Source organism: Halorubrum rubrum (genome assembly GCF_024494685.1).
Lineage (GTDB): Archaea > Halobacteriota > Halobacteria > Halobacteriales > Haloferacaceae > Halorubrum > Halorubrum rubrum.
Window position 1 is genome coordinate 56,881 of the sequence record NZ_JANHDM010000007.1, and the last position, 54,983, is coordinate 111,863.

The window sequence follows — 54,983 nt, forward strand, 5'->3', positions numbered from 1 at the left end:
CGATCATCACCCCGATGCTCCTGCCCGTCGTCATCCTCTTCGCCTCGGCGGTGATCGCCTTCTCCACCGGGACGTCCTGGGGGACGATGGCCATCGTCACGCCGATCGCGATCCCGCTGGCGTGGAGCATCGGCGGCTCCGCCCCGACGCTCCTGCCGGTCGCGGTGGGAACGGTGTTCAGCGGCGCCATCTTCGGCGACCACTGTTCGCCCATCTCGGACACGACCATCCTGTCGTCGACGTTCACCGGGGCGGACCACATCGACCACGTGCGGACGCAGATGTACTACGCGGTGACCGTCATCCTCGTCGCCTCGGTGATGCTGCTGATCTGGGGTGCGACCCGGATCACGCCGCTGGTCCTGCTGCCGATCGGCGTCGGCCTGCTCTACGGGCTCGTCTACAGCCTCTCCGAGTGGGACGCCAGCCGCAAGGACCTCGCGCCGCAGGCGGTGCGGACGGAACAGCAGTCCTCGCCGTCGGACGACTGACGGCGTCGCGGTAGCCGGTTTTTTTGATCGAGTCGAGGAACGTCTCGGAGCCGTTCGTGGCGATCCGATGCTTCGTGAATTCGTGAAGCGACCGATGGAGTCCGGCTGTTAATAGTACGGTCGTTTGGATGGGGATCGGGTTAGTGAGTACGGGATCGTTGCTGGCGGGGTGACCACCTCCAAAGCCCCAGTCGCTCGGCGATACGCAGTTGCCGACACGGTAAACACCTCCAAAGCCCCAGTCGCGAGGAGGCCGTACGCTTGCTGCGCTCCTCACTCGGTCGCTATCGCTCCCTCGTTGCGGTGCTTGTGTCGCCTACGGCCTCCTCGCGACTGCCCCGTTGAGTCCCACCCACCCCGCACAGCCCCGCACCTCACGCCTCCCCAGCCTCGTCGCCGGACTACGTCCGGCTGCCAGAGGCGCGTAGCGCCTCGCTGCCGCTCGCTTCGCTCGCCGCGTCCCTCGCGGGCTCCTCGCGCCCTCCGGGCGCTCGGAGGCGCGCCATCGCGATATCTGATCACTCATCGCTTCACCTGTACTGAGCGGTTCATTCGGCCATCCGGCCGACAGTATAAGACCCGGCCGGCCGAACGGTTCGTCGAATGAGCCGGAACGACGAGGTCGCGTCCCTCCTCGAGGAGTTCGCGGACCGACTCGAGGCGACGGGCGTCGAGTACAAGCCGACGGCGTACCGCCGCGCGGCCGAGAACGTCCGCGAGCACCCGACCCCGATCGAGGACCTGGCGGCGGAGGGCGAGGACGCGGTGAGCGAGATCGACCGCGTCGGCGACGCCATCGCCGCGAAGGTCGTCGAGTACGTCGAGACGGGCGAGATCGCTGAACTCGAGGAGCTCCGGGCGGAGCTGCCGGTCGAGATCGGGGCGCTGACCGCGATCGAGGGCGTCGGTCCGAAGACCGTCGGGACGCTGTACGAGGCACTCGGGATCGCCACGCTCGACGAGATGGAAGCCGCCGCCGAGGCGGGCGAGATCCGCGAGGTGAAGGGGTTCGGCGCGAAGACTGAGGAGTCGATCCTGGCGAACCTCCCCTTCGCGCGCGAGTCCCGAAAGCGGACGCGCCTCGGCGACGCCCGCCCGGTCGCCGACGACGCCGTAGCGTACCTCGCGGAACTCGAGGACGCCTCCCGCGTCGAGGTGTGCGGATCGATCCGCCGGTGGAAGGACACGATCGGCGATATCGACCTGCTCGTCGCGAGCGACGACGGCGGGTCGGTCGTTGACGCCTTCGTCGACTGGCCGGCCGCGGACGCGACCATCGAGGCCGGCACCGGGAAGGCCAGCGTCCGCGCGGACGACACTCGCGTCGACCTGCGGGTCGTCGCCGACGCGGAGTTCGGCGCGGCCCTCCAGTACTTCACCGGGTCGAAGGCGCACAACGTCGCGGTCCGCAACCACGCGATCGACCGCGGCCTCAAGCTCAACGAGTACGGCCTCTTCGACGTGAGCGACGTCGAGGATCCGGACGCCGGTCAACGAGTCGGCGAGCGGGTCGCGGGCGAGACGGAGGCGGGGGTGTACGACGCGCTCGACATGGCGTACGTTCCGCCGGAGCTTCGCGAGGACACCGGGGAGGTCGCGGCCGCGGTCGCGGGGGCGCTCCCGGACCTCGTCGACCTCGACGACCCTCGCGGCGACCTCCACACCCACACCGACTGGTCCGACGGCGGGTTCACGATCCGAGAGATGATCGCGGCCGCGGCCGACCGCGGCCACGAGTACCACGCCGTCACCGACCACGCCGCCGGGCCGGGGGTGTTCGGGGACGTCGGGCTCGAGGAGGCCGAGATCGCGGAGCAGGCGGCGGCGGTCGCGGAGGCGGCCGACGCGGTCGACGCCGATATCGAGGTGCTTCACGGTATCGAGGCGAACATCGACGCCGACGGGGCGATCACCCCCGACGACGCGATGCTCGCCGACCTCGACGTCGTGGTCGCCTCGCCGCACTCGGCGCTCGACGCGGACGCCGACGCCGCCACCGAGCGGCTCGTGCGGGCGGTCGAACACCCCGAGGTCGACGTCCTCGGGCACCCCACCGGCCGGCTCATCAACGAGCGGCGGGGGCTCGATCCGGACGTGGAGGCGGTCGCGGCCGCGGCCGCCCGCGAGGGGGTCGCGATCGAGGTGAACGCGAACCCCGCCAGGCTCGACGCGGACGGCTCCGCGGTTCGCGCCGCGGTCGAGGCGGGCGCGACGGTCGCGGTGAACACGGACGCGCACTCGCCCCGCGAGTTGGACAACGCCCGATACGGCGTCCACACCGCCCGCCGCGGCTGGGCGGAGGCCGCCGACGTGCTCAACGCGTACCCGATCGACGAGCTTCGCGAGTTCCTCGGGTAGATGGGTCGCTCCAGTCCCGACGCCGAGGGTGGTCCCGATTCCGACTCCGCCGCCGAGGCCGGTTCCGGCCGCGCCGGCGAGCCCGCCCGCCCCCGCGTCCTCGTCGACGTCATGTGCGGCACGCTCGCGACCTACCTCCGGATCTGCGGGTACGACGCGGCGTACGCCCTTGAGGAAGGTATGGAGGACGACGACCGGATCGCGGCGCGCGCGACCGCCGAGGACCGGCTCCTGGTCACCCGCGACCGCGAGCTCGCCGCCCGCGCCGACGACTCGCTGCTCCTGACCGAACGCGACGTGCTCGATCAGCTCCGCGAGGTCGCCGACGCGGGCCATCCGGTGTCGGTCGCGGCGGAGCCGACCCGGTGTGGCTCCTGTAACGGCCCGCTCGAACGGGTCGACGGGGAGGCCGACCCCCCGTCGTACGTCCCCGACGGCCCCCGATCGCGGCCCCGCTAGCGGTGTCGAGACTGCGGCCAGTGGTTCTGGAAGGGGAGCCACTGGGCGTCGGTCGCCGAGCGAGTGGCACGGATCCGCACGGGAGAGTAGCCGGGCGCCGGGCGTCCCGTCGTCGCCCCCGAGCGCAACCCGTATGCCCGACCCGCCCGTACCGCGGGCCGATGGAACTGGAGCGGGCCGTCGACCGGCTGGAGGCGATCGTCGACCGCGTCGAGGACGAGGAAATGCCCGTCCCCGTCCGCGAGGTGTGGGCGTTCGGCGACGTGGCGCTCGGGCTCGACCCGATCGACCGGCTCGACGTCTACCTCACGAAGGACGTCCTCATGGACAGCGACGCGGACGCCGCGGCGGCCTTCGAGGACGAGTACGGGATCAAGGGGGTCGGATCGACGGTCCGCGCGTCGTGGGCGGCGGCGAACCCCGACCGCGTGCGCGCCAGCGACAACGGCTACGCAGCCCCCGAGAAGTGTCTCGCGGCCGAGTTGCTCGCCGGGATCGACGCGGACGCCGCCGGCAACGACGACGACGCCCCGATCCACTTCGAGGTGTGTAACGCGAGCTTCGGGGACAACGTCACTCAGCGACTCAAGGGCGCGCTCGCCCGCGAGGCGTACGGGGAGGTCCTCGACCCCCGCGGCGTCTGTCTGTGGGCGGACGGCCGCCGGGACGGGGAGGCGCTCGACCGGCTCCGGGAGGCGTCGTTCGCGATGCCGACGCTGCCCGCCGCGCTCTCGTCGCTCGGCGTCGACGACGACGTCGCCGGGGCGGTTGCGGACGCGCTCGCCGCCGAGCGAGCCGACCAGGACGGGTCGTCGGTGCGCGGCGACATGGTGTAGTAGAGGTCGTCGGTGCGCGGCGACACGATGTGACCCGGTTCGGCGTGTTTCCGCGACCCGACGATTTCCGCGACCCGACGATTTCCGCGACCCGACGATTTCCGCGACCCGACTCCTTTTGGGACCGATACGCGTGGGGATCGTATGCCCACCCCGACCGATCGCGTCCGGAACGCGGACCGATCGAGCATCCGCGTGATGTACGATCTCGCACAGAAACAGGGCGGCGACCTCGTCCGGCTCGAGGTCGGCGAGCCCGACTTCGACACGCCAGAGCACGTGATCGACGCGGCCGCCGACGCCGCCCGCGGCGGCGCGACCCACTACACCTCCAACGCCGGGCTGCTCGCCTGCCGGCGGGCGATAAGCGACACGCTCGCGCGCGATTACGGCGTCGAACACGACCCCTCGGAGATCGTCGTCACCGTCGGCGGCATGGAGGCGCTCCACCTGGCCACCCTCGCGACCGTCTCGCCGGGCGAGGAGCTGCTCGTCCCCGGCCCGACCTGGCCCAACTACGCGACGCAGGCGGCGCTCGCGGACGGCACCTTTCGGGAGGTCCCGATGCCCGCCGAGACGGGGTTCGACCTCGACGCGGACCGCGTCATCGACGCGATGAGCGACGACACCGCCGCGGTCGTGCTCACGACGCCCTCGAACCCGACCGGCCGCGTCTTCGACCCCGAGGAGTGCCGGGCGGTCGTCGAGGCCGCCGCCGACCACGACGCCTACGTGATCGCCGACGAGGTGTACCTCGGGCTCACCTACGACGGCCCCGCCGAGGGGATCGCCGCCTACACCGGCCACCCCGACCACGTGTTGACCGTCGGTTCCTGCTCGAAGCGGTACGCCATGACCGGCTGGCGGCTCGGCTGGCTCGCCGGCGACGACCACCTCATCGACGACGTGACCCGCGTCCACGAGTCGACGACCGCCTGCGCGTCGAGCGTCGCCCAGCACGCCGCGATCGCCGCGCTCACCGGCCCGCAGGAGCCCTACGAGGAGATGTACGACGCCTTCCGGGACCGCCGCGACCTCGTGGTCGACCGCGTCGCCGCGATCGACGGCCTCTCGTGTCCCCGGCCGGAGGGCGCGTTCTACGCCTACCTCGACCCCGGCCTCGACGCGCCCGCGATCGACGTCGCGAAGTTCCTCCTTCGCGAGCACGGTGTCGTCCTCGCGCCCGGCGACGGCTTCGGCGACTCGACGCCCGGCCGGCTCCGGCTCTCCTTCGCGAACTCCACCGAGCGGATCGAGGAGGGGTTCGACCGGATCGAGGCGGGGCTGGACGCGTACTGAAGCCCGGATCCGGTGTGTTCTTTGAACGAGTTCCCGTGTGAAAGAGCCGTTATACGTCGAGTGCTTATAAAACGGATGTTTCGTGAGAGAACAAGGTGATGAGAACGGTGTCGTTGCTGGTGCGGAGAACGTCTCCAAAGCCCCAGTCGTGAGAACTCGCGCGGCTTGCTGCGGTCCTCAGTCGTTCGCTCCGCTCACTCCTTTCGGTCCTTGCTGCGCCGTGCTTCGTCCTCACGACTGCCCCTTTGAGTCCCACCCGACCGCTACCGCCCCGCACCTCACGCCTCCCCAACCTCGTTGCTCGCGCGTTCGCGCTCGCAACTCCCTCGCGTTCCGGTCGCGGGCCGCCGGCCCGCTCCCGGGCGCGCCACCACACCGCGAATCTCCCGCTTCTTCACCTGTACTGACCGGATCGGGATCGACACGTCTCCATCCGTGAGGACTCCAACGGTCCTCCTTTTCCTAGGTCAGTTCATCAGTTCGCCGCCGTTCACGTTCAGCGTCTCGCCGGTGACGAACCCCGCGTCGCGGAGGTAGGCGGCCGCCTCCGCGATGTCCTCGGGTCGACCGAAGCGGTCGACGGGGATCGCCTCGAGCTGTTCGCGCTCCTCCTCCGGCGTCCGGTCGCCGGTCATGTCCGTCTCGACGTGGCCGGGCGCGATCGCGTTCACCCGTACCTCGGGTGCGAAGTCGGCGGCGTGGCTGCGGGTGAGGGAGACGAGCGCCCCCTTCGAGGCGGCGTAGTGACACTCGATCGGCGCGCCGGTGTGCGCGAGGATGGAGGAGACGTTCGTGACCGAGGGGTCGTCCGCGGAGTCGCGGAGGTGCGGCAGCGCCGCCTTCGTTACGTTGAACGCGGAGTTGACGTTCACGTCCATGACCCGGTCGAAGTCAGCCGGATCCAGGTTCTCGGTGTACACGTGCTGGTCGATCCCGGCGTTGTTGACGACGTGGTCGACGCCGTCGAACGCGTCGGCGGCGGTCTCGATCAGCCGCGCGGCGGCCTCGGGATCCGAGACGTCCGCCCCGACGACGACCGCTTCCTGCCCGCGATCCCGGATCTCGGCCGCGACCGACTCGGCGGCCGCCTCGCTCGTGTGGTAGTTGACGGCGACGTCGTAGCCGTCCTCGGCGAACCGAAGCGCGATCCCGCGACCGATCCCCCGCGACGACCCCGTCACGACTGCGGTTGGCATGTCTCTCCTGTCCGAGCCGAGCGACTTCGTCCTTCCGGACCCGGCGAGGGAGGGATCGAGGTGCGACGGTTCATGACCTACCGAACCCGGCCCACCGTCACCTCGAAGGGGACGAGTTCGACGCGCTCGTACTCGCCCTCGCGCATCGCCGAGACCACGTCGCGACCCATCTCCCGCCAGCGGCCGCGGAGGTCGTCGTACGCCGCCGGCGACAGGGCCGCTTGAAGCTCCTCGCGGTGGTCCTCCAGGCCCGCGCCGGACGCCTTCCGGGCGGCCGACTCGAGGGAGAGATCGGCGTACGGCGGGGCCGTCCGCTTCTCGTGGAGGTACCGTCGGGTTCGGACGTCGACGAGCCCGGCGTCCGCGAACAGCGACTCGACGCGGTCGCCGAGCGCCACGTCGGTCGCCGCGCCCGCGAGGTACGCCTCCCGCGCCTCCCGCTCGAGGTCGGCCTCGGCCTCGACCGTCGAGGCGACGGCCACCTCGGCGTTGTTCGGCTCCACGGCCGCGACGAGGTCGGTCGAGACCCGCGAGAGCTCCCGCACCGCCCGCGCCGGCTCCGGCAGGTTGATCAGAAGCGCCTGGCAGGCCGCGAGGTCTACCGCGTCGTCCCGAAGCGGCAGTCGGGTCGCGTCGCCGGCGGCGTAGGAGGCAGCCGTCTCCCCGCGAGCGACCGCGAGCAGGTCCGGATCGGCGTCGACGCCGATCACGGTCGCGTCCGGCCCGGCCTCCTCGGCGAGCACGCGAGTGAACTCGCCCGTGCCGCAGCCGACGTCGAGCACGCGCTCGCGGTCGGGAAGCGAGCAGTCCGCGAGTGCCTCGCGCCCGTCGGCCCACATCCCTTCACGGGTGAACTCGAGGTACTCGGCCGAGAACCGTCTCACGCCGCCCCGTTCGCGGCGGCGGGGATTAAGCGGCCGGATTCTCACTCGTCCGACCCGACGCCGACGAGGTCGGCGACCAGCGCGGCGGTGACGCCCGCACAGAAGCCGACGAACGCGCTCGCGACGCTACCGGCCAGAAACGAGCCCATGAGATCGGCGATCCACGCGCCGCCGTCGACGCCCGGCACGCCGAGCGCGCTCGCGACCGCGAGGAGCGTCCCGAGAACGACGACCGGGACGACGCCGACCGCCAGACAGGCCGGGCCGCCGCAGCGGGCGTACGCGCCGACGGCGGCGATCGGGGCGGGTGCGTACACCATCACCACCGGAAGCGTCCGCGCCGAGAGGATCGCCACGGTCCGGTGGTCGACCGCGCTCGCGACGAGGGTCGCTGCCGCCACCACCCCCACGGCGACGGTGAATCCGACCACGAGCCCGACCGCCCGCTCGCGCCCGCGACCGAACAGCAGCGCCTTCGTGGTCGTCATGGGCCGCGTTCACACGTCGAACGGACTTAAAAACGCGTCAGACGGGCGTCCTCGACCTTCCTCGTCTCCGCCGTGCCTCCCGACTCACTCGTGGCGGAGCTCCCGGACGCGCTCGATGTTCCACGCGAAGCTCTTGCCGTCCTCCGTCGGCGTCTCCAACACGAGCGGGACGTCCGTGAGGTCGGGGTGATTTATCACCCGCTCCATCCCCTCCTCGCCGATGAGCCCCTCGCCGACGTGGGCGTGTTCGTCCTTGTTGGTGCCGCAGGCGTGTTTCGAGTCGTTGAGGTGGATACACTTCAGGTGGTCGAGCCCCACCACGTCGTCGAACTCCGCGACCGTCTCGTCGACCGCCTCGGCCGTCGAGAGGTCGTAGCCGGCCGCGAACGCGTGGGCGGTGTCGATACAGACGTCGACGTCGGTCTCCGTCCGGTCGATGACGCCCGCGAGGTGTTCGAACTCGCCGCCGAGCTTCGTCCCCGCGCCCGCGTCGCTCTCGACGAGGATCGTCACGCCCTCGGGGACGTCGACGTCGTCGATGACGCTCGCCGCGTTGTCGAGCCCGCCCTCGACGCCCGCGCCGGTGTGGGCTCCGAGGTGGACGTTCACGTACGGGATCCCCAACGCGGCGGCGGCGTCGACCTCGCGTTGCATCGACTCCAGCGACTTCTCGCGGAGCCCCGCCTTCGGCGTACAGAGGTTGACGAGGTAGGAGGTGTGGATGACCCACGGCCCGTCGAGGTCGCGCTCGGTGTGTTCGCGGAACAGCTCCGCCTCCGCCTCGTCGATGTTCGGGTCCTCCCACACCTGCGGGGAGTGGGTGAATATCTGTCCGCAGTTGCCGCCGAACTGCGTCTGTCTGAACACCGCGTTCGCGATGTTCCCGTGCGGGGGCGTCTCGGGATCGTTGGACGCCCTCGACGTGGAGATCGAGACGTGCGCGCCGATCTTCAGGCTCATACGGTCGGTAGGCGGCCGAGGGGAAAAGCCGCTTCGGAAGCCGGCGACCGGGTCACTTCCGGTCGCCAGGCGGGGACCGAACCCAGTCGTCGTCGCGGTACCGCTCCTCCGCGAGTTCGCGCGCACGGTCGAGCTCGGCGTCGGTCCACGAGCCGTCCCGGTCGAGCGACCCGATTCCGTCCGACTGGCCGTCTCCGGTCCCGGCCCCCGTTTCGGCCTCGATCCCCGTTTCGGCCTCGATCCCCGCCTCGACCCACGACCCGAGCGATTCCTCGACCGCCCCCACCGCCTCCTCGCGGTCGACGTCGGCCAGTTCGTCGATCCCGACGACGCGACCGCGGAACGTCTCGGGATCCACCGGCGGGTCGTCGAACGCGGCGAGGTGAGCCTCGGCGTCGACCGAGTAGGAGAGCGAGCCGTGCTGGACCACCGCCTCGCGGGTGCGGTACTGCGCGTTCCCGGCGATCTTCCGCCCCGCGGCCACCACGTCGTGCGCGGGGTGAAGCTCCCGGAGGTAACAGGCCGGGTGGTACAGCTCCGGGACCGCCTCGTCGACGTAGTCGGCGTCGATCCCGAGCCGGGCGAACGCCTCGAGTATCGGCTCACACAGCAGGTGATAGGCGTCGAGGAGGTCTCCGGGCACGTCCTCTGCGGGGACGGCGATCGAGTAGGCGATATCGCCGTGGGAGTCGTGGACGATCCCGCCGCCGCCGGTCCGTCTGCGGGTGACGTCCACGCCGGTGCGCTCACAGGCCTCCCAGTCGACCGTGTCGGGGTCCTGCCCGTAGCCGAGCGTGAGACAGGTCGGGTCCCAGCGGTAGGTCCGGACGGTGGCGGGCCCGCCCTCGCTCGCGGTCTCGGCCGCGACCTCGTCGAGCGCCATCTGCATCGGTCCCGGTCGACGCTCCTCGCGGATCAGCCGCCACTCGCCTGCCGGCGCGGTCATGTCGTCCCGTCGGCGCGGCGAGCCGAAAGCGGTTGCGCTCGCGGTCGGCAGCGCGGCCGTCAGTGTCCGTCGCTGCCCGTCTCGATCGTCCGCGACTCGTACTCGATGTCGGCCTTCTCGAGGAACGACTCCAGCCGCTCCATGCCGCGGTCGGGGTCGTAGCCGACGCCGTCGAGGTGGGGGTTACCGTTCTCGGTGGGCTCGAGTTCCCAGTGCGCGTGGAGCTCGATCCGTCCCTCGTCGTCGCGCCAGCCGCGGAGGTGCGTCTGCCACCAGCGGTACGTCGTCCCCTCGGCCGAGTCGCGTTCGTACACCACGCGGGCGAGGTTCAGGACCTCGCCGCGCGTGTAGTAGGAGAACTCCCAGTTGGGCGCGAAGCTGAACCCGCCGAGGTCGCGTTCGAGCTCCGGGACGGTTCGGTCGACGACGAAGTACTCGCCGGACGGCCGCGACGCCGTGAACAGCGCCTTTCGCAGCTGTCGATACCCCTTCACAACGGCGTCGAAGGGAACCCGGACGACCTCCCAGAGGTTGATCCCCGGCATCAGCCCGGGATCGAACGGCGCGGTCGCGGTCGAGATCGGGGCGGGCGGTGACGAACCGTGGATCCGACGGTCGAACGTGGCGTGCGCATAGTTGACAATCATGACGAAACTATTTAATTCTAGATGTCAGATCGCCGCCCTCGGCTCGTCGCGGCGACCGGCACGGAGCGCGTCGTGAACGCCGCTCGCTCGTCAAAACGTTTAATCCGAATCCGTGCGACACGTCCACATGGTCCCCGTCCGTGCTGACGGTCCCGAATGAGGGGGCCGATCGGGGCGGACGCGGACGACCCGAGGTGAGCACGCATGGTCGCGGACGAGTACGACGCGGTGGTGGTGGGTGCGGGCGGGGACGGGCCGGTGACCGCCTGGAAGCTCGCCGAGGCCGGGCTGTCGGTGTTGGTGCTGGAGGCCGGGCCGTTCCACGGCAACGAGCAGTGGCCGGCCCCCCACGAGGAGCCCGGCGGTGAGGCCTCCTCGAGCGTCGAGGACCTGAGCGGCGACCTCCTCGACGAGCAGTTCACCACCCGCGAGTTCGAGATGGTAACGAACCTCGTGTTCGGGCCGGCGGACCACGAGCGCGGGTTCTGGTTCCGGAAGTTCCCCGGCGACGGCGCGATCCTCCAGTGTGCCGGCGTCGGCGGCACCACTCTCCACTACACCGGTTGTCACCCCCGTGCGTATCCGGCGTCGATCGACGAGCAGGGCCACTGGCCGATCGAGTACGCCGACCTGGTTCCCTACTACCGGGAGGTCGAGGAGATGTGCGAGGTCGCACCCGCGCCCGTCACCGCTAAAGAGGAGCTGTTCTTCCGCGGGGCGGAGGCGGCGGGCTGGGACCTGATAGAGGACCTGAACGTCACCGAACCGGGCTATCGTCCGCAGCCGAACGCGATCAAACGGCCGGACGAGAAGCTCCACGTCGACGGCGACTACGACGGCGAGTTCACCTATCCGGACATCGAGGGCGACACCCTCGCGCTCGGCAACATCGCCGGAAACCCGCATCCCCTGGGCGCACCTTTCGAGGAGAAGGCCAAGCGGGCGAGCAACGTGAGCTTCGTGCCCGCGGCGTTACGCACCGGCAACACCACGATCCGGCCGAACGCCTTCGTCACCGACGTGATCACCGAGCAGGGGCTGGGGGACGTTCCGACCGCCACCGGCGTCGAGTTCCGGGACACGTGGTCGGGGACGACCGAGCGGGTGGACGCCGAAGTGGTGGTGCTGGCGGCGGGCGCGATCGAGACCCCCCGGCTCTGGCTCAACGCCGACCTCCCCGACAACGGCTGGGTCGGTCGCGGGCTGACGATCCACTTCGGCGACAACGTGATGGGGCTGTGGGACGGCGACGACCTCGATGAGACGATCGGGAAGGACACGGTCGACCAACACCACGGCCAGGACATCGCCGCCCGCCTCGACTACCCCGGCGTGGGAATGCTCCAGACGGTCGGCACCGCGCCTGGGATCGGGGCGATCCTCGGCTTCGGCGCGAGCGCGTCGGGGTTCTCGTTCCTGAACGATCCCGCCGACGCGCCCTGGGACACGATGGGGCGGCTTGCCGGGGGAGATCTCAAACGCCTGCTCTCCGACTACCGCCGGATGCTACAGATACTCGTCGTGAGCGACGATCGACCCCATCAACGAAACGGGGTGAGCGTCGCGCCGGGGATCGCGGACGAGCACGGCCCGATCCCGATCGTCAACTACGAGCCGAGCGAGGGGGACCGACGGCGACGGGACGAGCTGGCGGCGGTCGCCGCGGAGGTCCTGCGGGAGGCGGGCGCATCCCACGTCCACCGCTCCGACTCCCCGCCGACGGCACTCCACGTTCACAGCACGATGCGGATGGGGAAGGTGGTCGACGAGGCGTGCGAGGCGTACGACGTCGACCGTCTGTTCGTGGCGGACCACTCAGCGCTCGCGAACGGCGTCGGCGGCGCCAACCCGACGAACACGGGGCAGGCGCTCGCGGCTCGGACGGGCGAGGAGATCCTCGAGCGACACTTCTGATCGATGGTGCTGGTCGGGCACGCCGAACTCGATCTCACGTCGGGTCGCGGACGCGACGTTCGAGCACGAACGAGTACCGGGATCCCTCCCGCCACTCCGCGACGCTTCCCTCGTGGATCTCGCCCGAGGAGTACACGCGCTCGTCGTCGAACGCGATCACGTGCCGGGGCCAGGGGTACGGGAGGTTCCAGCAGAACCCGATCCCGATCCCGTCGCGGTCGTGCGCGACGGCCCACGAGAGCGCGACGAGCGTGTAGTCCTCACAGTCCCCGCGACCCGCCTCGACGCACTCGTCCGGGTACCGCGCGAAATCACGAACGCCGTTCCACGGGTCCTGGGTCCACTCGTACTCCGATCGGGACCACTCCTCGAGGTCGAACTCCTCCCACCGGTCGTCGCGGTCGACGTAGCGCCCAGGCGCGACGAAGGTGAGCGGCGTCCAGCGACGGGGGTTCATGCCCACCGGTACGCCGTCGATCCCAGTAATGGTACTGGAACACACGGATTGACGAGAGGCCCCAGCTCGTTGCGGATCGTGATCCGGAGTCTTTTGATATCGCTAAATATAATTTATACTCTGTCCACATCGAACGCGGGCCGTTTTTACGAATCCCCGGAGTAGGGGCCGTATGGTACGCAACGTCGCCGGCGACATGGCCGAGCTCGAGCCCGAGGACTTCTATCTCCTCTCGGGCGTCGAGCAGGGGATGCGCTTCTCCGAGTGGGTGCGCCGCGACAAACTCCCCGACTACGCCGACCTGACGCGCGAGGAGATCGAGTACCGGATCGACCGGTGTCTCGACCGGGAGCTGATAGAGCGGAAGACGATCCAGTACGAGGGGTACCAACTCACGTTCGAGGGGTACGACGCGCTCGCGCTTCGGACGTTCTCCGAGCGCGGGACGATAGACGGCGTCGGCTCACCGCTCGGGCTCGGCAAGGAGGGCGACGTCTACGAGGTCCAGTCGTTCAAACCTCTCGCGTTGAAGTACCACCGGGAGGGGTACACCAACTTCCGGGCGGTCAACCGCGAGCGGGAGTACACCGCCGACCGCGACCACGTCTCCTGGATGTACACCGCGCGCAAGGCGGCCGAACGCGAGTACGAGGCGATGGAGTCGCTGTATCCCGACGTGTCGGTTCCCCGTCCGGTCGATCACAACCGCCACGCGATCGTGATGGACAAGTTCGCCGGCGTCGAGCTCGCCCGCGCCAAGCTCGAACCGGAGCAGGCGACGGGCGTCCTCGATCTGATCTATCGGGAACTGGTGACCGCCCACGAACTCGGCTGGATCCACGCCGACGTGTCCGAACACAACGTCGCCGTCGCCGAGGACGGGGTCACCGTGTTCGACTGGCCACAGGCGGTTCCGACCGACCACGCGAACGCCCGCGAGTTCCTCGAACGCGACGTGGCCAACCTCCTCCGGTACTTCGGTCGAAAGTACCCCCATGAGATCGATCGCGACGCCGATACCGCCGCGATCGCCGCCGCGATCGCCGACGGCTCCTTCGAGACGGTGCGGGCGTTCGACAGTGTATAAACTATATTCCGCGATAGAAAATTAGATTGGTACCGGTTCCACGGCCGGTGCGACCGTCGAACGCCGCCCGTTCAACAAGCGAGTGATACGTCGAAGGTCGAGGGCGTTCGGTGGACGCAGCGAGCACTGTTCGAGGATGTCAGACGTCTTATGCTTCGAATCGGTACGGTGGCGTACGGGCCGACGGACGTTCGTGAGGCGACGGTCGACGGCCGGGGGTGACCGCCGGCCGGCGGCGACGCGGTTCCGCCCGGTGTCGCTCGTCTCCCCTGGTCAGGTCGCCTCGTTCGACGCGTCGGGGCCGGATCCGAACGGGCGCTGCTTCACGAGATGACGTCGGAGGTATCGGTAGACGGGATAGAGGTAGTCCTCGATGCGGCCCGAGACGTCGCTCGTCCCCGCGTACACCAACACGGGGACGTCCGCCCCCCGAGCCAGCGTGATGACCCGATCGGGGGTACTCCCGAACACCCACCGCCGGAGTCGACGGTCGCGGGTCGCGCCGATCAACAAGAGCCCCCCGTTCCGCTCCGCGGTCGAGACCAACCCCTCCGCGATCGTCTCGGCGGTCACGTTGTGGACCGAGACGGACTCGACGTCGGTGAGGGCGCCGACCGTCCGTTCGACGGGCTCGGCGCTCCCGTCGCGTTGCGGGTCGATGCTGATGACGTGGATCTCCGCGCCCTCGCTTCCCAGACGGTTGATGAACGGCAGCAACGCCGTGTGGTGTGGCCCCCCGCCCGCGCCGAGGTTGATCGTCGTGAGATCGTCGATCGCGTCGACGTTGCTCGTGAAGAACACGTCGCAGGGGGCCTCGTACTCGACGGTCTCGGCGATGTCCTGGTGCTCCTCCGGGTATCCCATCAGGATGCGGTCGGCCCCGTCGTCGCGGGCGGTCTGGAGGATGTCGAACGCGACGTCCTGACAGACGTGGCCCTCGACCGTGTACTCGACGCCGATCTCCGCGTCGGCGTCGCGGAGCAGGTCGTCGATCCGCTCGATCCGATCCTGGGCCGTCTCGCGGACCATCTCGTTCGGCGTCTGTTCAGGGATGTGCGTGACGTTCAACACCTGGACGACCGGTTCGCGGTCGGTCCCTCTCGCTATCCGCTCGGCGAGTTTGACGTACGGCACGACGCGATTCGGGCGCGCCACGGAGACGAGGATCCGAAACCGGCCGTCGCCCGTCTCGTCTCCGTTCGTCGTCGCCCCGCTCTCCGCGGGCGGCTCCTCGCCGCTGGCTCTCATCGGAATGTGCGGCGAGACGACCTCCTCGACGAGCTCCTCGACGTGTGGTGCCCCGCCCCAGACGAGATACGCGGCGAGGAGACCGAGCACGACCAGGACGCCGATGCCGACGCCGACGGGCGGGAGGTTCGATATCAACGCGAGGTTCGCCAGGATCCCGACGATCGGTAACGCCGGCACGAGCGGCATCCGGAAGCCGCGTTCGATCTCCGGGAACTTCCGGCGCGAGTAGACGAGCGTGGCGTTGACGACGGCGAGCGGGACGAGGAGATTGAACGTGGCGAACCCGGTGAGCGGGTTGAGTCCGAGCACCCCGACGCCGAGCAGGCCGTGTTCGGAGAGCAGGGTGATGAACACGACGATGAGCGCGACGATGGTCCCGATCACGGCCGAGACGCTCCAGAACGGGGTCCGGTAGTCGGGGTGGATGCGAGCGAACCGACGCGGCCCGTGTCCCTGTCGGCCCATCAGCGACCCGATGCCGCTGGCGGCGAGGATGGAGGCGTTCGAGGCCGACACCATCGAGAAGACCGCGCCGGCGACGATGAGGAGCTGCCCCCACGGGCCGAGAAACGACGCCGCGACGGTTCCCATCGCGGTTTCGCCCTGCGCGAGCACCTCGCGAGCCACCGGCGCGTTCACCATCGCCACGATGACCAGCGCGTAGAGCACCGTGACGGTGAGGATGCTCGCGCCGATCGCGCGGGGAACGGTCCGACGCGGTTCGATGATCTCGCCGGCGCTCGCCGCGATGGCGGAGAAGCCGAAGAAGGTGATGAACGCGAGCGCGGCCACGGAGACGATCCCGACGGGCTCCGCCTGGAACCCGGTCGCGAACGTCGTCGCGGCGTCGCCGGCACCGACGAAGAGGATCGCCCCGGCGACGAACACGAACAGGACGCCGACCTTCGCGCTCGTCACGATCAGCTGGAAGAGTCCGGACTCCTCGGTCCCCCGCGCGTTGAGGACGCCGAGGACCACCGCCGTGAGCACGCCCACGGTGCCGTGGGGGAGCACCTGGAGCGACTCGGGGAGGACGAACCTGAAGAACCACTCGTCCATCGTGGCGAGGTAGAACGCCGTCGTTCCGCTGTATCCGAGGAACAGCGATATCCCGACCCCGTACTTCAAGCGGTCGAACTCCTCGAAGGTGCGCGAACAGAAGAGATATCCCCCGCCGTTCTCGGAGTATACCGAGGCGAACTCGGAGTAGGCCGCGGCGGTGATGCCCGCGACGACGGCGGCGAGCACGAACGCGATGACGGCGCTGGAGCCGATGCGGTAGACGGCGGTCCCGGACAGCGAGAAGATGCCCGCCGCGATCATCGTCCCCAGCCCGATGGCGAAAGCCACCTTGAAATCCAGCGTTCGTGTGTGCTCTACCATGCGCCCCACCGCGTCTTTCGAGCGTAAAAAACGGCGGGGTTCGATCCCCCGTCGAGGGAATCCGTCCGTCTCACCGTCGGCCCGTACCCCCGCCCGACGGTCCGCCGAACCCCTCCGCCCGACGGCCCGCCGAAACCCTGCCCGCAGCACGCCCGTCCCGCCGGTCGTAACGCCTACCACCCGTGGCCGCGAGGGGTCGGTATGAACGCACGCGACCTGATGGTCGAGGACGTGAAGACGGTCTCCCCGGACGCCGACGTGAGCGACGTCTTCCACAAGTTCGCTCGCAACCCGTTCTCCGGGTTCCCGGTCGTCGACGAGGACGGCCGGGTCGTCGGCGTCGTCACCGAGTCCGACCTCGTCGATCTGTTCGAACCCGAAGAGGAGACGCTGTGGATCCCGATCGGGCTCCCGCCGTTCGTCGACACCCTCACGTATCAGGTGAAACCGCCGTGGGGGGACCTCGATCTGGGGATCGACCTCGTCCGCAACGCGGACCGCCCCATCTCGGAGGTGATGACCGCCGACCCCGCGACGATCACGCCGCAAACCGATGTCGAGGAGGTGCTCGACCTCCTCTCGGGGGACGATCCGGACATCAACCGCCTGCCCGTGGTCGACGACGACGGCGTTCTGGTCGGGCTCGTCGCGCGTCAGGACGTGATCCGCGCGTTCCGGGACGAGCGACTCTGAGGAGCGGTCGTCCGCCCCGTAGACGGCTCGCGGACGCGTCACCTCACTCGAGTTCCAACCGGGTGAGCTCCGCCTCGACGCCCTCGACGAACGCGCCCTGCCCGCCGACGGAGACCGGCCCCTCGTCGGTCTCGATAGTGAGCGAGTTCTCGACGGGGAACTCGTTGTTCGTCGGTTCGACCATCGCCTGCTTGACCGAGCGGACGCGACCGCTCACCTCCACCGGCTCGGCGTCCTCGTCGATCCACCTGCCCGCGACCGTCGCGCGGACGGCGTCACCCTCTCGACGGTGAAGCGTGGCCTGAAACACCGCGTGTCTGAAGTCCTCGTACTCGGCCGGGAGCGCGGCCGGACCGGAGAGCGACACCTCGGTCGCGGCGGGCCAGTAGTTCCCCAGGAACGCCCCCACGATGACGGGCGAGAGCTGCTCTTGGGCGAAGACGATCGCCTGCCGGTCGGAGTCGGACCGCCGCAACAGCTCGGGTGGCGCGATCAGCCCCCTCCCGGTGTCGATCGTCAGGATCGTCGGCATCGCCTCGCCCCAGGTCCGGACGACGCTCGCGATCCCCCCGAGGTCCGGATCGATCCCCGCCGTCTCCCCGAGCGCGTCGCGAACTCCGACGGCGTCCTCGACGTCCGTGACGACGAGCAGTACGAGGACGCCGCGGTCGACCGCGTCCGCCAGCGCGCCCCGGACCGCGGTGAGGTGCTTCGCGGGAAGCGACAGCGTCAGCTCCGCGTCGGCCCCCTCGAGAAGCGACCGGATCCGCTTGATCACGGTGACGCGCGATTTGACCACCTCGAACTGTTCCGTCTCGCGCTCCGCCCGCGAGTACCGCTCCTCGAGGCCGGGTCGGATCGCGTCCGCGTCCGACCGGAGCCGCTCTATCACCTCTTCGGGGGGGTTCGCGCGGATCGTCGTCGGCACGGCGTGGTCGTGGACCTCGACGAACCCGCGGTCGGCGAGCGACTCGCTCACGCTGTACACGTAGCGTTTCGAGACGCCGGCGGCGTCGGCGACGGTGCTGGCTTTCGCCTCGCCGTACTCGAGCAGAGTGAGGTACGTGTCGGTCTCCTTCTCGGAGAGGCCGAATCGACGGAGGAGGTCGGCGAGCGTTCGGTCGTCCATACCTGGGACGGGGCGACGCGGCACTTATACCGGTCGGTGGCGGGAGCGTTCGAACCTCTCACGCGAGGACGGCGACGCTCTCCACGACGAGTTCCTCGTCGACGCGCTCGTCCGCGAACAGATCCCGGTCGACCCGGTCCGGCACCGCGACGGTCGCCGGCGCGTCCGCGAAGTTCACCACGACGAGCAGCCTGGCGGCGGCGGTTCCCTCGATCCCCTCCCCGTCGACCGTCCGCTCGTAGGCGGTCACCCGGTCCGGATCGCCGCCGACGACCTCGACCGCCGCGCGACCGGCCGCGAAGTCGACCGTCCGCGACCGAAGCGCGGGCTCGGCGTCCCGGAGCGCCGAGAGCCGACGGTGGTACGCGGTGAGCGCGTTGTCCCCGTCGTGCCACCGGAGCGGTCCGCGGGTCGTCTCGTTGCCGCGTTCCTGGCCCGCGTACACCATCGGCGCGCCGGGGAGCGTGAACGTCGCCGCGGCCGCCGCGCGTAGCGCCCCCTCGCCGTGGGACGCGAGGTAGCGGTCCTCGTCGTGGTTCTCGACGTACCGCAGCTGCGCGCTCGGATCGCCGAAGCCGAGCCACCGCGCGCGGTCGAACGCGTCAGCCAGGGCGTCGGCCGACTCCCGTCCCGCGCCGACCGCGTTCAGCGTCCCGTACAGCGAGGTGTCGTAGTGGAGGTCGAACTCGCCCTCGCCGTAGAAGGGGTCGTGGGGAAGCGTCTCGTCGAGGAGCAGGAAGTCCTCCGGGACGCGGTCGGCGACCTCCTTCCAGAACCCGTGCGGGACGCCCCAGGCCACGTCCGCGCGGAACCCGTCGACGACGGCCGCCCACTCGTCGACGACGGACAGCATCCACGCCCGGACGGCCGGGTCGTCGTAGTTCAGGTTCGGGATCCGCTCCCAGTCGAAACGGTACTCGGGGACGTCGCCGGCGGGAAGCGCCGCCCAGTCGACCCCCGCCACGTCGACCGCGGCGTCGGCCCGACGGTAGCGGTCGGCGTAGGCCGGGACGCCGGCCGAGTGGAGCTGGAACGCCGGGTGGTCGCGGGAGGTGTGGTTGATCACCAGATCGAAGACGACCCGGATCCCGGCGTCGTGGCAGGCGTCGACCAGCGACTCGAACGCCGCCCGCGACCCGAGGTCGTCGGCCGTCTCGAAGTAGTCGGTGACGTGGTAGCCGTGCTCGGTCGGCGAGGCGAGCACGGGCGTCAGCCAGAGCGCGTCGATCCCGAGGCCCTCCAGGTACTCGACCCTGCGTTCGATCTCCCGGAACGTCGTCGGGAGCGTGTCGCCGGCGAAGGAGCGGACGTACGCCTCGTACACCGTCGGCGACTCGGCCCACGCCGGCCGGGCGTGCGGGTCGGCGGCCGTCGGCTCCCCGTCGGCGTCGCGACCGAGCCGCAGGGTCGCCGCCGCGCCGTGCCGCTCCGCGTGCGGGACGGCGTGGATCCGGAGCCCGCCGTCGTCCGTTCCGGTCTCGTCGCCGGCCGCCCCGCTCGCCTCGAGCTCGTCGAGCGGAACCGACAGCGTGTGCCCCTCCGCACGCCCCTCGATCCGTTCGACGGCCTCGGGGTCCGCGTCCCGGTCGTCGACCAGAAAGGTCACCTCCACGTCCTCGGGACCCGTCTCCGAGTCCGGCGGGACGCTGACGTCGGCGGTCACGACGAGGCGGCGTGCGGCGTCGCCGCCGCCGGTCTCGTCGCCGCTCCCGTCCTCAACCCGCCAGTCGAGCGAGAGCCGGGGACGGCCCGGTCCCGCGACCGCGTGGACCACGCGGCGTTCGTTGGCGCGGTCGTCGTTGGCGACCACCCCGACGCCGTGACGGCCCGGCGGGACGCGGGTCCGGTAGACCCACTCGTCGCCCTCGCGCGTCGGTCGGTCGCGCGCCAGCAGCCGGTCGTTGTGCCGCCACAGCAGCGAGACCCGATCGACCGCGTCGTCGTCGACCGGCAGGTCGCTCGCCGGCACGCGGATCGTCGTCTCGCGACGCTCGTCCGGGAAGACCCGGACGCGCTGGCGGTGCGTCCCGTCGGGAGCGTCGAGTCGCAGGACGTACGTTCCCGGCGCGTCCGGAGCGAGGTGGACGACCGGGTCGTCGGGGCGGCCGGTCTCGCCGGGCTCGAGGACGGCCGCGTGCCGTTCGTCGGGGTCGCGGTCGGCGGGTGCCTCGAGCAGGCTCCACTCGTAGCGTGCCGACGGGTCCGGGTCGCGTGGGGCCAACTCGACCGGCCGCCCGACGCTCGTCGCCCGCGGCGGGCCGGGCTCGTGCATACCCCTCACCCGAGCACGGACGCGCTTGAACGTTTCCGACACGAAAAACCGTGATTGATAATTTCACCAAAGATTCATTCCCGTTCGGCACGTCCCGGCGACCGATGCAACTACGCGACGCGCTCGACGACTACAAGCGACACGCGGGCCACGAGCGGCTCTTCGCGGGTGAGCGACGCACCGTCGAGGGCCGGTTCACGGGCGGTGACGGCCGGCTCGTCCACGTCGCGCTCGACGGGGGGCTCCGTGACTTCGGGTACCCGCTCACCGGAAAGAGCGGGCTCACCCGCTCGCGGTTCGGCCTCGCCCTCGCCGGCGACGTGACCTGGTTCGAGGCCTCCCGCTCGCGACAGCGCTACGTCGACGACGCGCCGCTCGTCGAGACGGTCCACGAGACCGACCGCGCGACCGTGCGCCGGTACGACCTCGCGGTCGGCGACGCCCACCTCACGCGCGCGACCGTCGACCCCGCCCCGGACGCCGGCGTCGACGTCGAGGACCTCGCGCTCGTCGCGTACGCGGCGTTCGCCCCCGACGGGCGCGACGAGCGCGTGGGGCAGCTCCGCTACGACGACGCGGTCGAGGTGTACCACGCCGACGAACACGACTTCCTGGCGAGCGCAACCGGCCTCGCCGACCGCCGCGGCCAGCTCCCGCCCACGTTCCCCGAGGTCCTCGACGACGCGCCGATGGACCTCCCCCGCGACCGCGACGCGGCCCGCTACGACGAGGAGCGGCTCTCCGGGGAGATCGTCGTCGAGGCTCCCTTCGAGGACGGCGCGACGACTCTCGGCACGCTGCTTTCGGACCGCTCGGAGACGACTCGCGAGGAGGCCCGGAGCCGCCTCGACACGCTGTTCGCGGAGTTCGACTCCCCGGAGGCGCTGGCGGCCGCGGCCGCCGACACGACCCCGACGGTGCCCGCCTCCGTCCCGGAACGCGAGTCGGTCGTCGCGGACCTGCGGGTGCTGTCGTTTCTGTCCGCCGAGACGGGGTTACGGATCGCCGGGCCGGACTTCGACCCGCACTACCAGCACTCGGGCGGGTACGGCTACACCTGGTTCCGCGACGACGCCGAGATCGCGACGTTCCTCCTCGAGTCCGACGACCGGCTCGGGCTGGGGCTCGACGACTGGCACGCCCGCTCGGCCGCGATGTACGTCGAGACCCAGCGCCCCGACGGCTCCTGGCCCCATCGGGTGTGGCCGCGAAACGGGTCGCTCGCGCCCGGCTGGGCGAACGCGCGCATCGAGGACGGCCCCGACGTCGACTACCAGGCCGACCAGACCGGCAGCGTCATCGCCTTCCTCGCGCGGGCGAGAGGGGCGGAGGTCGAGGTCGACGGGCTCGACGCGACGCTCGTCGACGCGCTCGCGAGCCTCGACTCGACGCTCGCGGACGACGGCCGCCCGGTGCCCTGTCAGAACGCCTGGGAGGACTCGATCGGCCGGTTCACGCACACGACGGCGACGTTCCTCGAGGCGTACGGCGCGCTGGCGCGCCACGGCGAGGGGCTCGCCGACGACGACCGGTTCGACGCGGACCCCGCCGGCCACGCCCGCGACCGCGCCCGCGAGGTGTACGACGCGCTCGACGACCTCTGGCTCCCCGACCGCGGCTGTTACGCGCTCCGCGAGACGGTCCACGGCGACCTCGACGACCGGCTCGACTCCGCGACGCTCGCGCTCGCGAGCGCGCACCGTACGTACGACGCGCTCGGGGGCCCGAAATCCGACGCGGGTGGCGCGGTCGACGACGAGCGGCTCGACCGGCTGGTCTCACACGTCGATCGCGTCGTCGACGGGCTGACCCGCGAGACGGACGGGATATCGGGGCTGTTCCGCTACGAGGGCGACGGCTGGCGGCGCGGCGACCAGCCCGCGGAGAAGGTGTGGACTGTCTCGACCGCGTGGGGCGCACACGCCTGCGGGGAGCTCTCGACGCTGCTCGACGCCCACGACGACCCGCGGGCCGAGCGGTTCGCCGAGCGCGCCCGCGACCTGCTCGGGCTCGTCTCGCCGGACGGATCGCTGTGTGAGCCGACCGGGTATCTCCCCGAACAGTTCTTCGACGACGGGACGCCAGACAGCGCCACGCCGCTCGGGTGGCCCCACGCCATCCGGCTGGCGACGGTCGGACTGCTCGACGAACACGACATGCTGGCGGCCGAGCCCGTTCCCGCCGACGACTGACCGATCCTGGGACTCTGCGGTGGCGCGCCGGTGAGCGGGTGCGGCAGCACCCGCGAACCCGATCGCGAGGTCGCCGGCGGCTTCGCCGCCGGCTGCCAGAGAATCTTTGATTCTCGCTGGACGCTGCGAGCGCGTGGAACGCGCGAGCAGCAGCGAGGCACTACGCGCCTCTGGCAGCCGGACGTAGTCCGGCGACGATGTTGGGGAGGTGTGCGGGGCGGGGCGGTGCGGGGTGGGACTCAAAGGGGCAGCCGCGAGGACGCCGCACGCTCGCTGTGCTCCTCGGTCGTTCGCTTCGCTCACTCCCTGTGGTGCTTACATCGCCTGCGGCGTCCTCGCGGCTGGGGCTTTGATGAGGTTCACCGTAATAAATCGACCGCACCGAACCGCCTACCGCCACTCCTCGCGCGGCACGCAGTCGGCCGCCCGCACCGTGATCCATCGGGTCGTCCGCTCGTCGGGGTCCCGATCCGCCTCGAAGAACGTCACCTCGGCGTCCGGGGACTCCTCATCCGCCGCCGACCGGCAGACGATCTCCGGCTCGCCGCGAACACGCATCGGTGACGTGGACATACATGATAGTTCATGTTCCATCGGATAATAGCTGTTGGTTCGTCTCCATCGGAGCGGATCGGCCGACTGATCCGCTGGAACCACGCTATTCGATGGAAGACTGATCGAACGTCCGATTTCGATCCCTACAGACGGACCGGAACGCCCCGTTCGTGGAGATACTCCTTCGTCTCCTCGATGGAGTAGTCGCCGAAGTGGAAGATGGACGCGGCGAGCCCGGCGTCGGCGTTCGCCTCGGTGAACACCTCGTACATGTCCTCGGGGCCGCCACAACCCGAGGAGGCGATGACGGGCGTGGAGACGGCCTCGCACACCGCCGTCATCAGCGGGATGTCGTACCCGTCCTTCGTGCCGTCCATGTCGATGGAGTTGACGAACAGCTCGCCCGCGCCGCGCTCCTCGGCCTCCTTCGCCCACGAGACCGCGTCGATGCCGGTGCCCTCGCGGCCGCCCTTCTTCGTGCACTCGAACCACACCTCCTCGCCGTCGTCGTCCTCGTAGAAGTGGTCGCCGGCGTCGTCGTATCGGCGTCGAGCGTCCACGGAGATGACGATACACTGGGAGCCGAACGCGGCCGCGCCCTCCTCGATGAGCTCGGGTCGCTCCAGGGCTCCGGTCGTGATGGACACCTTGTCCGCGCCCGCACGAAGCGTCTCCTTGACGTCCGCTTTCGTCCGGATGCCGCCGCCGACCGTGAGCGGGATGAAACACTCGTCCGCGACCGCGTTCACCACGTCGAGCATCGTCTCGCGCCCCTCGGCGCTGGCGGTGATGTCGAGGAAGACGAACTCGTCCGCGCCGGCGGCGTTGTACTTCTTCGCCAGCTCGACCGGGTCGCCGGTGTACTCTAAGTTCTCGAAGTTGACCCCCGTGTAGACGGCGGCGTCGCCGTCGTCGTCGAGGTCGACGTCGATACAGGGGATGATCCGCTTCGTGAGTCCCATTCGTTGGCGGACGTTGGCGGCGGCGGGAATTAAAAGCCGCGGGGACGGAATCGACTCTCGCCCGTCGATCGCGTGCCTCACTCGCGCGCGTCGTACCGGGCCACCGCGCGGTCCGCGCGTGTCGAGATGCCGTTGGGGTTTCGCGCGGGGGTCCGGTCCCGTGCTCGCGCGACCAGCCCGTCGGAGCCGCCGGCGACGATCCCGGCCACCACGTCGCGGCCGTTCGCGACCCACCCCGACGGCGTGCCCTCGCCGCGGACCACGTCGCGGGCGACCGACGCCGCGTCCGTGACCGCGTGCTTTCCGGTTCGAACCAGCGTCGTCGGGCGGATCCCGTAGTTCTTGGCGAGCCGGTACGCGAGCGCCCGGTACTTCCAGCCCCACTCGCGGGCGGTCCGGCCGCCGTCGGCCGCGGTCGGGCTCGGCGGCTCCTCGACGACCGCGACCTCCGAGCGCCAGACGACCTCGCGCTCCATCCGTGCGAGCCGGTGGGAGGCGTCCCGCGCGCCGCCGATCCGGAGGTACTCGTCGAAGCCGTCGAGGTCCCGCAGCGCCTCCCGCCGGAACGCGACGTTCCCGCCCGCGAAGTACGTCACCTCCCGACCCGCGATCCGACGGCGCTCCGAGCCGTCGTCGCCTCGGTCGCTCCCTCCGTCGCCGTCCTCGGCCTCCCGGTCGTCACCGTCGGTCCTCGACCCGTTCTTGCGGACCGGCCCGGTCACCACGTCGGCGCGATCGAGCCCCTCGCGGACGCCCTCGAGCCACGGCTCGCCGATCCGGTTGTCGTAATCGACCAGCGCGACCGCGTCGCCGTTCGCCACCTCGATGCCGGCGTTGCGGGCGACGTTGACGGTCCGGTCCGAGATCTCCACGAGCACGTCGACGTCGTCGCGGTCGCGCACCATCCCCGTCGTGCCGTCGGCGGACGGGCCGTTGACGACGATCACCTCCGTGTCGGGCGCGTGCGCCGCCAGCGCGTCGAGGCAGGCGGCCAACCGGTCCCGGCCGTTGAGCGTCGGGACGACGACCGACAGGTCCATACGCGTGTCCATCGGGCCGAGGATAAAAAAGGGCTCCGTGGTGAGACGGCGGGTTCGCGCGGCGGAATCGAGCTAGACCGTCAGGAAGTAGACCTGCTTGCGGGCGTCCTTGAAGCTGTAGCGTGAGTCGACGAGCTCCTCCTCCTCCAGGCGATTGAGCGCGTAGCGGACGGTGCGGTCGGGTAAAAGCGACTCCTCGGCGAGGCCGCCCTGCGAGAGCGGGGCGTCGCCCTCCAGGACCTTCGCGACGAGCTTGGCGCTCGGCGGGAGTTCGCGCAGACGCTCGCGGTATTCGTTCTCGGTGAGACGGTCCTGATCGGCTGACCCCACGGGACTGGTACTCATACGTCCGGAAAAATCCGCGATCGGTGGTAAAGGTTGGCTACATATGGAGGTATACGATCGTTATTATATAAGGTGTTAATATCACGGTCGCCGTCGTTCTCCCGGACGGCGCGGGCGAGCACCCCGACGGCGCGAACGGCCCTGACGACGCGATCGTTTCCGACGATCGGGACGATCGCCGGCGACGCGTATCCAGTACGGTTTTGGTCGTTCGGCGTCCACCGGAGACAACGTGAAGGGTCAGGACTGGTATCAGGCCGACGAGGTCGCCGAGGAGTACGAGGACCTCCGTTTTTCGGGCGGCGGGGCGCTCATCGACCGACGCGAGAAGGAGGCGGTGCTCTCCGCGCTCGGACCGATCGACGACGGCCACCGGGTGTTGGAGGTCGCCTGCGGGACCGGTCGGTTCACGACCATGCTCGCGGACCGTGGGGCGGACGTCGTCGGACTCGACATCTCCAGGGAGATGCTCGAGCAGGGCCGCGAGAACGCGGCCGAGGCGAACGTCTCGGACACCGTCGAGTTCCTCCGTGGAGACGCCTCGAGACTGCCGTTTCCGGACGACCATTTCGACTCGGTGGTCGCGATGCGCTTTTTCCACCTGATGGAGGAGCCGCTCCAGTTCATGCGGGAGCTTCGCCGGGTGAGCAGCGATCAGGTGTTCTTCGACACGTTCAACGCCCGCAGCCTCCGGGTGCTGTACACGTGGCTGCTCCCGATGGGTTCGCGACTCTACTCGGAACGACAGGTCGCCGACCTCCTCGGAGAGGCCGACATGTCCCTCGCGGGCGAGGAACACGATTTCGTGTTGCCCTACGGCTTCTACCGCGGGCTCCCGAGCGTCGTCGCGAAACCGTTTCGAACCGTCGACGAGCTGATCGGGGACACGGTCCCCGGCGACTACGTCGCGACGGTCTCCTACTGGGACGCCAGAGTCGGAGCCGAGTGAGGTCGCGGAGGGAGAAACGGGCGGAACCGTCGCCGCCGGCCCGCCGTTCGGATCGACCCCTACCGATCGACCCACAGACTATACGCGTGACGGTCGTACCTCCCGTCGTTCATGAGCGGCGACGACGAACCGGCGTCTCCGAGACCCGGCCCGGCCGAGGACCGAGACCGCACGCCCCTCTCGGACCGGTACTCCAGCCTCGTCGACCGGTTCGTCCGGGTCGTCGAACTGGCCGCCGCGACGGTGTTCGCACTGCTTTTCGCCGTCGGGGTGTTCGACCTCGTCATCCAGATCGTCGGAGCCGTTCGGAGCGGGGCGATCACCGACCCGCTCGTCGTCATCGGCTTCATCGACACCGGCCTGCTGCTTTTGATCATCGTCGAGGTGTACCAGACGGTGCTCGCGTACGTCAACGAGGACGACACCCGACGGATCGTCAGGCTGGTGATCTACACGGGCGTCATCGCGATGGTGCGGAAGGCGATCATCTTCCGGACCGGCGAGTACACGACCACGCAGGACGCCCTCCTCGCCGCCAGCGCGTACGGCGTCATCATCCTCTCGCTCGTCGCGCTCCTCTGGATCGAGCGCACCGCGTCGGGCGACGCGGCGCTACTGGACGAGTGAGGCGCGCGGGCCTCGTGGGCCCGCTTAGACGTCTTCGTCTATCACTTCGCCGACCGCGAAGTTCGATTTCACTTCCGTCACCTCGATCTTGACGCGCTCGCCGACCTCCGTGTCGGGGACGATGATCACGTACCCGCGCTCGACGCGGGCGATCCCGTCGCCCTGCTTGCCGAGATCCTCGATCTCGACGTACCGCATCTCGCCGGGCTCGACGGGCGGCTGTGGGCCGTCGTTGGCGGACGCGGTCGTACCGTCGCGTTCGGCGGTCTCGCCGTCGGTCCCGCCCCGTTCGATGAGCGCGATCCGGTAGGTCTCGCCCGGCTCGATGGATCCGGTCTCGACCTCGCGGCGCGGTACTTCCACGACGAACTCGCCGTCCTCCTCGCGGACGTCGGCGCTGAACAGACAAAGGAGCTTCTCGGAGATTTCCATGATATACTCCGACCGGTACGTCGAGACCGGCTACTATAGTTGTACCGCCGGACGGCCGCCGCCCTCGCTCCCGGCAACCGCCGCGGGGGGACGAACGCCTTTGTGACGCCCCGCCGAACCGGGCTCCATGCCCGGACCGGAGTTCCGCCACGGAGCCGTCTCGCCCCCGATCGTGACGCCGTTCGACGCCGACGGCGGCGTCGACGCCGACGCGCTCGCGAGCCACACGGAGACGCTCCTGGACGCCGGCCTCGACGGAATGGTCCCCTGCGGGACCACCGGCGAGTTCGCCAGCCTCGACGACGCGGAGTACCGAACCGTGATCGAGACGGTCGTCGAGGCGGTCGAGGGGCGGGTGCCCGTGATCGCCGGCGCGGCGGACACGACCGTCTCGGGCGTGCGCGAACGCCTCGCGTTCGCCGAGTCCGCGGGTGCCGACGCGGGGCTCGTCACGCTCCCCTACTACCACACCTCGACCGATCCCGCGGGCCAGCGGGCGTTCCTCGAGGCCGTCGCCGACGACGCGCCGCTGCCGGTCTTCCTCTACGACATCCCGTCGACGGTCGGCGAGGCGATCGATCCCGACGTGCTCGCCGACCTCGCCCGCCACGACTCGGTCGTCGGCGCGAAGGACACGACCGGCGACGTCTCGGCGGTGGACGCGAAGATCCGCGCGACGCCGGACTCGTTCACCGTCTTCCAGGGCTTCGACTCCCAGCTGTACCCGAGCGTCTCCCTCGGCGTCGACGGAGGGATCCACGCGCTCTCGCAGGTGATTCCGGAGGTGTTCGTCGCAATGGGTGACGCGATCCGCGCCGGCGACGACGACCGCGCGCTGCGGCTCCACCGTCGGGGGATCGTCCCGCTCTTCGACCGGTGCGGCGAGCACGGCTTCGCGCCCGCGACGAAGGTCGCGGCCGCCCACCGCGGATTCATCCCGGACCCGACGGTCCGCCCGCCGCTGACGCTCCCCGACCCGGACGCCCGCGAGGAGATCCGCGACGACGTCGACGCGGCGCTGGACGCGGTGTGAGGAGTTGGAGCCGGCTTCACTTCCCGCCGATCGGCGTCCCGTCCGCCTCCTTCGGCCCCTCGGAGTCGAAGACGACGACGTCGCCGTCGGCCCGCTCGGCGGCGGTCGGGTCGTAGCCGTCCCGCACCGCGATCGCCTCCTCCAGCTCCCGGACCGCCCGCTCCTTGAGCGCCGCCGCCAGCGACTCGGCGTCCGCCCGCGAGATGTCGCGACCCAATCCCTCGCACTCGTGGGCCCGGACCATCCCCTCGCCATCGACCGCCTCGCCCATCGGCTGGCTCGTCCCGCCGAGCGCGACGCTGAAGGGGTAGGTGCGACAGATGAGCGGTCGCGAGTCGTGGACGGTACAGGCTCCCTGGCCGCCGGACTCCTCGTAGAAGGTACAGTCGCCGCAGTCGTCGGTCGCGAGCGCCCACTCGAAAGTCTCGCCCGCGGGCTCGCCGTCCTCGCGCTCGACGAGCCCGTACGGCATGGGGCGAGCCACGTCGCGCCAGTCGTACGCCTCGCCGAAGGCGTCCTCCGCGGCGTCGGCGACCGCGCGGACCTCGTCGGGGAAGACGGTCGCGGTGTGCGGTTCGCGGTCGGGTTCGCCCTCGTCCGCTCCCTCGCCGGCCGGCGCACCTCCCGGCTCGTTGGGGGCGTACCCCGTACAGCAGCCGCCACAGCGCGTACACTCGAAGCCGATGGACTCGATCGCGTCGGCCAGATCGTCGACGTCGAGGTCGCGGGCGCGGTCGAGTTCGGCCTCGAGCGGTTCCATGCACCCGATCGGGCCGCGATCGGGTTAACGTTCCCTCCTCGCGGTCGCACTCGGCGTCTCACGACCGGGCCGGCTCCCCGCCGTCGCGTTGACGATCCGCGCGTGCACGGCGAAGGAGCGAAGTGCGACCGCTCCCTACGGCCCGGTCGTGAGAGAGTACGAGCGGAAGGGACTGCTCGAGCGCGTCGAACGCGAGGCGGCCACGGTCGGCGCGCGGATCCCGGAGGAGATAGAGGTACAGGGGGACCCGATCGACCTCCAGTCGTTCGTCTTCGAGATCAAGCGGCGGGAGACGGTCCCGCCGGGCGAGCGCGACCGCGTCGAGCGGGCGAAGCGGAACCTCCGCCGCGAGCGGCTCGAGCGGCTCGAGCGCATCGAGGGGAACGAGGTGAGCTACGAGCGCGGCGAGGAGCTTGCGGCGTCGATCATCGGGATCGACCGGGCGCTGGAGGCGCTGGAGGGGCTGAACGCGCCCGACCCCGAGACCGAGGCGAAACGCCAGGAGGCGGCCGACCGGAAGCGCTGGATGAGCTTCCTCAAGAAGGCGCTCGGCCGCGAGGACGCCGGCGGCGGCCGCACGCGGTTTTGATCCGTCCGTCGGCCCGCTCCCGGCGCGTCAGTTCCCGGTGAAGTCGATCCGCGAATCGCCGGCGTCGTCGTCGCGGCGGCTCGGCCCGTGCCGGACGAACTCGTAGGCGTCGTCCGCGAGGTACACCGCGTCGCCGTCGACCGTCACGTCGACCCCCTCGAGGACCGCACCCTCACAGGGGCCGAAGTTACAGTAGCCCGTCCCGCCCTCGAAGGTCGCGCCGTGCTTCTGACAGAACACCTCGCCGTTTCGGACGAACGCGCCGTCGTCCTTGTCGAGGCGCACGTCCGTCCAGTGTTGACAGTAGTTCCGGAACGCGGAGACGCCGTCATCGAGCCGGATCAGAATCGCCTCGGCCTCGAGGGAGTCGTCGCCGTCCGCGTCGTCAACGTCGACGCCGCCGTTCGTCTCCACGTCCCCGTTCGTGCCCACGTCGCCCTCGCTCTCGGAGACCGTGTCGGGGTCGACCGGGCGGAGCGTCACGAGAAGCGTGCTGTCCTCCGGCACCTCGTCGAGGGCGGCGATCCGCCGGTCCGCGTCCATACGAACCGGTGGCCTGCGGCCGGTTTGAACGTTGCGCGTTCGAGCCGATCAGACGCCCAGCCACTCGTCGTCGCGGACCTCGTACCCGTTCTCCCGACAGAACTTCGCGGCCTGCCGGCGGACGTCCCGAGAGCCCGGAACGCGCTCCGTCTCGGCCGTCCGCTCGACGATCCAGTCGGCGATCGCGTCGATCCCCTCGTCGTCGTCGTCGCCGTCGACCTCCGCGAGCGCCCGGAACGTCCGCTCGTAGGCCTCGCGCTGTGACCGGCTCGTCTCGGCGTTCGGGAGCCGCGCGACCGCCTCCACGACTCGCTTCATCGCCGCGGCCACCGTCGGTCGCTGGACGCGAGTCCCGACCGCGGCGGGCGAGTCGAACGTCTCCTCGTCCGCGTCCGGGAGAAGCTCCGCGACCGCGTACGCGCCGCCGGTGGACGCTATCTCGCGGTCGCCGACCGCGGAGACGATCTCGGCTCCCGTCGCCGGGAACGGTACCGATTCGAGCGCCGTCTCGAAGGAGGCGAGCGCCGAGGCGTCGACCGGCGGTTCGGCCTCGTCGCCCCGCTCGAGTTCCGTGGCGATCTCGCGCTCGCGCTGGCGTCGCTCCTCGTCGTGGGCCTGCTTGTCCCGGCCGCTCTTGTCGTCTGCCATCCCCGATCTACGGGTTCGAGCCTGATAGTCCTGTGGTCGATGTGACGTGTTCGTTTCGGATCTACCGCGGTACGTCGTCGTAACACGCCGACTCCACGCGCCGGTCGAACAGCCGCGAGAGCAGCGTCGTGAGCGGGCCGGCGGCCCCCTCCCCGTCGCCGTCGACGGCGATCCCGTCGACCGCTCGAACCGGCCGGATCTCCCACGTCGCGTTCGCGAGGAAGACCTCGTCGGCCTCCCGAACCTCGCTCGGGGCGTAGCTCCCCTCCTCGACCGGGATTCCCTCCTCCCCGGCGAGGTCGAGCACTTCCGCCCGCGCGACGCGCGGGACGACCGGGCCGTCGATCGAGGGCGTCTTGAGTCCCTCGCCGTCGGCGAAAAAGAGGGTCGAATCCGCCCCGCCGACGGCGCGCCCGTCGGCGTCGAGAAGCAGCGCCTCGTCCGCGCCCGTCACGCGGAGTTCGAGCCGCGCGAGGACCTCGTTCACCCGAGCGTGGGTCGTCGCGTCCGATGGAACGGCCCGGTCCGGCGTCTTTCGCGTTTTGACGGTCTGGAGGGTCGCCGGGGCGTCGAAGACCGGCTCCGACCCGACGCCGCCCCTCGGAAGCGGGCGCACCATGATGACGACCGTCGGATCGCTCTCGACCCGAGGGTCGAACCGGTCGCCGGACCCACCGGCTCGACCGGATCCGCCCGCCCGGCGGCCGCGGGTGATCGAGATCTCACAGACCGCGTCCGCCAGGTCGTTCGCCGCGAGCGTCTCGTCGATTCGCTCTCGTAGTTCCGCCTTCGGGAGGCCGTGGTCGATCGAGAGCGCCGCACAGCTCCGGGCCAGGCGGTCGGCGTGCCGGTCCCAACGGAACACGCGGCCGCCGTACGCTCGCATCGTCTCGCGAGCCGCGTCGCCGTAGCCGAACCCGCGGTCCTCGACGTGGACCGTCGCCGACTCCGCGGGCACGATCTCGCCGTCGACGTGGTACCGACGGTCCGGCGGGTCGCTCATCCGCGTTGCCGGGCCGGACGGTGGGCCGGAGACACCTCAGAACTCCTTCGCGCGGTCCACCCACTTGGCGGCGCGTTTCTCGCCGATGCTCGCGCCCTCGGCCACGTCGGCGGGGTCGGCGGCCGCGAGGTCCTCGACGGTGTCGATCCCGATCTTCGCGAGCCGCTCGCCGTACGCCGGCCCGATCCCCTTGATCCGGTCGACCGGGTCGCCGTCGGGTTCCTCCGCGGACGAGTCCGCGGCGGTCCCGGCGGCATCGTCGGCGTCGGTTTCGGATCCCTCCTCGTCCTCGACCGTCTCTTCGTCCTCGACCGTCTCCTCGTCCTCGATCGCTTCCTCGTCCTCGATCGCTTCCTCGTCCGCGGATCCCGTCGCGGTGGCGTCGTCGGATCCCGCCGTGTCGGGCTCGTCCTCGCCGAGCCCGTCCTCGGTCTCCTCCTCGTCTTCGGCGATCTCCCGTTCATCCACGACGGGGTCCTCGGTCTCCGAGCCGGCGATTTCGCTCTCGTCGGTCGTTTCGCCCCCGTCACTCGGCTCGCTTTCGTCGGCGTCCCGTTCGACGGTCACCGTCGTCTCCCCGCTCTCGTCGTCGGACGAGCCGCTCCCGAATCCGAGCTTCTCCTTGATCTTCTTCAGCAAGGCCATTAGGGTCCGATACACGCGCCCGATATTTAAAGGCCGGCGACGACCTCGGAAACGAGCGATCGGAGCATCGGTCTCGCCGCGGTTAAGTCGACGCGGGCACACGATCGGTCATGTCGATCCTCGATGCGGTCATGTGGTCCGTACACGTCGGGTTCGCGGTGCTCTGGACGGGAAGCGTGCTGTTCGTCGCGCTCGCCGTGGTTCCGCCGGCGATCCGCGGCGACGTCGGCGGCGACGCGCTCGCCGCGGTGGTCGGCCGGCTCCGCTGGATCACCCGGATCGCGGCGCTCGCGTTCCTCGCCACCGGGGGGCACATGGCGGGGACGCTGTACACCGTCGAGTCGCTGACCGGTACCGGGCGAGGGCACCTCGTGCTCACGATGCTCGCGCTCTGGTTCCTCATCACGGGGCTCGTCGAGGTCGCGAGCGGAAAGCTCCTCGACGGACTCGAAACCGGGAAACTCCGCGAGCCGGCCCGCGACGCGAAGCCGTTCTTCTACGGCGCGGCCGGGCTCTCGGTCGGGCTGATTCTCACGGCGGGGCTGCTGGCGAGCCCGGTCTGACCGTCCCTGCCGCTGGAGCCCGCGCCGCTCACTCGAGTCGATCGCGCAGCGCCGCGTTCATCTCCTCGACCGGCGCCTCCTCGCCGGTCCAGCGCTCGAACGCCTCGACGCCCTGGAAGAGCAGCATCCACGCGCCCCCGATCGTCGTCGCGCCCGCCGCCGCGGCGTCGCGAAGGAGCCGGGTCTCGGTCGGGGCGTAGACGGCGTCGAGGACGGCCAGGTCGGCGTGGAGCAGGTCGGCCGGGACCGGCGTCGCGTCCTCCTCCATCCCGACGCTCGTCGCGTTCACGAGCACGTCGGCCGCGGGCACCCGTCCGTCGAGCCCGTCGAGCCCGCCGCCGGTCGCGCCGGAGACCTCCGCGGCGAGGTCGACCGCGCGCTCGCGCGTGCGGTTGGCCACGTGGACGGTCGCGCCGGCGTCCGCGAGCGCGAACGCCGCCGCGCGGCCCGCGCCGCCCGCGCCGACGACGACCGCGTCGCTCCCGTCGAGGGGGACGCCGTGGCGCTCGAACGACCGAGTCACGCCCGCCGCGTCCGTGTTGTAGCCGCGGGGCGCGTCGGGCCCGTTTCCGTCTCCGGCGTCGCTCCCGCCCTCCTCGTCGGGGAAGACGATCGTGTTCACCGCGCCGATCCGCTCGGCGAGCGGGTCGGGGTCGACGGCGGCGAGCACGTCGCGTTTGAAGGGGATGGTGACGTTGAGCCCGGCCACGCCCAGCGCGGCCGCGCCCTCGACCGCCCGCGCGGCGCCGTCCGGGTCCGGCTCGAAGGTGACGTAGCGCGCGTCGATGCCGAGCGCCTCGTAGCCCGCCTCGTGCATCGGCGGCGACAGCGAGTGGCCGACCGGGTTGCCGATCAGTCCGTACACGTCCATATCCGTCCGGGCGACCCGGACGAACAAAAAGCCGGCTCACTCGCCCCGGCTCCGCTCACTCGCCTTCCGTCCCGCGGTCCGCGTCGGCGTCGGTCTCGATGACCTCCTCCAACGTCTCGCTCCCCACGTCGCTCGCGAGCTTGACGCCGACCAGCGAGACGACGACGCCGGCGACGATGAACGCCGCCAGCCGCTGGGCGGGCGTGACCGCGAACCCGGCGACGACCGTCGGGGGACGGAGCGCTTCCTGTTCGAGGAAGTAGCCGGCGAACCCGCGCACGACGAGCGCGACGGCGACGATCACGAACGGGAGGTTGAGGTACGGCGTCCGGATCCCCTCGTCGCGGATCAGCTCGTCGAGCAGACGGCCGACCGCCGCCGTCACGCCCGCGATCGCGAGCCACGGGACGGCCTCGTAGGTGAACTCCATCGCCTGGACGGTCAAGAGCGCGTCCTCGAGGTCCGTGGCCGCCAACACGCCGAAGAAGCCACCGACGAGCGAGAGCCCGCCGGCGACGACGTACGTCACGACCGACACCTGCCCGGCGTACAGCGCCTCCCGCACCCGCTCCGGCATCCCCGCGACCAGCCGGTCGATCCCGAGCCCCTTGTACAGGAGCGCCGCGCCGAGCAGGCCGGCGACGCCGGCGACCGCGGCCGCCGCGGAGAACTGGATGAACAGGACGGGCAACAACAGCAGCGCGATCCCGATCGGGACGAGCACGGTCGAGCGGAGCTGCTCGTCGGCGAGGAACTGTTTCAACAGGTAGTACGTCGACTCCAGGTCGTGAGCCTGCCGGACCACGACCCGGTCGACGCCGTCGACGGGCATCCGCGACTCGACGATCGGGAGGACGCGTTCGTCCTCCGCGGAGTCGACGACGACGATCGCGGCGCTCGGGTCGTAGCGGTCGACGAGGTCGTCGAGCTGGGCCGCGATCGAGCGGTCGGCACCGACCGGGCTCTCGCTTTCCGCGGAGACGACGGCCACGACCGCCTCCTCGCGTTCGTCGCGGAGGTCGCGGGCGACCCGGAGCGCCTCGAGCAGACAGTTGACGCTGGCGTCCTCGGGGTCCGCGACCCCTGCGTCGGTGACGAGCGAGCGGACGGCCTCCCAGCCCGCCACCGGCATCGGGACGTTGGTGGCCCGTCCGATCGTCCCGGAGCGGTCCACGCAGATCACCAGCGTCGTCACGGGTGGTCACACACCCCGACGGAGTAAAAAGTCTCGCCGTCGGGGAGTGTCGCGGTCCGCTCCGAGCCGGAACTACCGGAACTCGACCTCGACGTCGCGGCCGTCGCCGGCGAAAACGCTCGCGACGCCGTTGCCGGCGGCGAACGCGACGCGCTCCGCGCCGATCCCGAGCCGCTCCACGAGCCCGCGCTCGGGGGTGAACTCCTTGAGTTCGACGTCCTCGCCGATCGACTCCGCGATCCGGGCTTCGACGTCGTCCTCGACGCCGAGCTCGTCGACGAGTCCGATATCGAGGGCGTCGGGTCCGAGGTAGACGCGCGCCTCCGTCTCGCGGATCGCCTCGGGGTCCATCTCTCTGCCCTCGCTCACGGTCTCGACGAACTGCTCGTAGTAGCCGTCGATGAGGGACTGGAGGTACTCGCGCTCGTCCTCCTCGATCTCCCGAAGCGGGACGCCGGCGTCCTTGTACTCGCCGGCGGTGAACTGCTCGTAGGAGATGCCGAGCTTGTCGGCCAGTCCGGCCGCGTTCGGGCGCGAGCCGACGACGCCGATGGACCCGACGAGGCTCCCCTGGCGGGCCCACAGCTCGTCACACCCGCTCGCGATCCAGTAGCCGCCGGAGGCGCACAGATCGATCGCGTACGCCACCGTCGGCCCGTCAAAGTCGGCGACGGCCCGCCGGATGTCGTCGCTGGGGACGACCTCCCCGCCCGGCGTGTTGAGTTCGACGAGCAGCGCCTCGACGTCCTCGTCGTCGTCGGCCGCCTCCACCTGTTCGACGACCTCGTCGGCGGTCGTGCCGCCGGGGCCCGACAGCGGCGAGGGGCGACCCGTGTCCCGCTTTATCGGTCCCGAAACCGACACCTTCGCGACGTTGTACTCCTCCGTGTCGCCGAACCGGCCACGGGTGAGTCGCCCGACGAGTCGCTTGCCCGCCACCGCGCCCACCGCGCCCACCGCGGCGGCCGCGAGGAGGTCCGATCCGGTCGAACGCGCGTCGTCGTCCATACCGCCGGTTGGTGGCGGGCGCGTTTCACGTTGTTGGCTGCGTGTCGATCCGACCGCGGGTTCGTCTCGGATCCGTTTCGATCGCGACCTCGTCACCCGTCCCCTCGCGTCGGCGCGCCTGTAGGCGTCCGGCGACAGCCCCCGAGGGAGTCGATCGCCACGGGCGGCCGACGAGGACGGGAAGGCGTGATGTGCGGCGCGGTGCCGGGCGGGACTCGAACGACCCGTCCCGCGGCCGTCGACCGTTCAGAATCCGAACACGAACACGCCGACGACGATCGCGACCCCGAGAACGACGAAGACGGCGTGTTCGGCGTCGATGGATCCCGGCTCGATCGGCTCGTTCTCGGGCGTCGACGTGTCCTCCGTCACGCCGTCCGGTCCCACGTCCTCGACGCTGAACCGCCACTCGCGTCCGTCGTCGTCGTTCCCGCGGGTCTCGTTCGCCCGGCTTCGGGTGTCGTCGCCGCTCATACTCGTGGTAGACGGGTGCCGGGTAAATGACTGGCGGGCGGGGCCCGACGGAGTGCGATCCGGATCGGGCGGGGCCCGGCGGAGTGCGATCCGAAGCGTGCGAGTCGATCGACCGTTACCGTCGTCTCGCCGGCGCGATCACGTCCCCGTCGTACACGACGCCGCGTTCGCCGTCGAGCGTCAGCGTGGCGCCGTCCGCCACGGAGTCCGGCAGCGTCACGCCGGATAGCATCGGCACGCCCAGTTCGCGGGCGACGACCGCGGGGTAGCCGGTCATGCCCGGACGAGCGTCGACGATCCCGGCGATCCGGTCGAGGTCGCCGGTGAACTCGCCCTCGAAGTCGGGACCGAGGGCGACGATCGATCCCTCGGGCACCGTGGAGAGGTCGCCGTCGGCGCTCCGGCGGACCGGGGCGGCGACCCGGCCGGCGACGACCGCCTTCCCGGTGGCGACCGTCTCGGCCGCGATGTGGACCTTCAGGGTGTTCGTGGTGTTCGTCCCCTCCAGCTCCGTCAACATCCCCGAGAGGACCACGAGGGTGTCGCCGGAGGCGGCCGCACCGGTGTCGAGCGCGGCGTCGACCGCGTTGTCGAGGACGGCCTCCATGTCGTCCGCGTACGCCGTGGTGACCGGCTGGACGCCCCACGAGAGCGCGAGCTGGCGGCGTACCCGGTCGTCCGGCGTGGTCGCGACCACGGGGACGCCGGGGCGGAACATCGCCGTCTTGCGGGCGGTATAGCCGGACTCCGAGACCGCGACGACCGTCGACGCCCCGATGTCGCGCGCGAGGTAGCGCGCGGAGCGGGCGAGCGCCTCGGTCCGGGAGCCGTCGGCGGCGGTCGGCACCCGCTGTTCGCGCGTCTCGGCGTACTCCTCGCTGGTCTCGACCTCGCGGACGATCCGGTCCATCGTCTCGACGACCCGGACCGGGTGGTCGCCGATGGCGGTCTCGCCGGAGAGCATCACCGCGTCGGTGCCGTCGAGGACCGCGTTGGCGACGTCGGAGGCCTCGGCGCGGGTGGGCCGCCGCGAGTGGACCATCGAGTCGAGCATCTCGGTCGCCGTGATCACCGGGACGCCCTCGTCGACGCAGGTGCGAATGATCCGCTTCTGGATCATGGGCACGTCCTCGAGCGGGCACTCGACGCCGAGGTCGCCGCGGGCGACCATCACGCCGTCCGCGGCGTCGACGATCCCTTTGAGGTTCTCGACGGCTCCCGCGCGCTCGATCTTCGCGATCACGGGAATGTCGTCGCCGCCGTACTCCTCCAGCCGGTCCGCGATCCGATACACGTCGTCGGCGTCGCGGACGAACGAGGCGGCGACGAAGTCGGCGTCCGCGCGCGCCGCGAGCCGGAGTTCCTCCTCGTCCCCCGGCGTGATGAGGTCGACGTCGATCGCGACGCCGGGAAGGTTGACCCCCTTTCGGGAGCCGAGTTCCCCGCCGGAGACCACCCGCGCGAGGACCTCCCCGTCCTCGACCCGCTCGACGCGGCACTCGATCCGGCCGTCGTCGAGCAGGATCGTGTCGCCGGGGGCGGCCGCCGCGATCGAGTGGGTGAGCCCGACTCGATCGGGGGTCGCGTCCCGCCCGTCGTGAAACGTCACCTCGGCGTCGGTCGCGAGCGTGATCGGCTCGTCGATCTCCGCGGTCCGGACCTCGGGCCCCTTCAGGTCGACCATCACGGCGAGCGGGTCGTCGATCGCGTCGTCGACGGCGCGGACGCGCTCGATGACGTCCTCGCGGTGGGCCGTCGTCCCGTGGCTGGCGTTCAGTCGAGCGACCGACATGCCCGCGGCCGCGAGATCGCGGATCGCGTCCCGGTCGTCCGACGCCGGACCCAGCGTACAGACGATCTTGGCGTTTCGCATACGTCCGATTCGGTGCAGCGCCGGAAAAAGCCATGCGGTCGAGCCGCGCTCGGAGCGTGACCGAAGAACCCGAACTGAGAACTCCTACGTCCGAATATCGCCACCTTCGTGGAGAACGATCAGGGACGATCACGACCGTCCCAACGGAACTCGAGCGTCGGGGGCGGCTCGGACGCGAACGTGGTTCGTGCGTCCGAGCACGGGACGCGCGGTTCGTGTGTCCGACACTCTGGAAGTGTCACTCGGAGCGAAATACATAAGCACTTACTACCACACCGAACGGACGGATGGATAGTATCGCCGCGGTCCGATCACGGGATGCGATCGCGTTCTCCGTGCTCGACAGCGAGGTCAGGCTCGGCATTCTCGACTCGCTGTACGACCTGACGGTCGCGTCCGGACCGCTCGCGGGCAACGCCGCGTACTCGACGATCAAAGCCGACGTGGGCGTCGAGGACAGCGGTCGATTCAGCTACCACCTCGACAAGCTCACGGACCAGTTCGTCACGAAGACCGAGAGCGGGTATCGGCTCGCGGAGCCGGGCCGGGAGGTGGTTCGACTCCGACGGACGGGGGTGCTCACCGAGGACCCGACCGTCGAGGCCGAACCGGTCGACGGGGAGTGTTACCGCTGTGGAGGCGGGATACAGGCGTTTTATCGCAGGGGATATCTCGTGACGCGCTGTCCGGAGTGTATCGGGCTGATCGATCACGAGCTCGTCGCCGAGGGAACGCTCGCGTCGGTCTCGTATCCGCCGTCGGGCGTGACGGGGATCGACATCGAGACCGCCTTCGACCGCTCGCACCGCCGGTCGGCACACACGTTCCGGGCGATGGCCGACGGGTTCTGTCCGAACTGCGGGCACGACGTGACGACGACGCTCCCCCCCGCGAAAGGCGAGGAGCCGGGGGACGACGGGTACGGGTTCCGCCACGTGAACCACGACGGGATGGTCCGGTTCGCCTGCGACCACTGCGGCCGCCGGCACATCTCACACCCGCTCTACGCCACCGACGACCGGGATCCCATGGCCAGGTTCTTCGCGAGAAACGGGATCGAACCCGGCTGGGAGCGGGTCGCCGCGGTGATGTCGTGGCCGGTCACCGCGGTCGGATCGGACCTCGTCTTCGAGACGCCGGACGGGATCCGGTTCCGGGTCGACGAGGGGCTCGACGTCAGCCGGGAGTGACTCTCCCCGCGAGCCGACCCGCAGTCAGTCGTCGGCGGGGGCGGGCCGCGAGGAGAGCCGTACGTCGCCGGCGTCGACGCCGAGCTCGTCGAGCGCGGCCTGCGCCGCGCGCTTGCCGGAGACCAACATCGCGCCGAAGGTCGGCCCCATCCGCGGGAGGCCGTAGGCCGTCGCGACCGCCATGCCGCTCGCGACCAGCCCGTCGTGGACGACGCCGGTGTGCTCGACGACGGCGTCCTCGCTCTCGCCGACCCACATCGAGTCGTGACCGGGCGAGTCGTGACCCGGCGCGCCGTACTCGTCGTCGCCGGTCGCGTCCATCCCCGCGTCGTGCTCCCTTGCGTGGGAGACGCCGGGGACCTCGAGGACGCCCCGCTCGTCGAGCTTGGAGACCGCGACCGCGTCGTGGCCGGTGGCGTCGATCACGACCTCCGACTCGACCGCGATCGGGTCGACGCAGGTGATCTCGCGCGGGAGCGCGTGGACCGGCGTCCAGTTCATCACGATCCCGCCGACGCGGTGGTCCTCGCGCACGACGAGGTCGGTGAACTCGGTCATGTTCTGGACCTTGACGCCAGCGTCGCAGGCCGTCTTGATCAGCCCCGAGCACGCCTCCGGCCCGTTGGCGACGTAGAGGTCCTCGACCCCCTCCGCGGGCTCGAAGGCGACGCCGAGGTCGGCGAGCACCTCCTGGGCGGGGTCGCGGACGGTCACCTTGTTCATGAGGAAGCCGCCGAGCCAGAAGCCGCCGCCGAGGTAGTTGTTCTTCTCGACGACCATCACCTTCACCCCGCGCTCGGCGAGCTCCTTCGCCGCCATCAGCCCGGACGGGCCACCCCCGACCACGATGACCTCGCTCTCGGAGAACTCGAGGAACTCCTCGGACCAGTCCTGCCCGATGGCGCGCGTTACGTCCGTCTCGCTCACGTCGCTGAAGCCGTCGAAATCCATGGTACGACCGAGTGATATCACTGGGTAGTATTAGTCGTTGTGGTCGATGCGGTCGACGTGGCCCGAGTACCGATCCGACTCGCGGGGCGGTGGCGCGCCTGCGAGCGCCCGACAGGGCGCGAGCAGCACGCGAGGGACGTCGCGAGCGGAGCGAGGTGCGAACGAAGTGAGCACCTCGGTAGCGAGCGGTGAAACCGCGAGCAGCGAGCGACGAGGCTGGGGAGGTATGAGGTGCGGGGCGGTTGTGATCGGGTAGGACTCGACTGGGGCTTTGGCGGTAGTCACCGCGCCAGCAACACTCCCGCACCGTTCGATCCAACCACTCTCAAGGAAACGGAATCACAACGAGCCCGAAGAAGGAACGCGCCACGGAGGCGCACGGGCGTGGCCGACTCGTAGCCTTTTTACCCACGCTGACGGTACTCGGGCACACTATGGCTGAGGACAAGGCACGAAGCACCGGCAGTGCGGGCCGATTCGGGGCTCGCTACGGCCGCGTCGCCAGAAAGCGGGTCAAGGACATCGAGGGAGAGATGCAGAACGCGACCGTCGACGGCGACGACGTCAAGCGCGTCGGCACCGGCATCTGGGTGAACGAGGAGACCGGCGAGACGTTCACCGGCGGGGCCTACCGCCCCGAGACCCCCGGCGGCCGGACCGTCCGCCGCTCCATCCGCGCCGCGCTCGCCGACGAGGAATAATGAGCTACAAGTGTTCCCGCTGTAAGCGCGACGTCACGCTCGACGAGTACGGCGGCGTCCGCTGTCCCTACTGCGGCCACCGCGTCCTCCTGAAGGAGCGCGGCGGCGACATCAAGGAAGTCGACGTCGAATAACGGACCTCCGCCGTGACCGACCGCGACGCGTCGACGACCGGGGCCGACGCCGACCACGGGACGACTGGGTCCGACGCCGACCACGCGACGACCGGACGGGAAGACGCCGCGCCGGCGGCCGGCGTCGACCGCGACCACGGGACGCTTCTCTCCTTCGCATACCCCGACGAGCGACGCGCCCGGATCGTCGCCGACGCGCTCGCACCCGAAGTCGGCGAACTCGACGAGTCCCGGTCGGGCGCGACCGTCTCGCGGGACGGCCCCGTCGTCCGCGTCCGCGTGACCGCCACCGACCTCGTCGCGCTGCGGGCGGGGATCACCAGCTGGTCGCGGCTGGTCGCGGTCGCCGAGCGCGTGAGCCGGGACCGATAGCGCGCGTGAGCCGGGACCGATACGCAGACCGAGAACGACGTTTCGCCCGAATCGAACGCTCTCCTGTCGATTTACGGCGGATCCCCTTCTCGTCGTAGAAGTCGGGGGTTTTTCCGTCCGGACCGCCTCGGTCCGCCCATGCAAGGGAACATGCCGCCCGAGGCACAGGAGAAGATCGAGGAGCTTCAGGAGCTGCAAGAGACCGCACAGCAGGTCGCAGAACAGAAGGAGCAGGCGAAGACGGCGCTCAACGAGTCGAAGACGGCGCTCGACGCGCTCGAGGACGTCGACGAGGACGCCGGCATGTACCGCGAGATCGGCGAGGTGCTCGTCGAGACCGACTACGACTCCGCCTACGACGACCTCGAGAACAAGGTCGACTCGCTGGAGGTTCGCGTCGAGCAGCTCGAGAAACAGGAGGAGCGCGTCCAAGAGCAGTTCGACGACCTCCAGGGCGAGCTTCAGCAGATGCTCCAGGGCGGCGCTGGCGGCGGCCCGATGGGCCCCGGCGGTCCGGGCGCGGGCGGCGCGTAACGACCGATGAGCGAGGACGCGTCGAGCGAGCGAGCGACCGACGACGAGCCGACGGACGCGACCCCCGCCGGCGACGACCCCACCGACGAGGAGGTCGTCCGGACCGCCGCGGAGGCGGCCGAGGGGGTCGTCTTCCACCGATACGACCAGTCGGCCGTGACCGACCTCGACGTCACGGTCACCTTCGAGGACGGCGTCCTCGACGTCGACGTCTACCTGAACGCGCCCGACGGTCCGGACGACCCCGACCCGGAGGCGGTCGCCGAGGCGGCCACCGAGGCCGCCGGCGAGGCCGTCGACGAGCTGTTCGGGGAGTAACGAGAGCGGGGCGAGGTTCGACCCGCTCGGTGTTTTTTCACCGTTCAGCGGCGCGCCGTCCCGCCGCTCAGGTCAGGAAGAACAACAGCACGCTCACCGACATGGCGAAAAGCGTCACCGCCGTCGCCAGCGCCGCTCCGAGAGATATCGCGGCGTTGGCCTGCGTCGCGAGCGTCTCGGTGCGGTCGTTGCCGAAGACGGTCACCGTCGTGCGTTCGGTCCCCCCGGCGACCGCGACGGGCTCGAGGTCCTCCCGCGCGTCGACCGCGAGCGACGCGACCGTCTCGGCGAGCCGACCGGCGTCGATCTCCTCTCCGACTCGGTTGTCCGCGCGGGTCCGGTTGACGACGTGGTTGTCGGTGGTCATCGCCTCGACGTGGTCGATCCCGGTCGCCTCGCGGACGGCCGCGAGCAGGTCCTCGCGGAGCCCCGGAACCATGTTGTTGCCGTCGATGAGCACGTAGGCGGCCTCGACGCCGGCGACGCGGGTGACCGCGACGCGGACGCCGAGCGGACCGATCCCCTCCTCGGGCGTCCAGTCGGTCGGGTCCCAGGCGACGCCGAGTTCCGTCCGCCCGCGGTCGGCGGCGGCGGCGGCCTCGCCCGCGGATCCCGCGGCCTCGTACAGGTCGTAGGAGCGCTCCGAGCCGGGCGTGACGTGGCCGAGATCCGCTCCGGACAGCCCCGTGTGACAGTTGTGCCCGTCGACGAGGAGGACGTCCTCCACCCCGCCGGTCCGGAACTCTGCCATCGCCGACTGGCCGACCGCGAAGTCGACGTCGTCGGCCGACCCCGGTGCGAACGTCGAGACAGCGAGGGCGGCGTCGCCGAACCGCTGGGCCAGCACCGACGACTCGCCGGCCTCGACCGAGAGCGGGACCGTCGCCTCCCGGCGGAACGCCGCGCCGTCGAGCGCGCGGTCGGCGGCGTCGATGACGCAGTCGACCTCGCTCTCGGAGACGAGGTTGAAGTCGTGGCCCGCGGTCGCGTGCGGCGGGAAGCCGACGCCGTCCGCGGAGAGCGCGACCCGACGGGGGAGATCGCCGCCGCCGATCTCGCCGAGCGGGCCGGGGTGGATCATCGGCAGCACGAACCGGGCCTTCTCCTCGCCGAGGCGGCCGGGGTCGACCCGCCCGCCGTCGGCGGCGGCACCGTCGGGGTCGTCGGCCCCCGCGTCGGCGCCCGCCGCGTCGTCTTCCGTGGCGGTGCCGGTCCCTCGTTCCTCCCCCTCGACGACCCGGAACGAGAGCGCCGAGACGGGGACGACCGCCTCCTGCCCGAGCCGCTCGAAGAACTCCTCGAGGTCGCGGGACTCCTCGGCGGCGTAGCCGATGAACCCGCGGATGAAATCCAGCACCGAGACGTCGAGCGCGCGCCGCCACGGTCGCTCCACCGCGACGAGGAACCCCCAGACTGCGACCGCATAGAGCAGACACAGCGCCCCCAAAAGCAGGAAGTGGTCGAGCGTCACCGCGTCGAAGACGGGCGGGCCGTGGTCGGTCCGCGAGAGGAACACGACGTACGCCTGGTAGGCGGAGCCCCCGTCGATGAGCAGGCGGGCGGTCCCGCCGTACACGAAGAGCAGAGCCGCCGCGACGGCGGTCTGGACCAGCGCGGGGATGCTAGCGACGGGGACGGAGACTCGCGAGACGGCGAGGACGGCGAGCAGCCGGAGGGCGAAGATGGACGCGAGCGCGACGACGAGCGCGTCGAAGACGAACCGCTGGGAGAGCCCGAGGACGGCGGCGAAGACGCCGGCGACGACGAGGACGACGACGACGAACAGCTCACAGAGGAGCGCCAGGAGCGCCGACCGGTTGTACGTGAGGTTCCCGCCGAGCGCGCGGTCCACCGTGGTGGTCGTGAGCGCGGCGACGACCGTCGGCGCGCCGAGGAAGACGATCCCCTGCCAGGCGTCCTGCCCGACGAGCAACACGGGGTACGTCGACCCCATCGTCGAGGCCGAGTCGAAGACGGCGATCCCCGTGAGCCCGCCGAGCAGCACGGCGAACGCGAGCGTTCGCGGCCAGCGCGGCGCGCGGAAGATGAACTTGGAGAGCCCGGCGAGCCGCCCCTGTGTCGCGGTCACGGGTTCGCGGTACTCCCCCGCGGATGAAAATCTCTCCGGCTTCCGGACGCCGACGCGAAAACCGGCGTCTCTCATCAACGGGAAGTCGAATCACGAACCGATCGCCGGAGCGGTGGCGCGCGCCTCCGAGCGCCCGACAGGGCGAGAGCGAAGCTCTCGCTTGCAGCCGGACGTAGTCCGGCGACGAGGTTGGGGAGGCGTGAGGTGCGGTGCTGTGCGGCCGACTGGGGCTTTGGAGGGGTTGGTCGCGGAAACAGCGATCACGGACGAGAGGTTCGATACGACATCGGATCTCGGTCAGTACGCACTTCTCGACGAACGGCGATCTCGTTGGGGACCTATCCGAGGGATCCGACCTCAGTGGATCCGGAAAATCGGATCACCGAAACGCCCTACGCCGACTCGCAGATCGCGACGAAGTTCTCGAACACTTCCTCGCCCTCCTCGGTGTGGGCGACTTCGGGGTGCCACTGGACGCCGTACAGGCCCGCCTCCGGGTTCGACATCGCCTCGATCCCGCAGACGTCGGAGGTCGCGGTGTGGGTGAATCCCTCCGGTAGCTCCTTCACCTCGTCGGCGTGGGATGCCCACACGCGGGTGTCGGGCGCGAGCGACCCGACGAGCGGGTCCGCGTCGTCGACGATCTCCACGTCGACGTCGGCGTAGCCGCCGTAGTCGCCCCCGCCGACGCGCCCGCCGCGCTCGTCGGCGATCACCTGCATCCCGAGACAGATCCCGAAGACGGGGACCTCGAGGTCGAGGTACTCGCGCGCCCGCCCGATCCGGTCCATGTCGGGGCCGCCCGAGAGGACGACCCCGTCCGCGTCGACCTCGGCGGGCGGCGTGTCCGCGTCGACGATCTCGGTGTCGACGCCCATGTCCCGGAGCGCGCGCCGCTCCAGGTGGGTGAATTGACCGTGGAGGTCGAGAACGACGATCCGTGTCATGGACGGGATCCGCGCGGACGGCACAAAAACGACTCGGAACGGACCGCAGGGTCGTGACGGTTTTCGATCGCGATCGTGAATGATGATGCACTATCGTGGATCGAAAACCGGCGAGCCGGGACCGGCCCTACCCCGCGAGCGGGTCCGTCTTCGTGAACTCCCGGAGGAGGACCGTCGCGTACGACCCGCTCGGGAGCGCGAACGCGAAGGTCGGGTCACCGTCCTCGAACGTCACCTCGAGGTCCGTCCGGACCTGGATCGCCCGGCGGGTTCCCGTCGAGTCGAACTCGCCGGGGAGGTCGAAGTCGGCGGGCTCGATCCCGGCGTCGGCGAGGACCGTCCGCTCGATCTCGCCGGGCTCGCCGCCGGCGAGTTCGGTCTCGGTGCCGACGAGCGGCGCGGTGACGAACGCCCGCCCCCGAGCGCAGTGGCGCGCCATCACGTCCACCCGCTCCTCGGTCACCCGCTGCTCGCGGTCGGCGTCGGGCGCGAACAGCCCGTCGGGCGCGTCGCGGTCGGCGAAACACGCCACGTCGCCGGCGACCGGGCGGTCGAAGGGGAGCCGGCGGGACAGCCGCTCGCTCACGATTCGATTGAAGAGGACGGACTGGGCCGCGTTGACGAAGAGCCGCTGGAGGTTCGAGGGAACCGCCTCGAGGGCGTGTCGCCAGTCGTCGTCCGCGGGCGGTGCGGCCGGGTCGCACCCGCGCTCGGCGAGCCGCGAGAGCATCCCGCGCTCGAACCGGAGCTTGCGGGGCATCGCCTCGAGGCAGGCCTCCCAGTCGCCGTCGCCGGTCCCGTCGGCGACGGGGGAAGCGTGGCCGACCGGAGCGGCGGCATCGTCGTCGGGAGCGTCCTCGCCGCCGCCAGCGACCCCGAACGCCGCGTCGACGTGGTCGCGTCCCGTGCGCGTGTCGTCGGGCTCGGCGGGGGAGGGGTTCCCGGCGTACAGTCGGACCGCCTCCCGGAAGTCGCCGCGGACGACCGCGAGCCCGACGCGGTGGGTGACCGGTCGGACGCTGCCGAACCGCTGTTGGCCGAAGTAGTTGGGGACCGCGACCGGCGCGTCCGGATCGTCCGGGTCCGCGCCGGCGAACGCCCGGAGGTCGCGGGCGACGGCCGCGACGCGCTCCTCCGCGTCCGCGACCGCGTCGGCGACGCGGATCTCGAAGGCGTTGCCGGCGAGGTCGCCGAAGGAGAGCCGCCGCCCCGCGCGCCCGATCGGCTCGATCTCGACGCCGCGGATCTCGGGAATATCGGTGGGATCGACCTCCCGAAGCGTGAACAGCTGGATCGTCACGGCGCGTTTGTCCTTCGTGCCCGCCCACGAGACGCGCTCGCGGCTGATCCCCAGGGCGTCGGAGATCCGGCGCGCGAAGTCGTTCGTGTCCCAGTTCCGGAGCGTCGCGCGGACGACGAGCTCGGGATAACCGCCGCGATCGGCGTCGAGCGGGGCCGTCTCGAACGCCTCAAGCTCCGTGACGCGGAAGTCCTCGGGTCGCTCGCGGAGCCGCCCGCCGATCCCGTCGACGTCGCTGAGGAAGTGTGCGATCCCGACCGCGCGCTCGACGGGGTGGGCCTCACGGAGATCGGGAGGGCGGGACTCGGCCATTCAGTAGAGGGAGAGGTCGCCCGTGACGCGGTCGACGAGGTCGTCGCTCGCGGGACCGACCGCGAGCGCGGTGACCGTCCCCGGCTCCAGTTCGGTGTGGCCGGCGTCGCGGATGATCGCGTACGGGATCCCCTCCGTGTCCGCCTTGTCAGCGAGTTCGAAGAGCCGATGCTCGGAGTCGACCCCGAGGACGACCTTCTTCTGGCCCGATCCCTTCCACTCCTTGCGAGTACGGCGGCCCGTGTCCTCGTAGGCCGACAGCGACGCGTGTGCGACCTGCGCGGCGAGTTTCCCCTCGCCCATGCCGAGGTCCCGGCGGGCGACGATCGCCTGTTTCATACGGGGTGAGAACCCCGCCGCGGGTATAGCTCTGTTCTCTCGAGCGGGTCGGACTCTCTCGGGCGTGGTCTCGTGGGCGGGCCGGATTCTCGCCGACGACCGATCGTCGACCCGCCATCGAACCGCCGGGATTTATTTGGCCGGGGGCGAGGAGTTCGACCGCGTCGTCCCCGACGCTTGGTTCCCATGGATCTGGACGAGTTCGCGCGCACGAGCGCGCCAGAACGCGACGGCGACGAGTTTCGAAAGGAGAACAACCGGCTGCTCGGGGTCCCGCTCGACGGGACCGTGACGGTGAAGGCCGGCTCGATGGTGGCGTACACCGGCGACGTGACGTTCACCGGCAAGGCCTCCGCCGAGGGCGGCGTCACCGGCTTCCTCAAGGAGGCGGTGAGCAGCGAGGGGACGCCGGTGATGGAGGCGGAGGGAAGCGGCTACCTCTACGTCGCCGAGCAGAGCAAGAAGGTGCGGATACTCGACCTCGACGCCGGCGAGTCGATCTCCGTCAGCGGCAACGACGTGCTCGCGTTCGAGTCCTCCGTCGACTACGAGATCAACACGATCGGCAGCATCTCCGAGGCCGCCGCGGGCGGGCTGACGAACGTCTACCTCACCGGACCGGGGCAGGTCGCGGTCTCGACGCACGGCGATCCCGTCGTGTTGGAGCCGCCGGTCTTCACCGACCCGGACGCGACCGTCGCCTGGAGCAGCGACCTCTCGCCGTCGGTGTCGATCAACAAGACGTTCGAGTTCGGGCAGACCTCCGGCGAGTCCGTTCAGATGGAGTTCACCGGCACCGAGGGGTTCGTGGTGGTTCAGCCCCACGAGGAGTGAGGAGTCGGCGGGGCTCCCGACGACGGTTTCCGACGGCTTCCGGGACTCTTTAGGTCGCGCCCCTCCCTCTCCCGGCATGATCCTGTCGGATTCGGACATCCTCGACCGCCTCGCGGCCGGGGACCTCGTTATCGAGCCGCTCGCGGACGTCGACCAGCAGGTCCAGCCCGCGAGCGTCGATCTCCGGCTCGGCGAGCGCTTCCTGGAGTTCCAGCGAACCAACATCCCCTGTATCCACCCGACCGAGGCCGACGAGGTCGGCGAGTACGTCACGGAGAGCACGGTGCCCGAAGGCGAGGAGTTCATCCTCCACCCCGGCGACTTCGTGCTCGGGACGACGACGGAGCGCGTCGAGATCCCGGACGACCTCGTCGCGCACGTCGAGGGACGGTCGTCGCTCGGACGGCTCGCGATCGTGGTCCACGCGACGGCCGGTCTGTGCGACCCCGGCTACAAGGGCCAGATCACCCTCGAACTCTCGAACCTCGGCACCGCGCCGGTCGCGCTCTCGCCGGGGATGCGCGTCTCACAGCTCACGTTCACGGAGCTGAAGTCGGCGGCGGACCGCCCGTACGGGAGCGAGCGCGGGTCGAAGTACCAGGACCAGGACGGGCCGCAGGCGTCGCGGATCGGGTCGGACCCGGAGTTCGCCAACGCGCCCGACGCGGGAGGGGAGGCGGAATGAGGTTCGTCGAGGAGGTCGTCGTCGACGAGTTCCTCCCGACGGTGCGCTCGATGCTCGCCGAGGACCTCCGCGAGCGCGGGTTCACCCAGCGGGAGGTCGCCGACGCGCTCGGCATCTCCCAGTCGGCCGTCTCGAAGTACGCCCACGGCGACGTGGCCCGTCACGACCGGATCGTCGCCGACGAGCGCGTGCGCGACCTCGTGGAGCGGGTCGGCGAGGGACTCGCCGAGGGCGACCTCTCGCCCGTGGCGGCGCTCGTCGAGATCGAGGTGCTGATCCGGCGGCTGGAGGAGGGGGACCTCCTCGCGGAGCTCCACGAGGAGGCGATGCCGGGGCTCGCGGCGGCCGACGTGGACTTCTCGGTCCACGACCCCGACAGCGGGCTCCGCGAGCGCGAGGCGGTCCTCGCGTCGGTCCGCCGCGGGCTCCGGACCCTGACGAACGCCTCCGGGTTCGCCGGGCTCATCCCGAACGTCGGCGCGAACGTGGTCGAGTGTCTCCTCGACGCGACGACGGTCGACGACGTGGCGGCCGTCCCTGGCCGGCTCGTCGACGTGAAGGGTCGAGCGATGGTGCCCGGCGAGCCGGAGTTCGGCGTGAGCGAGCACGTCGCCACGGTGCTTCTCGCCGCCCGCGAGGCGGGGGCGACGGCCCGCGGCGCGGTCAACGTCCGGTACGACCCCGACCTCGTCGCGGCGCTCGCCGAGTCGTATCCCACCGTCGAGTTCGACGCGGAGCGGGAGACGCGAGAGGCGGTCGCGGAAGCGGTCGCGGCGTGCGCGGCCGAGGACGCGGAGACGCTCGTCTGCTATCAGACCGGCGCGGTCGGCGTCGAGCCGATCGTGTACGTCCTCGCGCCGACCGCGCCGGAGGCGGCGCGGGTCGTTCGGGAGTTGCTGTAGGCCGCGGGAGCGAAGGTCGTCGCAAGCGGCGGGGGCACACCCGGAAACCAGCGGGCTTTTGGCGCGTATCCACGACACACGAGACACACAATGAGCCACGACGACTTCCCCACGGAGCACCCGGCGGTGGTGACCTGTGGACTGCCGTACGCCAACGGCGACCTCCACATCGGGCACCTCCGCACCTACGTCGGCGGCGACGTCTACGCCCGCGCGCTCGAGCGGCTCGGCCAGGAGACCGCGTTCGTCTCGGGCTCGGACATGCACGGGACGCCCGTCGCGGTCAACGCCGAGAAGGAGGGCGTCTCGCCGGAGGCGTTCGCGCTCGACTGGCACGAACGGTACGCCGAGACGTTCCCGAAGTTCAACGTCGAGTTCGACAACTACGGCCACACCCACGACGAGACGAACACCGAGATCACCCAGGGACTCGTCCGCGACCTCGACGAGGCCGGCCACCTGTACGAAAAGGAGATCATGGTCGCGTACGACCCCGTCGACGACCAGTTCCTCCCGGACCGCTACGTCGAGGGGACCTGCCCGTACTGCGGCGCGCACGCCCGCGGCGACGAGTGCGACGAGGGCTGCCAGCGCCACCTCGAGCCCGGCGAGGTCGAGGATCCCGTCTCGACGATCACCGGCAACCCCGCGGAGTACCGCGAGCGCACCCACCAGTTCTTCGAGGTCTCCGCGTTCGCCGACTACCTCTCCGAGTTCCTCGACCGCCTCGAGGGCACCTCGAACGCCCGGAACCAGCCCCGCGAGTGGATCGAACAGGGGCTCCAGGACTGGTGTATCACCCGCGACATGGACTGGGGGATCGACATGCCGGGGGAGAACCCCCAGGACCTCGTCCTCTACGTCTGGGTCGACGCCCCCATCGAGTACATCTCCTCGACGAGACAGTACACGGAGCGGGTCGGCGCGGACGTCTTCGACTGGGAGGCAGTCTGGAAGGAGGGGGTCAGCGACGCGCACCCAGAGGGCGGCGAGATCGTCCACGTGATCGGCCGCGACATCATCCAGCATCACACGATCTTCTGGCCCGCCATGCTGGAGGCGACCGGCCACGCCGAACCCCGCGCGGTGATGGCGAGCGGGTTCGTCACCCTCGGCGGCAAGGGCTTCTCCACCAGCCGCGACCGCGCGGTCTGGGCCGACGAGTACCTCGAGGAGGGGTTTCACCCCGACCCGCTGCGCTACTACCTCGCGACCAACGGCGGGTTCCAACAGGACGTCGACTTCTCGTGGGAGAAGTTCCGCGACCGCGTGAACACCGAACTCGTGGGCACCGTCGGCAACTTCCTCTACCGCTCGCTGCTCTTCGCACACCGCAACTACGAGGACGCGCCGGTCGCCGACGCGACGAGCGACGAGGTGGCCGGCCGGATCGACGAGGCGATCGCCGACGTCGAGGCCGCCGTCAACGACTACTCCGTGCGCGCGCTCGGCGACGCCGCGACCGACCTCGCGCGCTTCGGCAACGAGTACATCCAGCACAACGAGCCGTGGAAGCTCGTCGACGACGACCCCGACGAGGCCGCGCAGGTGATCCACGACTGCGTCGCGATCGCGAAGGCGATCGCGGTCCTCTTCGAGCCGATCGCCCCAGAGAAGTGCGAGCGGTTGTGGGACCAGCTCGGCGAGGGCGGCTCCGTCCACGAGGTCACCGTCGCGGCCGCGAGCGAGGAGCCCGAGGGCGACCTCTCCGAGCCGACCGAGCTCTTCGAGAAGGTCGAGGACGACCGCGTCGAGGAGCTGAACGCGAAACTGGCGTCTCGCGTCGCCGCGGCGGAGGCCGGCGACGCCGACGACGCGGGCGGTGAGGCCGCCGACGGCGACGCGGACGAGACGGGCGACGAAGCGACCGACGACGACACCGAGACCACCGACATGACCGACATCGACCCCATCAGCGACGACCGCATCAGCTTCGAGCAGTTCCAGGAACTGGACGTCCGCGTCGGGCGGATCGAGGACGCGGAGGAGATCGAGGGGGCCGACGACCTCCTGAAGCTCCGCGTCGACCTCGGCGTCGAGACCCGCACCATCGTCGCGGGGCTCAAGGGGCTCCACGCGGTCGAGGACCTTCCGGGGACGAAGGTCGTCGTCCTCGCCAACATGGAGAAGGCGGACCTGTTCGGCGTGGAGTCGAACGGGATGGTGCTCGCCGCGGGCGAACAGGCCGACCTCCTCACCACCCACGAGGACGCGGAGCCCGGCACGAAGGTGCTCTGAGGACGACGGCGCGAACCCGACGCTTCCGGCGAGTTCTTCGGATTTTATATCGCGGGACGAAGAACGCCCTCCCGTCATGTCCCTGCTTCCCCGCTGGTTCGAGGTACAGCCCTTCGAGCGGCAGATCGTCATCCTCGCCGTCGTCCTCGACCCGATCGGGTTCACGGCCGGCTACCTGCTCGCCCCCGAACTCGGCGTCGAGCCGATCCTCGGCGGCGCCTACGGGATCATCGCCGCGAGCCTGCCGCTGTCGCTGCTCGTGATGCGCGAGGCGGGCGCGAACTGATCGGACGAGGGTCGCGGACGAGGGTCGACCGACCACCTCAGGCGTCGAGCACCTCGATCAGGTTCCCGTCGGGGTCCCTGACGAAGAGGATCGTCGTCCCGCTCTCGGTCGTTCGCGGCTCGCTCAGCGTCTCCACGTCGTCCGCGAGTTCGTCGTGGAAGGCCGCCACGTCGTCGACGGCGAGGCCGAGGTGGGTCGCGCCAGGTCGATCGAGCGAACGCGCCGGCATCGGCTCGCCCTCGGGGTCGTACTCGACGAGTTCGACGCGGATCCCGCCGGCCTCGAGGTGTGCGAACGAGGCGGACGCGCCCGCGACGCCGACGGCGTCGGCGAACGCCTCCCCGCCGACGGAGAACTCGGCGACGACCGCGAGGTCGAAGACACGGGTGTAGAAGGCGACGGCACGATCGAGGTCCGAGACGGTGACTCCGGCGTGGTGTGCGGTCGGATCGGACACGCTCGGAGCGTCGGCGACCGTCGAGAAAACGGTGTCGGGTCAGACTCCGAGGAGGCGGACAGCGACCCCTGCGAGTACGGTCAACGCGCCGACGACGAACGTTCCGGGGAGCGGGAGCACGAACAGGAGCACGCCCAACGCGATGAGCAGGGTGGAGGCTCTCACAGGACGCTCTCCGGGATCGCGTCGAATATATCTGGTGTCCGAGAGGAGCGAAACCGGACGGGACCGGGAGCGAAACCGGACGGGACCGGGAGCGAAACCGGACGGGACCGGGAGCGAAACCGGACGGGACCGAAACGACCATTCGACGCCCGACCCACCGGCGCGTATGTACGTCGTCGTCAACGCGGCCCAGAGCGTCGACGGGAAGCTCTCGACGCGCCGCCGGGAGCAGCTCCGGATCTCGGGTGAGGAGGACTTCGACCGGGTGGACCGGATCCGCGCGGCCGCCGACGCGGTGTTGGTCGGCGTCGGGACCGTCGTCGCCGACGACCCACACCTGACGCTCGACGAGGAGGCGCGCCGCGTCGAGCGGCTCCGGAACGGCCGGCCGGGGGACCCCGCGCGCGTCGTCGTCGACTCGACGGGGCGGACGCCGACGGACGCGCGGATCCTCGACGACGCGGCGACCACCTACCTGCTCGTCTCCGCCGCCGCGACCCCCGAACGCCGCGAGGAACTGTCGGCCGCGGGCGCCGAGGTGATCGTCGCCGGCGAGGAGCGCGTCGACCTGGTCGAGGCCACGAGCGCGCTCGCCGATGCCGGCGTCGACCGGCTGATGGTCGAGGGCGGCGGCGAGGTGATCTACTCGTGTTTCGCGGCCGGGATCGTCGACGAGCTCCAGGTGTACGTCGGATCACTCGTCGTGGGCGGGCGCGACGCGCCGACGCTGGCCGACGGCGACGGTTTCCTCGAGGAGTTCCCGCGGCTGGATCTGACGGGGACCGAGCGGCTCGACGACGGGGTCGTGCTCTCGTACGACGTGGAAGAGCGCTCGTGAACGGATCGAGTCGCTCAGTTCATGCCCGTCACTGACACGCATGCCGCACGAGGGAGGTTCCCAGGATCGGGCGGTACACGCCCCGTGCTACCGACTTTCACACGATCCCACCGAAGTATTTATATGTCGGCCTGCGGTACGTTGAGGTACCAGAACGCCTCCGGCGCTGGTAGGATCGCACGCTGAAATGAACGGGAGTTCTTATCAACGGCCCCACGCACGACGGCGAGCGGCCGCCACATCCGGAGCGGTGATGGAGAGATAAAAAATGGTAACGAAAGACGAAGTCATCGAACAGTACGACATCGAGGCAATGAACGACGCGGACAACGTG

The 54,983-nt window shown here is 70.5% G+C and carries 57 protein-coding genes and 2 pseudogenes (2 of these 59 only partly in view); 27 read left to right on the top strand and 32 right to left on the bottom strand.

The features are described 5' to 3' along the window. The 5 genes and pseudogenes from NO889_RS09040 to NO889_RS09060 all read left to right on the top strand — a co-directional run. Positions 1 to 491 carry the end of a Na+/H+ antiporter NhaC family protein gene (locus NO889_RS09040; protein WP_256411934.1) on the top strand. The gene continues 1,123 nt to the left of window position 1, outside the view, so the window shows 491 of its 1,614 coding nt (coding positions 1,124-1,614); its start codon lies off the left edge, out of view; the stop codon is at positions 489 to 491. 603 nt (positions 492 to 1,094) lie between these two features. Further along, complete coding sequence (gene polX, locus NO889_RS09045) at positions 1,095 to 2,849, top strand: DNA polymerase/3'-5' exonuclease PolX (RefSeq protein ID WP_256411935.1); 1,755 nt, start codon at positions 1,095 to 1,097, stop codon at positions 2,847 to 2,849. After that, a pseudogene (locus NO889_RS09050) lies at positions 2,850 to 3,398 on the top strand (Mut7-C RNAse domain-containing protein). A gap of 71 nt (positions 3,399 to 3,469) precedes the next feature. Further along, a complete protein-coding gene (locus tag NO889_RS09055) occupies positions 3,470 to 4,144 on the top strand; it encodes a DUF7095 family protein (protein ID WP_256411936.1) in 675 nt (224 codons plus the stop codon). 144 nt (positions 4,145 to 4,288) lie between these two features. After that, positions 4,289 to 5,443 carry a pyridoxal phosphate-dependent aminotransferase gene (locus NO889_RS09060; RefSeq protein ID WP_256411937.1) on the top strand — a complete coding sequence of 385 codons (1,155 nt, stop codon included), beginning with the start codon at positions 4,289 to 4,291 and terminating at the stop codon, positions 5,441 to 5,443. Between the two features lie 467 nt (positions 5,444 to 5,910). Here NO889_RS09060 and NO889_RS09065 read toward each other — a convergent pair whose 3' ends face one another. The 6 genes from NO889_RS09065 to NO889_RS09090 form a co-directional block, all read right to left on the bottom strand. After that, positions 5,911 to 6,639 carry an SDR family NAD(P)-dependent oxidoreductase gene (locus NO889_RS09065; protein WP_256411938.1) on the bottom strand — a complete coding sequence of 243 codons (729 nt, stop codon included), beginning with the start codon at positions 6,637 to 6,639 and terminating at the stop codon, positions 5,911 to 5,913. 77 nt (positions 6,640 to 6,716) lie between these two features. Then, on the bottom strand, positions 6,717 to 7,523 hold the full coding sequence (locus NO889_RS09070) for a class I SAM-dependent methyltransferase (protein ID WP_256411939.1): 807 nt from the start codon (positions 7,521 to 7,523) through the stop codon (positions 6,717 to 6,719). 41 nt (positions 7,524 to 7,564) lie between these two features. Continuing rightward, positions 7,565 to 8,011: a hypothetical protein gene (locus tag NO889_RS09075; protein ID WP_256411940.1), complete on the bottom strand. Its 447-nt coding sequence runs from the start codon at positions 8,009 to 8,011 to the stop codon at positions 7,565 to 7,567. A gap of 84 nt (positions 8,012 to 8,095) precedes the next feature. After that, a complete protein-coding gene (locus NO889_RS09080; protein ID WP_256411941.1) occupies positions 8,096 to 8,971 on the bottom strand; it encodes a deoxyribonuclease IV in 876 nt (291 codons plus the stop codon). Positions 8,972 to 9,023: 52 nt separating this feature from the next. Then, positions 9,024 to 9,917 carry a lipoate--protein ligase family protein gene (locus NO889_RS09085; RefSeq protein WP_256411942.1) on the bottom strand — a complete coding sequence of 298 codons (894 nt, stop codon included), beginning with the start codon at positions 9,915 to 9,917 and terminating at the stop codon, positions 9,024 to 9,026. Positions 9,918 to 9,976: 59 nt separating this feature from the next. Continuing rightward, positions 9,977 to 10,564, bottom strand: coding sequence for a hypothetical protein (locus tag NO889_RS09090; protein ID WP_256411943.1), 588 nt, complete (start codon positions 10,562 to 10,564; stop codon positions 9,977 to 9,979). 204 nt (positions 10,565 to 10,768) lie between these two features. Here NO889_RS09090 and NO889_RS09095 point away from each other — a divergent pair, with 204 nt between their 5' ends. Beyond that, complete coding sequence (locus NO889_RS09095; RefSeq protein WP_256411944.1) at positions 10,769 to 12,478, top strand: GMC oxidoreductase; 1,710 nt, start codon at positions 10,769 to 10,771, stop codon at positions 12,476 to 12,478. A gap of 34 nt (positions 12,479 to 12,512) precedes the next feature. Here the strand turns inward: NO889_RS09095 and NO889_RS09100 are convergent, their stop codons facing one another. Next, positions 12,513 to 12,935, bottom strand: coding sequence for a hypothetical protein (locus NO889_RS09100; RefSeq protein ID WP_256411945.1), 423 nt, complete (start codon positions 12,933 to 12,935; stop codon positions 12,513 to 12,515). Between the two features lie 172 nt (positions 12,936 to 13,107). Here NO889_RS09100 and NO889_RS09105 point away from each other — a divergent pair, with 172 nt between their 5' ends. Further along, the gene (locus NO889_RS09105) at positions 13,108 to 14,022 is read left to right on the top strand and encodes a serine/threonine-protein kinase RIO2 (protein ID WP_256411946.1); all 915 of its coding nucleotides are present in this window, start codon (positions 13,108 to 13,110) and stop codon (positions 14,020 to 14,022) included. Positions 14,023 to 14,295: 273 nt separating this feature from the next. On the opposite strand, the gene NO889_RS09110 is transcribed toward NO889_RS09105, so the two are convergent. After that, positions 14,296 to 16,656, bottom strand: a complete 2,361-nt coding sequence (locus NO889_RS09110) for an amino acid permease (RefSeq protein ID WP_256411947.1) — start codon at positions 16,654 to 16,656, stop codon at positions 14,296 to 14,298. A gap of 201 nt (positions 16,657 to 16,857) precedes the next feature. Here NO889_RS09110 and NO889_RS09115 point away from each other — a divergent pair, with 201 nt between their 5' ends. Next, positions 16,858 to 17,349, top strand: coding sequence for a CBS domain-containing protein (locus NO889_RS09115; protein ID WP_256411948.1), 492 nt, complete (start codon positions 16,858 to 16,860; stop codon positions 17,347 to 17,349). A gap of 43 nt (positions 17,350 to 17,392) precedes the next feature. Here NO889_RS09115 and NO889_RS09120 read toward each other — a convergent pair whose 3' ends face one another. After that, positions 17,393 to 18,478: a TrmB family transcriptional regulator gene (locus tag NO889_RS09120; protein WP_256411949.1), complete on the bottom strand. Its 1,086-nt coding sequence runs from the start codon at positions 18,476 to 18,478 to the stop codon at positions 17,393 to 17,395. 58 nt (positions 18,479 to 18,536) lie between these two features. Continuing rightward, positions 18,537 to 20,750, bottom strand: coding sequence for an alpha-amylase family glycosyl hydrolase (locus NO889_RS09125; protein ID WP_256411950.1), 2,214 nt, complete (start codon positions 20,748 to 20,750; stop codon positions 18,537 to 18,539). 104 nt (positions 20,751 to 20,854) lie between these two features. Here NO889_RS09125 and NO889_RS09130 point away from each other — a divergent pair, with 104 nt between their 5' ends. Then, a complete protein-coding gene (locus NO889_RS09130) occupies positions 20,855 to 22,942 on the top strand; it encodes a DUF7997 domain-containing protein (protein WP_256411951.1) in 2,088 nt (695 codons plus the stop codon). 390 nt (positions 22,943 to 23,332) lie between these two features. Here the strand turns inward: NO889_RS09130 and NO889_RS09135 are convergent, their stop codons facing one another. The 4 genes from NO889_RS09135 to NO889_RS09150 all read right to left on the bottom strand — a co-directional run bounded on the left by NO889_RS09135 (position 23,333) and on the right by NO889_RS09150 (position 25,844). Further along, positions 23,333 to 23,515 carry a DUF7511 domain-containing protein gene (locus tag NO889_RS09135; protein ID WP_256411952.1) on the bottom strand — a complete coding sequence of 61 codons (183 nt, stop codon included), beginning with the start codon at positions 23,513 to 23,515 and terminating at the stop codon, positions 23,333 to 23,335. 125 nt (positions 23,516 to 23,640) lie between these two features. Then, positions 23,641 to 24,459, bottom strand: a complete 819-nt coding sequence (gene hisF, locus NO889_RS09140) for an imidazole glycerol phosphate synthase subunit HisF (RefSeq protein WP_256411953.1) — start codon at positions 24,457 to 24,459, stop codon at positions 23,641 to 23,643. Positions 24,460 to 24,536: 77 nt separating this feature from the next. Next, on the bottom strand, positions 24,537 to 25,499 hold the full coding sequence (locus NO889_RS09145; RefSeq protein WP_256411954.1) for a glycosyltransferase: 963 nt from the start codon (positions 25,497 to 25,499) through the stop codon (positions 24,537 to 24,539). Positions 25,500 to 25,571: 72 nt separating this feature from the next. Next, on the bottom strand, positions 25,572 to 25,844 hold the full coding sequence (locus NO889_RS09150) for a MarR family transcriptional regulator (protein ID WP_066414065.1): 273 nt from the start codon (positions 25,842 to 25,844) through the stop codon (positions 25,572 to 25,574). A gap of 232 nt (positions 25,845 to 26,076) precedes the next feature. Here NO889_RS09150 and NO889_RS09155 point away from each other — a divergent pair, with 232 nt between their 5' ends. Together NO889_RS09155 and NO889_RS09160 are read left to right on the top strand one after the other, a co-directional pair. Next, positions 26,077 to 26,793, top strand: a complete 717-nt coding sequence (locus NO889_RS09155) for a class I SAM-dependent methyltransferase (protein WP_256411955.1) — start codon at positions 26,077 to 26,079, stop codon at positions 26,791 to 26,793. Between the two features lie 111 nt (positions 26,794 to 26,904). Further along, on the top strand, positions 26,905 to 27,420 hold the full coding sequence (locus NO889_RS09160) for a phosphate-starvation-inducible PsiE family protein (protein ID WP_256411956.1): 516 nt from the start codon (positions 26,905 to 26,907) through the stop codon (positions 27,418 to 27,420). A 24-nt stretch (positions 27,421 to 27,444) separates the two neighbouring features. On the opposite strand, the gene NO889_RS09165 is transcribed toward NO889_RS09160, so the two are convergent. After that, the gene (locus NO889_RS09165; RefSeq protein WP_256411957.1) at positions 27,445 to 27,852 is read right to left on the bottom strand and encodes a TRAM domain-containing protein; all 408 of its coding nucleotides are present in this window, start codon (positions 27,850 to 27,852) and stop codon (positions 27,445 to 27,447) included. A gap of 127 nt (positions 27,853 to 27,979) precedes the next feature. On the opposite strand from NO889_RS09165, the gene NO889_RS09170 reads away from it, so the two are divergent. Further along, on the top strand, positions 27,980 to 28,885 hold the full coding sequence (locus NO889_RS09170; protein ID WP_256411958.1) for a dihydrodipicolinate synthase family protein: 906 nt from the start codon (positions 27,980 to 27,982) through the stop codon (positions 28,883 to 28,885). 16 nt (positions 28,886 to 28,901) lie between these two features. Here the strand turns inward: NO889_RS09170 and NO889_RS09175 are convergent, their stop codons facing one another. Next, positions 28,902 to 29,645 carry a YkgJ family cysteine cluster protein gene (locus NO889_RS09175; protein WP_256411959.1) on the bottom strand — a complete coding sequence of 248 codons (744 nt, stop codon included), beginning with the start codon at positions 29,643 to 29,645 and terminating at the stop codon, positions 28,902 to 28,904. A gap of 148 nt (positions 29,646 to 29,793) precedes the next feature. Between NO889_RS09175 and NO889_RS09180 the strand changes: the two genes are divergently transcribed. Next, the gene (locus NO889_RS09180; RefSeq protein ID WP_256411960.1) at positions 29,794 to 30,234 is read left to right on the top strand and encodes a DUF5788 family protein; all 441 of its coding nucleotides are present in this window, start codon (positions 29,794 to 29,796) and stop codon (positions 30,232 to 30,234) included. 27 nt (positions 30,235 to 30,261) lie between these two features. On the opposite strand, the gene NO889_RS09185 is transcribed toward NO889_RS09180, so the two are convergent. The 4 genes from NO889_RS09185 to NO889_RS09200 form a co-directional block, all read right to left on the bottom strand. Next, positions 30,262 to 30,777: a Rieske (2Fe-2S) protein gene (locus NO889_RS09185; RefSeq protein WP_256411961.1), complete on the bottom strand. Its 516-nt coding sequence runs from the start codon at positions 30,775 to 30,777 to the stop codon at positions 30,262 to 30,264. Positions 30,778 to 30,825: 48 nt separating this feature from the next. Beyond that, on the bottom strand, positions 30,826 to 31,425 hold the full coding sequence (locus NO889_RS09190; RefSeq protein ID WP_256411962.1) for a DUF5789 family protein: 600 nt from the start codon (positions 31,423 to 31,425) through the stop codon (positions 30,826 to 30,828). A gap of 61 nt (positions 31,426 to 31,486) precedes the next feature. After that, positions 31,487 to 32,428, bottom strand: a complete 942-nt coding sequence (locus tag NO889_RS09195; RefSeq protein WP_256411963.1) for an aminotransferase class IV — start codon at positions 32,426 to 32,428, stop codon at positions 31,487 to 31,489. Between the two features lie 36 nt (positions 32,429 to 32,464). Further along, on the bottom strand, positions 32,465 to 33,073 hold the full coding sequence (locus NO889_RS09200) for a helix-hairpin-helix domain-containing protein (protein ID WP_256411964.1): 609 nt from the start codon (positions 33,071 to 33,073) through the stop codon (positions 32,465 to 32,467). Between the two features lie 110 nt (positions 33,074 to 33,183). On the opposite strand from NO889_RS09200, the gene NO889_RS09205 reads away from it, so the two are divergent. Next, on the top strand, positions 33,184 to 33,636 hold the full coding sequence (locus NO889_RS09205) for a transporter (RefSeq protein WP_256411965.1): 453 nt from the start codon (positions 33,184 to 33,186) through the stop codon (positions 33,634 to 33,636). Positions 33,637 to 33,664: 28 nt separating this feature from the next. On the opposite strand, the gene aroE is transcribed toward NO889_RS09205, so the two are convergent. The 5 genes from aroE to pyk form a co-directional block, all read right to left on the bottom strand. Beyond that, on the bottom strand, positions 33,665 to 34,507 hold the full coding sequence (gene aroE / locus NO889_RS09210) for a shikimate dehydrogenase (protein ID WP_256411966.1): 843 nt from the start codon (positions 34,505 to 34,507) through the stop codon (positions 33,665 to 33,667). 55 nt (positions 34,508 to 34,562) lie between these two features. Beyond that, positions 34,563 to 35,702 (bottom strand): DUF373 family protein, encoded by a 1,140-nt coding sequence (locus NO889_RS09215; RefSeq protein ID WP_256411967.1) that lies wholly within the window; start codon positions 35,700 to 35,702, stop codon positions 34,563 to 34,565. Positions 35,703 to 35,774: 72 nt separating this feature from the next. Next, positions 35,775 to 36,710: a signal peptide peptidase SppA gene (sppA, locus tag NO889_RS09220; protein ID WP_256411968.1), complete on the bottom strand. Its 936-nt coding sequence runs from the start codon at positions 36,708 to 36,710 to the stop codon at positions 35,775 to 35,777. A 246-nt stretch (positions 36,711 to 36,956) separates the two neighbouring features. Further along, positions 36,957 to 37,184 carry a DUF7312 domain-containing protein gene (locus tag NO889_RS09225; RefSeq protein ID WP_256411969.1) on the bottom strand — a complete coding sequence of 76 codons (228 nt, stop codon included), beginning with the start codon at positions 37,182 to 37,184 and terminating at the stop codon, positions 36,957 to 36,959. Between the two features lie 115 nt (positions 37,185 to 37,299). After that, on the bottom strand, positions 37,300 to 39,057 hold the full coding sequence (pyk, locus tag NO889_RS09230) for a pyruvate kinase (RefSeq protein ID WP_256411970.1): 1,758 nt from the start codon (positions 39,055 to 39,057) through the stop codon (positions 37,300 to 37,302). A 287-nt stretch (positions 39,058 to 39,344) separates the two neighbouring features. Here pyk and NO889_RS09235 point away from each other — a divergent pair, with 287 nt between their 5' ends. Next, positions 39,345 to 40,247, top strand: coding sequence for a DUF7351 domain-containing protein (locus tag NO889_RS09235; protein WP_256411971.1), 903 nt, complete (start codon positions 39,345 to 39,347; stop codon positions 40,245 to 40,247). A gap of 24 nt (positions 40,248 to 40,271) precedes the next feature. On the opposite strand, the gene NO889_RS09240 is transcribed toward NO889_RS09235, so the two are convergent. Further along, complete coding sequence (locus tag NO889_RS09240; RefSeq protein ID WP_256411972.1) at positions 40,272 to 41,198, bottom strand: sulfide-dependent adenosine diphosphate thiazole synthase; 927 nt, start codon at positions 41,196 to 41,198, stop codon at positions 40,272 to 40,274. Between the two features lie 434 nt (positions 41,199 to 41,632). On the opposite strand from NO889_RS09240, the gene NO889_RS09245 reads away from it, so the two are divergent. The 5 genes and pseudogenes from NO889_RS09245 (at position 41,633) to NO889_RS09265 (ending at position 43,257) form a co-directional block, all read left to right on the top strand. Next, positions 41,633 to 41,899 carry an eL43 family ribosomal protein gene (locus tag NO889_RS09245; protein WP_066414134.1) on the top strand — a complete coding sequence of 89 codons (267 nt, stop codon included), beginning with the start codon at positions 41,633 to 41,635 and terminating at the stop codon, positions 41,897 to 41,899. After that, entirely contained in the window at positions 41,899 to 42,033 is a 135-nt protein-coding gene (locus NO889_RS09250; RefSeq protein ID WP_007994536.1) for a DNA-directed RNA polymerase subunit P, read from the top strand. The genes NO889_RS09245 and NO889_RS09250 overlap by 1 nt, the downstream gene beginning before the upstream one ends. Positions 42,034 to 42,162: 129 nt before the next feature. Beyond that, positions 42,163 to 42,405: pseudogene (locus NO889_RS09255) on the top strand (KEOPS complex subunit Pcc1); the annotation flags it as partial. A 150-nt stretch (positions 42,406 to 42,555) separates the two neighbouring features. Next, positions 42,556 to 42,939 carry a prefoldin subunit beta gene (locus NO889_RS09260; protein ID WP_094534059.1) on the top strand — a complete coding sequence of 128 codons (384 nt, stop codon included), beginning with the start codon at positions 42,556 to 42,558 and terminating at the stop codon, positions 42,937 to 42,939. Positions 42,940 to 42,945: 6 nt separating this feature from the next. Then, on the top strand, positions 42,946 to 43,257 hold the full coding sequence (locus NO889_RS09265) for a DUF3194 domain-containing protein (RefSeq protein ID WP_256411973.1): 312 nt from the start codon (positions 42,946 to 42,948) through the stop codon (positions 43,255 to 43,257). 67 nt (positions 43,258 to 43,324) lie between these two features. Here the strand turns inward: NO889_RS09265 and NO889_RS09270 are convergent, their stop codons facing one another. The 4 genes from NO889_RS09270 to pth2 all read right to left on the bottom strand — a co-directional run bounded on the left by NO889_RS09270 (position 43,325) and on the right by pth2 (position 48,244). Further along, entirely contained in the window at positions 43,325 to 45,346 is a 2,022-nt protein-coding gene (locus NO889_RS09270; protein WP_256411974.1) for a DUF2070 family protein, read from the bottom strand. A gap of 392 nt (positions 45,347 to 45,738) precedes the next feature. Then, positions 45,739 to 46,293, bottom strand: coding sequence for a GMP synthase subunit A (locus NO889_RS09275; RefSeq protein ID WP_256411975.1), 555 nt, complete (start codon positions 46,291 to 46,293; stop codon positions 45,739 to 45,741). Between the two features lie 127 nt (positions 46,294 to 46,420). Then, positions 46,421 to 47,905, bottom strand: a complete 1,485-nt coding sequence (gene truD / locus NO889_RS09280; RefSeq protein WP_256411976.1) for a tRNA pseudouridine(13) synthase TruD — start codon at positions 47,903 to 47,905, stop codon at positions 46,421 to 46,423. Beyond that, positions 47,906 to 48,244: a peptidyl-tRNA hydrolase Pth2 gene (gene pth2, locus NO889_RS09285; RefSeq protein ID WP_256411977.1), complete on the bottom strand. Its 339-nt coding sequence runs from the start codon at positions 48,242 to 48,244 to the stop codon at positions 47,906 to 47,908. It lies immediately after the preceding gene. A 186-nt stretch (positions 48,245 to 48,430) separates the two neighbouring features. On the opposite strand from pth2, the gene NO889_RS09290 reads away from it, so the two are divergent. From NO889_RS09290 to NO889_RS09310, 5 genes are all read left to right on the top strand, one after another. Then, positions 48,431 to 49,078, top strand: a complete 648-nt coding sequence (locus NO889_RS09290) for an AIM24 family protein (protein ID WP_256411978.1) — start codon at positions 48,431 to 48,433, stop codon at positions 49,076 to 49,078. 76 nt (positions 49,079 to 49,154) lie between these two features. Next, a complete protein-coding gene (dcd, locus tag NO889_RS09295) occupies positions 49,155 to 49,763 on the top strand; it encodes a dCTP deaminase (RefSeq protein ID WP_256411979.1) in 609 nt (202 codons plus the stop codon). Beyond that, the gene (locus NO889_RS09300) at positions 49,760 to 50,665 is read left to right on the top strand and encodes a thiamine-phosphate synthase family protein (protein ID WP_256411980.1); all 906 of its coding nucleotides are present in this window, start codon (positions 49,760 to 49,762) and stop codon (positions 50,663 to 50,665) included. Before dcd ends, NO889_RS09300 begins: the two co-directional genes overlap by 4 nt. A gap of 90 nt (positions 50,666 to 50,755) precedes the next feature. Then, positions 50,756 to 52,903 carry a methionine--tRNA ligase gene (gene metG / locus NO889_RS09305; protein WP_256411981.1) on the top strand — a complete coding sequence of 716 codons (2,148 nt, stop codon included), beginning with the start codon at positions 50,756 to 50,758 and terminating at the stop codon, positions 52,901 to 52,903. 76 nt (positions 52,904 to 52,979) lie between these two features. Further along, a complete protein-coding gene (locus NO889_RS09310; protein WP_256411982.1) occupies positions 52,980 to 53,189 on the top strand; it encodes a DUF8141 family membrane protein in 210 nt (69 codons plus the stop codon). Positions 53,190 to 53,226: 37 nt separating this feature from the next. Here the strand turns inward: NO889_RS09310 and NO889_RS09315 are convergent, their stop codons facing one another. Both NO889_RS09315 and NO889_RS09320 read right to left on the bottom strand, forming a co-directional pair. Further along, positions 53,227 to 53,646 carry a VOC family protein gene (locus NO889_RS09315; protein WP_256411983.1) on the bottom strand — a complete coding sequence of 140 codons (420 nt, stop codon included), beginning with the start codon at positions 53,644 to 53,646 and terminating at the stop codon, positions 53,227 to 53,229. A gap of 39 nt (positions 53,647 to 53,685) precedes the next feature. Then, positions 53,686 to 53,811 (bottom strand): hypothetical protein, encoded by a 126-nt coding sequence (locus tag NO889_RS09320; RefSeq protein WP_256411985.1) that lies wholly within the window; start codon positions 53,809 to 53,811, stop codon positions 53,686 to 53,688. A 166-nt stretch (positions 53,812 to 53,977) separates the two neighbouring features. Here NO889_RS09320 and NO889_RS09325 point away from each other — a divergent pair, with 166 nt between their 5' ends. Further along, on the top strand, positions 53,978 to 54,649 hold the full coding sequence (locus NO889_RS09325; protein ID WP_256411986.1) for a 2,5-diamino-6-(ribosylamino)-4(3H)-pyrimidinone 5'-phosphate reductase: 672 nt from the start codon (positions 53,978 to 53,980) through the stop codon (positions 54,647 to 54,649). 268 nt (positions 54,650 to 54,917) lie between these two features. Next, on the top strand, positions 54,918 to 54,983 hold the start of the coding sequence (locus NO889_RS09330; protein WP_256411987.1) for a coiled-coil protein. 858 nt of this gene lie beyond the right edge of the window; 66 of the gene's 924 nt are visible here — the first part of the coding sequence; the start codon lies at positions 54,918 to 54,920; its stop codon lies beyond the right edge, outside the window.

Bases quoted from the DNA above. Each gene is read 5' to 3' on its own strand.
- NO889_RS09165 (WP_256411957.1), bottom strand. From the start codon at position 27,852: ATGGAAATCTCCGAGAAGCTCCTTTGTCTGTTCAGCGCCGACGTCCGC.
- NO889_RS09150 (WP_066414065.1), bottom strand. From the start codon at position 25,844: ATGAGTACCAGTCCCGTGGGGTCAGCCGATCAGGACCGTCTCACCGAG.
- NO889_RS09300 (WP_256411980.1), top strand. From the start codon at position 49,760: ATGAGGTTCGTCGAGGAGGTCGTCGTCGACGAGTTCCTCCCGACGGTG.
- aroE (WP_256411966.1), bottom strand. From the start codon at position 34,507: ATGGACGTGTACGGACTGATCGGCAACCCGGTCGGCCACTCGCTGTCG.
- NO889_RS09290 (WP_256411978.1), top strand. From the start codon at position 48,431: ATGGATCTGGACGAGTTCGCGCGCACGAGCGCGCCAGAACGCGACGGC.
- pth2 (WP_256411977.1), bottom strand. From the start codon at position 48,244: ATGAAACAGGCGATCGTCGCCCGCCGGGACCTCGGCATGGGCGAGGGG.
- NO889_RS09125 (WP_256411950.1), bottom strand. From the start codon at position 20,750: ATGCACGAGCCCGGCCCGCCGCGGGCGACGAGCGTCGGGCGGCCGGTC.
- NO889_RS09115 (WP_256411948.1), top strand. From the start codon at position 16,858: ATGAACGCACGCGACCTGATGGTCGAGGACGTGAAGACGGTCTCCCCG.
- dcd (WP_256411979.1), top strand. From the start codon at position 49,155: ATGATCCTGTCGGATTCGGACATCCTCGACCGCCTCGCGGCCGGGGAC.
- NO889_RS09175 (WP_256411959.1), bottom strand. From the start codon at position 29,645: ATGGAACCGCTCGAGGCCGAACTCGACCGCGCCCGCGACCTCGACGTC.
- NO889_RS09205 (WP_256411965.1), top strand. From the start codon at position 33,184: ATGTCGATCCTCGATGCGGTCATGTGGTCCGTACACGTCGGGTTCGCG.
- NO889_RS09185 (WP_256411961.1), bottom strand. From the start codon at position 30,777: ATGGACGCGGACCGGCGGATCGCCGCCCTCGACGAGGTGCCGGAGGAC.
- NO889_RS09275 (WP_256411975.1), bottom strand. From the start codon at position 46,293: ATGACACGGATCGTCGTTCTCGACCTCCACGGTCAATTCACCCACCTG.
- NO889_RS09245 (WP_066414134.1), top strand. From the start codon at position 41,633: ATGGCTGAGGACAAGGCACGAAGCACCGGCAGTGCGGGCCGATTCGGG.
- NO889_RS09190 (WP_256411962.1), bottom strand. From the start codon at position 31,425: ATGGCAGACGACAAGAGCGGCCGGGACAAGCAGGCCCACGACGAGGAG.
- NO889_RS09225 (WP_256411969.1), bottom strand. From the start codon at position 37,184: ATGAGCGGCGACGACACCCGAAGCCGGGCGAACGAGACCCGCGGGAAC.
- polX (WP_256411935.1), top strand. From the start codon at position 1,095: ATGAGCCGGAACGACGAGGTCGCGTCCCTCCTCGAGGAGTTCGCGGAC.
- NO889_RS09085 (WP_256411942.1), bottom strand. From the start codon at position 9,917: ATGACCGCGCCGGCAGGCGAGTGGCGGCTGATCCGCGAGGAGCGTCGA.
- NO889_RS09250 (WP_007994536.1), top strand. From the start codon at position 41,899: ATGAGCTACAAGTGTTCCCGCTGTAAGCGCGACGTCACGCTCGACGAG.
- metG (WP_256411981.1), top strand. From the start codon at position 50,756: ATGAGCCACGACGACTTCCCCACGGAGCACCCGGCGGTGGTGACCTGT.
- NO889_RS09100 (WP_256411945.1), bottom strand. From the start codon at position 12,935: ATGAACCCCCGTCGCTGGACGCCGCTCACCTTCGTCGCGCCTGGGCGC.
- NO889_RS09310 (WP_256411982.1), top strand. From the start codon at position 52,980: ATGTCCCTGCTTCCCCGCTGGTTCGAGGTACAGCCCTTCGAGCGGCAG.
- NO889_RS09080 (WP_256411941.1), bottom strand. From the start codon at position 8,971: ATGAGCCTGAAGATCGGCGCGCACGTCTCGATCTCCACGTCGAGGGCG.
- NO889_RS09160 (WP_256411956.1), top strand. From the start codon at position 26,905: ATGAGCGGCGACGACGAACCGGCGTCTCCGAGACCCGGCCCGGCCGAG.
- pyk (WP_256411970.1), bottom strand. From the start codon at position 39,057: ATGCGAAACGCCAAGATCGTCTGTACGCTGGGTCCGGCGTCGGACGAC.
- truD (WP_256411976.1), bottom strand. From the start codon at position 47,905: ATGGCCGAGTCCCGCCCTCCCGATCTCCGTGAGGCCCACCCCGTCGAG.
- NO889_RS09110 (WP_256411947.1), bottom strand. From the start codon at position 16,656: ATGGTAGAGCACACACGAACGCTGGATTTCAAGGTGGCTTTCGCCATC.
- NO889_RS09075 (WP_256411940.1), bottom strand. From the start codon at position 8,011: ATGACGACCACGAAGGCGCTGCTGTTCGGTCGCGGGCGCGAGCGGGCG.
- NO889_RS09065 (WP_256411938.1), bottom strand. From the start codon at position 6,639: ATGCCAACCGCAGTCGTGACGGGGTCGTCGCGGGGGATCGGTCGCGGG.
- NO889_RS09260 (WP_094534059.1), top strand. From the start codon at position 42,556: ATGCCGCCCGAGGCACAGGAGAAGATCGAGGAGCTTCAGGAGCTGCAA.
- NO889_RS09145 (WP_256411954.1), bottom strand. From the start codon at position 25,499: ATGGACCTGTCGGTCGTCGTCCCGACGCTCAACGGCCGGGACCGGTTG.
- NO889_RS09170 (WP_256411958.1), top strand. From the start codon at position 27,980: ATGCCCGGACCGGAGTTCCGCCACGGAGCCGTCTCGCCCCCGATCGTG.
- NO889_RS09105 (WP_256411946.1), top strand. From the start codon at position 13,108: ATGGTACGCAACGTCGCCGGCGACATGGCCGAGCTCGAGCCCGAGGAC.
- NO889_RS09235 (WP_256411971.1), top strand. From the start codon at position 39,345: ATGGATAGTATCGCCGCGGTCCGATCACGGGATGCGATCGCGTTCTCC.
- NO889_RS09135 (WP_256411952.1), bottom strand. From the start codon at position 23,515: ATGTCCACGTCACCGATGCGTGTTCGCGGCGAGCCGGAGATCGTCTGC.
- NO889_RS09090 (WP_256411943.1), bottom strand. From the start codon at position 10,564: ATGATTGTCAACTATGCGCACGCCACGTTCGACCGTCGGATCCACGGT.
- NO889_RS09120 (WP_256411949.1), bottom strand. From the start codon at position 18,478: ATGGACGACCGAACGCTCGCCGACCTCCTCCGTCGATTCGGCCTCTCC.
- NO889_RS09095 (WP_256411944.1), top strand. From the start codon at position 10,769: ATGGTCGCGGACGAGTACGACGCGGTGGTGGTGGGTGCGGGCGGGGAC.
- NO889_RS09055 (WP_256411936.1), top strand. From the start codon at position 3,470: ATGGAACTGGAGCGGGCCGTCGACCGGCTGGAGGCGATCGTCGACCGC.
- NO889_RS09195 (WP_256411963.1), bottom strand. From the start codon at position 32,428: ATGAGCGACCCGCCGGACCGTCGGTACCACGTCGACGGCGAGATCGTG.
- NO889_RS09325 (WP_256411986.1), top strand. From the start codon at position 53,978: ATGTACGTCGTCGTCAACGCGGCCCAGAGCGTCGACGGGAAGCTCTCG.
- NO889_RS09265 (WP_256411973.1), top strand. From the start codon at position 42,946: ATGAGCGAGGACGCGTCGAGCGAGCGAGCGACCGACGACGAGCCGACG.
- sppA (WP_256411968.1), bottom strand. From the start codon at position 36,710: ATGGACGACGACGCGCGTTCGACCGGATCGGACCTCCTCGCGGCCGCC.
- NO889_RS09200 (WP_256411964.1), bottom strand. From the start codon at position 33,073: ATGGCCTTGCTGAAGAAGATCAAGGAGAAGCTCGGATTCGGGAGCGGC.
- NO889_RS09060 (WP_256411937.1), top strand. From the start codon at position 4,289: ATGCCCACCCCGACCGATCGCGTCCGGAACGCGGACCGATCGAGCATC.
- NO889_RS09240 (WP_256411972.1), bottom strand. From the start codon at position 41,198: ATGGATTTCGACGGCTTCAGCGACGTGAGCGAGACGGACGTAACGCGC.
- hisF (WP_256411953.1), bottom strand. From the start codon at position 24,459: ATGGGACTCACGAAGCGGATCATCCCCTGTATCGACGTCGACCTCGAC.
- NO889_RS09130 (WP_256411951.1), top strand. From the start codon at position 20,855: ATGCAACTACGCGACGCGCTCGACGACTACAAGCGACACGCGGGCCAC.